Annotated in this window: 40 protein-coding genes (1 of these 40 cut by a window edge); 20 read left to right on the top strand and 20 right to left on the bottom strand. The window is 68.0% G+C overall.

The features are described from left to right. Positions 1-51 precede the first annotated feature (51 nt). From AB0I34_RS33270 to AB0I34_RS33260, 3 genes are all read right to left on the bottom strand, one after another. Entirely contained in the window at positions 52-750 is a 699-nt protein-coding gene (locus AB0I34_RS33270; RefSeq protein ID WP_360452790.1) for a cytidylate kinase family protein, read from the bottom strand. A gap of 360 nt (positions 751-1,110) precedes the next feature. Further along, positions 1,111-1,476: a hypothetical protein gene (locus AB0I34_RS33265; RefSeq protein ID WP_360452788.1), complete on the bottom strand. Its 366-nt coding sequence runs from the start codon at positions 1,474-1,476 to the stop codon at positions 1,111-1,113. A gap of 117 nt (positions 1,477-1,593) precedes the next feature. Next, positions 1,594-3,333 carry a hypothetical protein gene (locus AB0I34_RS33260; RefSeq protein ID WP_360452786.1) on the bottom strand — a complete coding sequence of 580 codons (1,740 nt, stop codon included), beginning with the start codon at positions 3,331-3,333 and terminating at the stop codon, positions 1,594-1,596. Between the two features lie 152 nt (positions 3,334-3,485). On the opposite strand from AB0I34_RS33260, the gene AB0I34_RS33255 reads away from it, so the two are divergent. From AB0I34_RS33255 to AB0I34_RS33235, 5 genes are all read left to right on the top strand, one after another. Beyond that, positions 3,486-4,916 carry an alpha-amylase family protein gene (locus tag AB0I34_RS33255; protein ID WP_360452784.1) on the top strand — a complete coding sequence of 477 codons (1,431 nt, stop codon included), beginning with the start codon at positions 3,486-3,488 and terminating at the stop codon, positions 4,914-4,916. A 45-nt stretch (positions 4,917-4,961) separates the two neighbouring features. Continuing rightward, a complete protein-coding gene (locus tag AB0I34_RS33250; protein ID WP_360452782.1) occupies positions 4,962-5,249 on the top strand; it encodes a hypothetical protein in 288 nt (95 codons plus the stop codon). Further along, positions 5,209-6,093 (top strand): DUF1028 domain-containing protein, encoded by an 885-nt coding sequence (locus tag AB0I34_RS33245; protein ID WP_360452780.1) that lies wholly within the window; start codon positions 5,209-5,211, stop codon positions 6,091-6,093. Before AB0I34_RS33250 ends, AB0I34_RS33245 begins: the two co-directional genes overlap by 41 nt. Positions 6,094-6,312: 219 nt before the next feature. Further along, positions 6,313-7,623 (top strand): protein kinase, encoded by a 1,311-nt coding sequence (locus AB0I34_RS33240; RefSeq protein ID WP_360452778.1) that lies wholly within the window; start codon positions 6,313-6,315, stop codon positions 7,621-7,623. Positions 7,624-7,684: 61 nt separating this feature from the next. Next, positions 7,685-7,981 (top strand): hypothetical protein, encoded by a 297-nt coding sequence (locus tag AB0I34_RS33235; RefSeq protein ID WP_360452776.1) that lies wholly within the window; start codon positions 7,685-7,687, stop codon positions 7,979-7,981. Between the two features lie 26 nt (positions 7,982-8,007). On the opposite strand, the gene AB0I34_RS33230 is transcribed toward AB0I34_RS33235, so the two are convergent. From AB0I34_RS33230 to AB0I34_RS33215, 4 genes are all read right to left on the bottom strand, one after another. Continuing rightward, entirely contained in the window at positions 8,008-8,838 is an 831-nt protein-coding gene (locus AB0I34_RS33230; protein WP_360452774.1) for a sigma-70 family RNA polymerase sigma factor, read from the bottom strand. Positions 8,839-9,044: 206 nt separating this feature from the next. After that, positions 9,045-9,260: a DUF6458 family protein gene (locus AB0I34_RS33225; protein ID WP_360452772.1), complete on the bottom strand. Its 216-nt coding sequence runs from the start codon at positions 9,258-9,260 to the stop codon at positions 9,045-9,047. An 87-nt stretch (positions 9,261-9,347) separates the two neighbouring features. Next, the gene (locus AB0I34_RS33220; RefSeq protein WP_360452770.1) at positions 9,348-10,526 is read right to left on the bottom strand and encodes a serine/threonine-protein kinase; all 1,179 of its coding nucleotides are present in this window, start codon (positions 10,524-10,526) and stop codon (positions 9,348-9,350) included. Between the two features lie 186 nt (positions 10,527-10,712). After that, positions 10,713-11,729 (bottom strand): DNA topoisomerase IB, encoded by a 1,017-nt coding sequence (locus AB0I34_RS33215; protein WP_360452768.1) that lies wholly within the window; start codon positions 11,727-11,729, stop codon positions 10,713-10,715. 88 nt (positions 11,730-11,817) lie between these two features. On the opposite strand from AB0I34_RS33215, the gene AB0I34_RS33210 reads away from it, so the two are divergent. The 5 genes from AB0I34_RS33210 (at position 11,818) to AB0I34_RS33190 (ending at position 19,239) form a co-directional block, all read left to right on the top strand. Continuing rightward, entirely contained in the window at positions 11,818-12,375 is a 558-nt protein-coding gene (locus AB0I34_RS33210) for a hemerythrin domain-containing protein (protein ID WP_360452766.1), read from the top strand. 339 nt (positions 12,376-12,714) lie between these two features. Continuing rightward, positions 12,715-15,675, top strand: coding sequence for a ricin-type beta-trefoil lectin domain protein (locus tag AB0I34_RS33205; RefSeq protein WP_360452764.1), 2,961 nt, complete (start codon positions 12,715-12,717; stop codon positions 15,673-15,675). 40 nt (positions 15,676-15,715) lie between these two features. After that, positions 15,716-16,846: a serine hydrolase domain-containing protein gene (locus AB0I34_RS33200; protein ID WP_360452762.1), complete on the top strand. Its 1,131-nt coding sequence runs from the start codon at positions 15,716-15,718 to the stop codon at positions 16,844-16,846. 112 nt (positions 16,847-16,958) lie between these two features. Then, positions 16,959-18,269 (top strand): esterase-like activity of phytase family protein, encoded by a 1,311-nt coding sequence (locus tag AB0I34_RS33195; protein WP_360452760.1) that lies wholly within the window; start codon positions 16,959-16,961, stop codon positions 18,267-18,269. Positions 18,270-18,309: 40 nt separating this feature from the next. Next, positions 18,310-19,239, top strand: coding sequence for an alpha/beta hydrolase (locus AB0I34_RS33190; RefSeq protein ID WP_360452758.1), 930 nt, complete (start codon positions 18,310-18,312; stop codon positions 19,237-19,239). A gap of 26 nt (positions 19,240-19,265) precedes the next feature. Here the strand turns inward: AB0I34_RS33190 and AB0I34_RS33185 are convergent, their stop codons facing one another. From AB0I34_RS33185 to AB0I34_RS33175, 3 genes are all read right to left on the bottom strand, one after another. Next, positions 19,266-19,928, bottom strand: coding sequence for a DUF998 domain-containing protein (locus tag AB0I34_RS33185; RefSeq protein WP_360452756.1), 663 nt, complete (start codon positions 19,926-19,928; stop codon positions 19,266-19,268). 477 nt (positions 19,929-20,405) lie between these two features. Continuing rightward, complete coding sequence (locus tag AB0I34_RS33180; protein WP_360452754.1) at positions 20,406-20,879, bottom strand: GNAT family N-acetyltransferase; 474 nt, start codon at positions 20,877-20,879, stop codon at positions 20,406-20,408. After that, positions 20,866-22,257, bottom strand: coding sequence for an MFS transporter (locus AB0I34_RS33175; RefSeq protein ID WP_360452752.1), 1,392 nt, complete (start codon positions 22,255-22,257; stop codon positions 20,866-20,868). The genes AB0I34_RS33180 and AB0I34_RS33175 overlap by 14 nt, the downstream gene beginning before the upstream one ends. 92 nt (positions 22,258-22,349) lie before the next feature. On the opposite strand from AB0I34_RS33175, the gene AB0I34_RS33170 reads away from it, so the two are divergent. After that, positions 22,350-22,952, top strand: a complete 603-nt coding sequence (locus tag AB0I34_RS33170) for a TetR/AcrR family transcriptional regulator (protein WP_360452750.1) — start codon at positions 22,350-22,352, stop codon at positions 22,950-22,952. Positions 22,953-22,973: 21 nt separating this feature from the next. Then, the gene (locus AB0I34_RS33165) at positions 22,974-24,092 is read left to right on the top strand and encodes an aminotransferase class I/II-fold pyridoxal phosphate-dependent enzyme (RefSeq protein WP_360452748.1); all 1,119 of its coding nucleotides are present in this window, start codon (positions 22,974-22,976) and stop codon (positions 24,090-24,092) included. Here the strand turns inward: AB0I34_RS33165 and AB0I34_RS33160 are convergent, their stop codons facing one another. From AB0I34_RS33160 to AB0I34_RS33145, 4 genes are all read right to left on the bottom strand, one after another. Then, on the bottom strand, positions 24,093-24,455 hold the full coding sequence (locus AB0I34_RS33160; RefSeq protein ID WP_360452746.1) for a cupin domain-containing protein: 363 nt from the start codon (positions 24,453-24,455) through the stop codon (positions 24,093-24,095). A 99-nt stretch (positions 24,456-24,554) separates the two neighbouring features. Beyond that, a complete protein-coding gene (locus AB0I34_RS33155) occupies positions 24,555-25,040 on the bottom strand; it encodes a gamma carbonic anhydrase family protein (RefSeq protein WP_360452744.1) in 486 nt (161 codons plus the stop codon). Between the two features lie 46 nt (positions 25,041-25,086). After that, positions 25,087-25,752, bottom strand: a complete 666-nt coding sequence (locus tag AB0I34_RS33150; RefSeq protein WP_360452742.1) for a response regulator — start codon at positions 25,750-25,752, stop codon at positions 25,087-25,089. Next, positions 25,749-27,410 carry an ATP-binding protein gene (locus AB0I34_RS33145; protein ID WP_360452740.1) on the bottom strand — a complete coding sequence of 554 codons (1,662 nt, stop codon included), beginning with the start codon at positions 27,408-27,410 and terminating at the stop codon, positions 25,749-25,751. Before AB0I34_RS33145 ends, AB0I34_RS33150 begins: the two co-directional genes overlap by 4 nt. Positions 27,411-27,573: 163 nt before the next feature. On the opposite strand from AB0I34_RS33145, the gene AB0I34_RS33140 reads away from it, so the two are divergent. The 5 genes from AB0I34_RS33140 (at position 27,574) to AB0I34_RS33120 (ending at position 32,462) form a co-directional block, all read left to right on the top strand. Continuing rightward, positions 27,574-28,584, top strand: coding sequence for a tripartite tricarboxylate transporter substrate binding protein (locus AB0I34_RS33140; protein ID WP_360452738.1), 1,011 nt, complete (start codon positions 27,574-27,576; stop codon positions 28,582-28,584). Beyond that, complete coding sequence (locus tag AB0I34_RS33135) at positions 28,581-29,093, top strand: tripartite tricarboxylate transporter TctB family protein (RefSeq protein ID WP_360452736.1); 513 nt, start codon at positions 28,581-28,583, stop codon at positions 29,091-29,093. Before AB0I34_RS33140 ends, AB0I34_RS33135 begins: the two co-directional genes overlap by 4 nt. Continuing rightward, the gene (locus tag AB0I34_RS33130; RefSeq protein WP_360452734.1) at positions 29,093-30,601 is read left to right on the top strand and encodes a tripartite tricarboxylate transporter permease; all 1,509 of its coding nucleotides are present in this window, start codon (positions 29,093-29,095) and stop codon (positions 30,599-30,601) included. Before AB0I34_RS33135 ends, AB0I34_RS33130 begins: the two co-directional genes overlap by 1 nt. Before the next feature lie 13 nt (positions 30,602-30,614). Further along, positions 30,615-31,058, top strand: coding sequence for an EVE domain-containing protein (locus AB0I34_RS33125; RefSeq protein ID WP_360452732.1), 444 nt, complete (start codon positions 30,615-30,617; stop codon positions 31,056-31,058). 78 nt (positions 31,059-31,136) lie between these two features. Then, complete coding sequence (locus AB0I34_RS33120; protein ID WP_360452730.1) at positions 31,137-32,462, top strand: MFS transporter; 1,326 nt, start codon at positions 31,137-31,139, stop codon at positions 32,460-32,462. Here the strand turns inward: AB0I34_RS33120 and AB0I34_RS33115 are convergent, their stop codons facing one another. Further along, positions 32,463-33,056, bottom strand: coding sequence for a TetR/AcrR family transcriptional regulator (locus tag AB0I34_RS33115; protein WP_360452728.1), 594 nt, complete (start codon positions 33,054-33,056; stop codon positions 32,463-32,465). A gap of 97 nt (positions 33,057-33,153) precedes the next feature. Between AB0I34_RS33115 and AB0I34_RS33110 the strand changes: the two genes are divergently transcribed. Beyond that, positions 33,154-33,789 carry a VC0807 family protein gene (locus tag AB0I34_RS33110; RefSeq protein WP_360452726.1) on the top strand — a complete coding sequence of 212 codons (636 nt, stop codon included), beginning with the start codon at positions 33,154-33,156 and terminating at the stop codon, positions 33,787-33,789. A 586-nt stretch (positions 33,790-34,375) separates the two neighbouring features. Next, complete coding sequence (locus AB0I34_RS33105; RefSeq protein ID WP_360452724.1) at positions 34,376-35,560, top strand: crosslink repair DNA glycosylase YcaQ family protein; 1,185 nt, start codon at positions 34,376-34,378, stop codon at positions 35,558-35,560. A 68-nt stretch (positions 35,561-35,628) separates the two neighbouring features. Here the strand turns inward: AB0I34_RS33105 and AB0I34_RS33100 are convergent, their stop codons facing one another. Genes AB0I34_RS33100 through AB0I34_RS33085 form a run of 4 tightly spaced genes read right to left on the bottom strand, consistent with a single transcriptional unit; the run spans position 35,629 to position 41,991 of the window. Next, positions 35,629-36,873, bottom strand: coding sequence for an MFS transporter (locus AB0I34_RS33100; RefSeq protein ID WP_360452722.1), 1,245 nt, complete (start codon positions 36,871-36,873; stop codon positions 35,629-35,631). Further along, positions 36,870-38,228, bottom strand: coding sequence for a GH1 family beta-glucosidase (locus AB0I34_RS33095; protein WP_360452720.1), 1,359 nt, complete (start codon positions 38,226-38,228; stop codon positions 36,870-36,872). Before AB0I34_RS33095 ends, AB0I34_RS33100 begins: the two co-directional genes overlap by 4 nt. After that, the gene (locus AB0I34_RS33090) at positions 38,218-38,811 is read right to left on the bottom strand and encodes a YbjQ family protein (protein WP_360452718.1); all 594 of its coding nucleotides are present in this window, start codon (positions 38,809-38,811) and stop codon (positions 38,218-38,220) included. The genes AB0I34_RS33095 and AB0I34_RS33090 overlap by 11 nt, the downstream gene beginning before the upstream one ends. Positions 38,812-38,838: 27 nt before the next feature. After that, positions 38,839-41,991 carry a penicillin acylase family protein gene (locus AB0I34_RS33085; protein WP_360452716.1) on the bottom strand — a complete coding sequence of 1,051 codons (3,153 nt, stop codon included), beginning with the start codon at positions 41,989-41,991 and terminating at the stop codon, positions 38,839-38,841. A gap of 116 nt (positions 41,992-42,107) precedes the next feature. Here AB0I34_RS33085 and AB0I34_RS33080 point away from each other — a divergent pair, with 116 nt between their 5' ends. Continuing rightward, the gene (locus AB0I34_RS33080; protein WP_360452714.1) at positions 42,108-43,196 is read left to right on the top strand and encodes an aminotransferase class V-fold PLP-dependent enzyme; all 1,089 of its coding nucleotides are present in this window, start codon (positions 42,108-42,110) and stop codon (positions 43,194-43,196) included. A 49-nt stretch (positions 43,197-43,245) separates the two neighbouring features. On the opposite strand, the gene AB0I34_RS33075 is transcribed toward AB0I34_RS33080, so the two are convergent. Continuing rightward, positions 43,246-44,970, bottom strand: the 3' portion of a protein-coding gene (locus tag AB0I34_RS33075; protein ID WP_360452712.1) for a DEAD/DEAH box helicase. 204 nt of this gene lie beyond the right edge of the window; 1,725 of the gene's 1,929 nt are visible here — the last part of the coding sequence; its start codon lies beyond the right edge, outside the window; its stop codon occupies positions 43,246-43,248.

Raw genomic sequence — 44,970 nt, 5'->3', positions numbered from 1 at the left:
AGGCTCCGGTGCTCTACCGGAGCCTGGCCGCACCTGTACTGAAGGCACCCTTCATCGTCCCGCTTCCCAGGCTGGGCGGTGGGGGTCGTCGTTGTGGACGACGATGTCGGCGTGGTCGGTCGGGCGGACCGTGTCGAAGTAGAACTGCTGGGACGGCATGTACCGGCTGCGATAGCGGCGCTCGACCTCGGTGGCGGATCTCGACGAGGTCTGGTCTCGGATCCGGGCGCGATCCAGCGTGTTCTCGAACGGGGCGGACACGAAGATGCGCAGGTCCCACCGGTCGATCAGCTCCGGGCGCATGAGGAAGACGCCGTCGAAGAGCAGTACGGCGTCGGCAGGCGCAGTCATGATCGGCTCGGACACTGGGGTGTCGGTGACCTTGTTGTAGACCGCTTGGTGGAACCGTCGGTCTCCGCCCGGGCCCAGCGGATCGAGCAGTACGCCGTGCAGCGCGTCGAAGTCGAAGCTGTCGTGATAGCAGCCTTCGGCGGAGTCCTCGCCGCGCCGATAGCGTTGTGATCGCGGGGTCAGGAAGTCTTCGATCGTCGCGCGGATGACCTCGCGGCCCTGCGCGCGCAGTACGACGGCCAGCTCGTCGGCCAGCGTGGTCTTGCCGGCGGCCGGCGGTCCGTCGACGGCGACGCGCGTCGGGTGCGCGTTCGCGACGGATCCGACCGCGTCGGCCAGGTGGCTGAGGAGCTCACTTCGGGTGCCATTGTCCACGTTCTGCCGCCGATCCTCCGTCATGAACTGCCGCGTCGAGCTGACCCTATGCCGGTCCGGTTGTCACCCATGAGGGATGAGGCGCGGACCGGTCAAGCCGCCGAGAATCGGCTGGGAGCGGGAGGGATCAGCATGTGGTACGTATTCATGTTCGCCGGGCTGGCGATCCTTTGCGTGGTCGTGGTTCTGATCCGGAATGCGCAGGTCAAGGCTCGCGGGAGTACCGCGGCTACGAAGAGCAACGCTCCTAGTCACGCTGAGGAAGACCGCGCTCGCAACGAGCGGAAGCGCCGTCGTGCGCAGTCGAAGGCGGACCGCCGGAAGCGCCACTGACCATCCGACGGCCCCTCCCCCGGCTCGGCACTAGCCGCGCCTCCCGACGTGTCAGACGCGGATCCAGTCGGTGCAGGTGTCTGGGCCGGTGCCGTGGTTCGTGTTCTCGCAGAGCTTCATGTAGATGGCGCCGACCGGGAACTGCGCTCTGTCGCACCCACGGTCGCCGCCGTCCCACTCGACGACGGGCTTGCGGTTGGGACCCTGCGTCCACATCGCGTAGACAGCGTTGCCGTCGACCTCTCGGTCGCAGACGCTGCCACTGGTGTGCGTATCGCTCACGGAGATGAAGTCCTTGCCCTGGTACGCGTAGTTGTAATGTGCCGAGGCCACCGGAGCCGTTGCCGTGAGCAACGCCGGTACGGCGAGCAGCGCGGTGGCACCGATGGTCAGCCGGCGGAGGTTTCCCGTGTTCATGACTCTCCCGAGACGGTTGTCGGAACTGATGTCAGCAGTCTCGTCAACCGGCCCGGTCGAGTCTTTGGCGTTGCGTGCCCAGCTCTTGTACGACGGTGCACTCCGGAGCGTGGTCGGTCAGTGTGCGGACCTGGCCGGCGTGCGTGGGGATCCCGGGGCCTTGCACACGTTCTGCGATGTGCACCGGTCCCGTTTCTTGTCGTCCCGGTCGTTGTCGCCCCGGGCCTTGTCGCTTCGGTTGTTGTCGCCACGGTTCTTGTCGTCACGGTTCTTGTCGTCAGGAGCCGCGGATGCGTCGGGGCAGGTCTTGGAGGGTTGTGCCTGTTCGGGTGTGGCGGTTTTGGGTGTGGTGGTTTGGGGGCAGGTGGGTCGGGTCAGGGTTCGGCCGACTACCTGGCGCATTGCTGGGGCCCAGCCGACTGCGGCCGTGGTCGGCTGACGCGCCGGCGTGGGTTCGGCGGATGGTGTTGGCGAGTCGGACTCCGACGGCTTCGGCTCGGACGGCTTCGGAGCGGACGGCTTCGGCTCGGACGGCTTCGGTTCCGAGGGAACGGGCTCGGATGACTGATTCGGCTTGGGCTCGGAGGGTTGGGGGTCGGTCGGCTTCGGTGCGGACGGTCGCGTCGTGTCCGGCGCGGACGGGCTGGTTGACGGCTTGGGCTCGGAGGGGCGCGTCTGCGTCGGCCGAGGGTCGGCCGGGGTCGGGCGCGTTGCCGGTCGTGGTGGTTGCGCGACAGGAGGCTCCGAGGTGGTGGGCGGTTTGGGTACGACGGGTTTCACCGGCGCGGGCGCGGCCAGCTTCGGCGGCGGAGCCGTCGTCCGTGGTGGAGCCGTCGTGCGTGGTGGAGCGGGCGCCGTGACGTCCGGCGACGGGCCGGCGGGCCAAGGCCGGAGTACTGGCGACGGACCAGCTGGCCAAGGGCGCAGAGGCGGCGGGTCGACGGGCTCGTTCGGGAGCAGTTCGCCGGTCGAGGGCAGACCGACGACTCGGCCGGACTGGTACATCCGGGCAAGCTCGAGTACGACCCGGACGTACGAGTCCGCGTTGTTGTAGCGGCGTACGGCCTGAGCGGCCCCGGCTGGGTTGCGGAGGTTCGACGAACCTGTGCAGAGGTACTGCGCAGCGCCCAGTGCGGCGTCGAACATGTTGTTCGGGTCGCCGACACCGTCGCCGTTGCCGTCCGCGTTCACGGAACGCCACGTCGACGGGATGAACTGCATCGGTCCGACCGCGCGGTCGTACACGGTGTCGCCGTCGAGCGCACCGTTGTCGCTGTCGCGGATCACCGCCACGTTGGGCCGGCCGTCCAGCGGGATCCCGCGGATTCGCCGGGTCGCCGAGCCGTCGTCGCGCAGCTGGGCGCCGCCGAACCGACCGTGGTTGGACTCCACCCGTCCGATCGCGGCGAGCAGCGTCCACGGCACTCCGCAGCCTGGATCACTGGCTGCCAACCGCGCTTCCGCCTGCTTGTACGCCCGTACGGCGACCTCGGGGATCCCGCTCTCGCCGAGCGTCTTGATCACCGGTGCACCCGACAGCACCATCTGCACAGGTTTCGCCACTCGACCGGGACCTACGGGTACCGCGGCCAACTGCTCCGGAGCGACGAACTCGGCCAGCGTCTCGTCCTCGATGAACGGATCGGCCGCTGGTGAGTCCACAAGCCCGGCGGCGGTGTCGTCGTACGAACCGGTCATTGGACTACTTGGCAGCGACGCCGCCGCCAATGCAGCGAGAGTGATCACCGCGGCGCCCGCACCCGCCAACTGCCAGCGGCCCTGAGCCGCCGGCCGACCGCGGCGATGCCGTCCGTGGCGTCGTCGTTGGCGTGCCTTGATGAGCTTGGGCACTCGCATGATCCCGATCCCTCCGCGGTCGCAGTCCAGTCCCCCAGGCCTCCCGAGGTGTTCGGGGTGGATCGCGTCGCGGATCGGTCCGACACGCTGCCCGTCCGGACTTTGTCGGAAGGGGATGGTTCGATGGGCCTCAGCCGGTGAAGGGACTCGGGATGATCCGGAAAACGCTGATCCTCGCCATCTGCCTCTGCCTGCTGCCCTTCGGTGCGCAGACCGCCGAGGGAGGTCCGCCCGGGCAACGCGACGTCATCGTCCAGCTCTTCGAGTGGAACTGGAAGTCAGTTGGGCAAGAATGCGGCCAAGTGCTCGGGCCGAAGGAGTACGGCGCGGTCCAGGTCTCCCCGCCGCAAGAGCACGTCGTACTCCCGGGCGCCGGATATCCGTGGTGGCAGGACTATCAACCAGTGAGCTACAAGCTCGACAACACACGACGTGGCACGCGCAGTGAGTTCATCGCGATGGTGAACAGTTGCCACGCGGCCGGTCTGAAGGTGTACGTCGATGCCGTGATCAACCATTTGACCGGCGGCTCGTCAGGTGGGGTGGGCAGCGCGGGATCGTCGTACAGCCACTACGACTACCCGGGCACGTACCAGACCCAGGACTTCCATCATTGCGGGCGGAACGGGAACGACGACATCGTCAACTACGGCGACCGCTACGAGGTGCAGAACTGCGAGCTCGTCGACCTGGCCGACCTGGCGACCGAGACCGACTACGTGCGCGGGCGGATCGCGGCGTACCTGAACGATCTGCTCGCGATCGGCGTCGACGGTTTCCGGCTGGATGCCTCCAAGCACATGCCGGCCGGTGACATCGCCGCGATCAAGGCCCGGCTGTCGCGTTCGGCGTACCTGTATCAAGAGGTCATCTACGGGGCGGGTGAACCGATCACGCCGGACGAGTACGTCGGCAACGGGGACGTGCTCGAGTTCCGCTACGGCAAGGATCTCGCGAAGATCTTCAACACCGAGAGGCTCGCGTACCTGCGAACGTTCGCCTCGCCGCTGCCGTCGGATCAGGCGGTGGTGTTCACCGACAACCACGACACGCAGCGCGGCGGCGGAGTTCTGACGTTCCGGGACAACGGGCGCTATGCGATGGCGAACGCGTTCATGCTGGCCTGGACGTACGGGACGCCGAAGGTGATGTCGAGCTACGAGTACAGCTCCAACGACCAGGGCCCGCCGTCGGCCGGCGATGGGCGCACGACCGACACCACCTGTTTCAGCAACGGGTGGCGGTGCGAACACGAATGGCGGGTGATCGCCAATATGGTTGCCTTCCACAACAATGTTCGGGGTACCTCGGTGACCGATTGGTGGGACAACGGCAACGACGCGATCGCGTTCGGGCGTGGCGACAAGGGCTATCTGATCCTAAACGACGAAGGCTCAGCGCTCACCGGCCGCAGCTTCCACACCAGTCTGCCGGCCGGCGTGTACTGCGACGTCTTCCACGGCGACTATTCCGCAGGCCAGTGCGCAGGACCGACGTACACAGTCGACTCAGCAGGCTGGTTCAAAGCCGACATCGCCCCCCAAGACTGCCTAGCCCTCCACTCCACCGCCAAACTCGCATGACAGGCGGCGTAAGCTGCGCTGACTTCCTGGGGATGGGTGATTCGTATGGGTTTGAAGAAGCGGTTGGCCGTTGTTGTGAGTCTTGGAGCGGCCTTGTGTGCGACGACGCAACTGGTGGCTGCGGAGGGTACACCGATCCAGCCTGTTCCGGGGTTGCCGGATGGGCCGGGGCACACCGTCGTCATGGACGTGCGGACTGGCGAGGTGCTGTCGATTGCGTCGGCCGGAGGGCTGTCCAATGCAGTTGTGAAGCAGTTTGGTGATCTGCCGGGACCCAAGACCTACACGATGGATGTTCGCACCGGGCGGTTCTTGTCGATCAGCCGGGGCTGAGTGGAGGAGTGGGATGACGTTTTCGGTTGTGGGGTTTGATTCGGGGTCGGGGTCTTGGGGGATTGCGGTTGCGTCGAAGTTTCTGGCGGTGGGGGCGGTGGTGCCTTGGGGGCGGGCCGGGGCCGGGGCGGTTGCTACGCAGGCGATGGCTGAGCTTTCGTTCGGGCCGGACGGCCTCGAGCTACTTGCTGAGGGCAACACTGCTGAGCAGGTGATCGCGCAGTTGACCGGTCGCGACGACGAGCGTGAGCACCGTCAGGTCGGAGTGGTCGACAGCCAGGGGCGGGGAGCAACGTTCACCGGCGACTCGTGCCTGGACTGGGCGGGTGGCATGGCCGGCGACGGCTTCGCGGTCCAGGGCAACATCCTCGTGGGTCCACAGGTCGTGGCGGCCATGGCCGAGACGTGGCAGAGCACCGCCGGAGACCCCTTCGAGCGGCGGTTGCTCGCCGCGCTGACAGCCGGCGACCGGGCCGGCGGTGACCGCCGCGGCCGCCAAAGCGCAGCACTGCGCGTGTGGCGCGAGGGAGCGGCGTACGGCGGTGCGCTCGACATCGCCATCGACCTCCGAGTCGACGACCACCCAACCCCAGTCGACGAACTGGCCCGCCTCCTGGACCTCCACGAGCTCTACTTCGGCAAACCCGACCCAGCAAGCCTCCTGCCCCTCGAAGGCGCCCTGGCCACCGAAGTAGCCACCCTCCTCGAAACGCTCGGCTACACCACGACTGACGCCCTCGAAACCTGGGCCAGCGTGGAGAACTACGAAGAGCGGCTAGTCCCCGGCAAGCTCGACCCAGTCGTCCTCCACCAACTCCGCCAAGCCGCGAACACCGGCCACTGACCGGCGACGAGCCGCCATCTCACATTCCAGCAAAGCCTTCCGGACATCCTCACCTCCGTACGCGGAGAGTTACCACGGATTGGCTGCCAGCAATACGTGCCCATGACGCTTCGGCAGCCGGAGCAGCCCGTTCCCAGCCGAAGAGCGTTGCCGCGGCACTAGCTAGGCTGGGCGGTGCGTAGTGGTTCGGTGACGGTAGGGGTGGGTACGGGTGTCAGGATGTTGGTAGCGGAGCGGTACAGGTTGGGCCCCTCCATCGGCCGGGGTGGGATGGGCGAGGTGTTCCGTGGCACGGATGAGCAGTTGGGGCGTCCGGTCGCGGTCAAGTTGCTGCTGCCGTCCGACAAGGACCCGCGCGCTGCCGAGCGCTTCCACCGTGAGGCGCGAGCCGCTGCGAGGCTGAACGATCCGCACGTGGTCGCGGTGTACGACTTCGGCAACCACGGCGACGGTTTCTTCCTGGCGATGGAGCTGGTCGAGGGCGGGTCCGTGGCGGACGAGCTCGCCGCGCAGGGGCCGCTGCCGAAGGACCGGGCGATCGACCTCATCGAGCAGAGCGCCGCGGGGCTGGCGGCGGCACATCAGCAGGACGTCGTACATCGTGATGTGAAGCCGAGCAACCTGTTGCTGACGACTGAGGGGACCGTCAAGGTCGCCGACTTCGGTATAGCTCACGTCCCCGAAGAAGGGGCGACCACGCTGACGGGGACAGGCCAGATCATCGGCAGCGTCCATTACCTCGCGCCGGAACGGGCGCGTGGCGAGCGGTCCGGTAAGCCGGCGGACGTCTACGCGCTGGGTTGCGTGCTCTACCAGTTGGTCACTGGTCGGCCGCCGTTCACGGCGGACCATCCGACGGCGATCCTCTACCAGCACGTCGACGCTTCACCTGGTCAGCCGAGTCTGATTCGCCCCGAACTCGGCGGCTCGTTCGAGATCGGCCTGCTCGGGATGCTCTCCAAGGATCCCGCTGACCGTCCGTCCGCCGAGGAGGTCGCGGCCGGTTATCTCCGTACGGCGTCCCTTGGTGCGGCCGCGGCCTCGCCCGCAGGGCCAGACACGACCAGCCCACTTGAGCCCCTGCAACCGCCGCCCGACAACCAGAGACGGCGGAACGCCCTGCTGATCGGACTGATCGCGGTCCTCGCGACGGCAGCCGCGGTCATGGCCGGCTTCATCCTCAACGGCAATGACACGCCGCCCCCGACGACCGATGTCGGGCCGCAACCGACCCCCAGTACGGCGAGGTCGAACCCAACCACGACCGACCCATCGCGGTCCGCAACGGAGAATCAGCAGAACCAGACCACGAAGACTCAGCCCACGCAAAGCCCTTCACCGTCACCCACCCCGTCCGAGACTCCCTCGACCACTCCGTCGGACACGCCGTCACCAACCGAGCCCACCCAGACCAAGACCACCAGCGAACCCACTGAGTCGACGCCGACATCCCCCTCGACCACACCGCCACCCGAGACCAACTCACCGAGCGCGCAGCCGACAGACACGCCACCACCTGGCGCAGAGTAGGAGGCGTAGAAATCCTTGCGGGGGGCACCGAAGATCTGTCCGCGTTTTCGGGAAGAGGACCGTGAACGAATCCGTCGTTGAGATCAACGGCCATCGGGTCGTGGCTGTGTCGCGGGTGACGACCTTGGCACGTCTCAGCGCGGGGTCGGTCTGCATCCGCTGCGGCGCCCACTTCGTGGACCGGCTGGAGATCGAGAACACCTCCTGCCCGGTCGCGGGCGACACACACGGTCACGAGCTGTTCACCAATCCCGACGACGGACTCCTGTACTGCCGGCGCTGCCCGCTGGTGGCGTACGACCTCGACGATGTCGCCACCGAACCGCAGTGCCCGATGCCCCTGCACTTCTGGCACTGACCGGGACTAACCGGGACTGGCCGCCCTCACGCGGCGGTCGGCAGTGGCTCGAGCTTCCTGCGGAGATCCCTGAGGATCCTGTTCAGCAGCCGGGAGATCTGCATCTGGCTCACACCGATGTCGTCGCCGATGTCCGACTGCGTCCACCCCTCCACGAACCGCAACTCCAGGATCCGCCGATCGCGCGGGTCCAGGTCGTCGACGACCGGACCGAGCATGTCGACGGCTTCGAGCTGATCGAAGTACCGACGGTCTCTGTCGTCGGCCACGGTCTCGCCCAACGGGGACTCCGACTCCGTGGCGGGGCGATCGAGCGACAGCACGTTGAAGCATCCTCGCGCGGCCTCGGCCCCGTTCACCTCGGTGACCTCGACGCCGATCCGGTCCGCGATCTCCGCGAGCGTGGGTTCCCGGTTGAGTTCCTGCTCGAGCAGCGGCACCGCGGCCGCGATCATGCCCTGGAGTTCCTGCATCCGGCGTGGGATGCGGACGGTCCAGGAACAGTCGCGGAAATACCGCTTGACCTCGCCGCGGATCGTCGGGATGGCGAACCCGATGAACGGCGTAGCGTGGTCGAGCCGGAAGTTGTGCACGGCCTTCAGCAGACCGAGGTACGCGACCTGTTCGAGGTCCTCGTCCTCCGCGCCGCGGCCGCGGAACCGCCGCCCGATCCCGCGGGCGATCTCGATGTTCAACTCGACGATCTCTTCGAGCAGCCGCTGCCGCTCGTTCTCGTCTGTACTGCGCTCTCTGGCTTCGAACAACGCCCAGGTTGCCGCCTCGCGGCGGGCTCTGTCCTCGGGAGTCGAACAGTCCTTGCGGACCGGGCCGACCGTGGCGGATTGGGTGGGAACCATGAACCTGACCTCGCGACGTGAGTCACGGCGTAGCCCACCTCCGGACCACGGTCATTACCTACGCAGATCCAGTACCCCATCGCATGCATGGATGAACAGGACGCGGGTACCCCATGCGCCCATGGCACGGTCGGTGGAGTGCGGCCAGAACTGCGGGCTGGGTCTCCACGACCGTGCCATCGGAGTACGACGTACGCCCAGGCGCATCAGTAGTCGCGCAGGTCGCGGCGCTCCTGGACGGTCGTGTGGGTTGTTCTGCTGCGCTGGTTCGCCAGCACGAGAGCGACCGCCAGGCCGATCGCTCCGGCGCCCATCAGCACATACCCGACCACGGTCAGGTCAACTCCACTGACCCGATCGGACACTGCGAACGCAAGCACTCCGCCGACTGCGAGCAGGAACACCGATACGCCGATCCCCATGGGATCCTCCTTACGAGCTCCCCGTTCGGACAGTTACGACAGAGAACGCGGTACCCATGCCGATCAGCACAAAACGGCGAGGTCTGCTCAGGGCTTCGGCTTCTTCGGCTTGTCCTGACCCGGCTTGTCGTCCTTCGGGCGATCAGCCGGTCCGGGGTCCGGCGGCTTCGGCTTGCTCGGATCCGACTGCGGCAACGGCACGAGCGTCGTCTGGGTGACAGTCTGGATCGCGGCCGGGCTCGGTGGTGAAGACGTCGTGGGTACGACGGGTGGTGGGGTGATACGGCTGTCGCTCGGGGACAGCTGATTCGTCGTCGGGAGCTTCACATCCCTTGTGGCGAAGACGATGCCGAGAGTTGCCGACAGCACCAACGCCAATCCTGCGACAACCCCGGCGCGCACCGGCCTCGCGGCCGTCCGGCGTACCGGCAGAACTCCGGCGTCCGCTTCGACCGGTGGCTGGACGCCGTCCGCGAGCTCGGCCGCGGTCGGTCGTTGCACCGGGTCCTTGGTGAGCATCCAGAGAAGCAGCGCTTCGACATCGCCGGCCAGTTCAGGCCGGAGTTCGCTCGGCGGCACCGGTTCGCGCTGCACGTGCTGGAACATGATCGACGCCGGCTCGTCGGCGAGGAACGGCGGATGGCCGGTGACCAACTGATACAGCACACAGCCGAGCGCGTAGACATCGGACGGCGGCTCCGCCGGACGACCCAATGCGCGTTCCGGGGCGAGGAAGTGACTCGTGCCGACGATCTGCCCGGTCGAGGTCAGAGTCGTGGTGCAGTCCTCGAGAAATCGGACGATGCCGAAGTCGGCGACCTTCACGGTCTCGTCATCGGCCAGCAACAGATTGCCTGGCTTGATATCGCGGTGGACGATGCCCAGCCGGTGAGCCTCTGCCAGCCCAGCCGCAGCCTGCCTGACCACGTGTACGGCGCGATCCGGTGCGAACAGGCCCTCGCGCCTGAGCTCGTCGCCGACCGTACGACCGCTGACCAGCTCCATCGCCAGGTAGCAGCAGCCGTCATGGTCACCGAAGTCGTACGCCGTGACGACATGTGGATGACGGATCCGCGCGGTAGCACGCGCCTCCCGCAGGAACCTCTCCGACGCCGCGAGCGTCCCCGGAACCGGCAGCATCAGCTTGACCGCCACGTCCCGCCCCAGCGCCTGATCCGTCGCCCGGTAGACCTCCCCCATCCCACCGCGACCGATCGCCCCCACGATCCGGTACCGGCCCGCAATCACTTCCCCTGCTCGCTTCACCGCCCATCGGTACCCCCGCCGAACCGACGCATGTACGCCGGACATTCCGCGTTTCGCCGCGGGTACAGGGCAGTCATACCGCTTCGCGTCGAGCAGCACCGGCCAGGCCGAGTGCAGCCAAGCTCGAGAGCCGGGTCTCGTCCTGGCACTGGGGTTCGGTGCTCGGCGCGGAGCACCACGGCCGTCTTACGATCGGGTGTCCTGGTCCAGGAGGCGGTTGACGGAGCGTTCAAGGGTGGCGCGGGTCTTGTCGTCGTCGAGGTCGGTGCCGGCGCGGTCGACGGCGTCGGTGATGGTGTGGCCGTGCTCGTACTGCTCGACGACGCGCGGATCGACGTACGACGTACGGGCGACAGTCGGGGTGTTGCCGAGGTGATCGGACACCTCCTCGAGCATCTCCTTGACCGCCGCGTTCAGGGCCTTCTTCGTCGTCGGCGGGTCCGCCTCGGCGAGGTCCACCGCGGCGTGCACGGTGGCGGTCCACGTCCGGAGATCCTTGACCGTGTAGTCCTCACCGACCAGTTCCTGAAAACGCTCGTTGATCATGCCCGCGTCGATCTCGTGGTAGCCGTCGTCGTCGCGATACATCAGTAGACGTGGATTCTTGTGCCGGCCACGTTTCAGCGACCGTACTGCGGTCACCAGCCGATCGTCGTCCAAGTCGATGGTCCGCCGCTGCCCACCCTTCGCGACGAAGTCGAACACGACCTTGCCCTCGCTGACCCGGACATCGTTGCGCAGCAACGTCGCCGCACCACGACTGCCGTGCTCCTCGGCGTACTGCGTGTTGCCGGTCCGGAAGACACCGTAGTCGAGCATTCGCAGCGCCACGGCCAGCACTCGACGCCGGTCGAGACCGCGCTTGCACAGGTCCGCGTCGACCGCCTCACGGAAGGCCGGCAGCTTGCGCGCCAACCGGCGTACGCGATCGTGCTTGTCCTCGTCCTGGGCCGAGCGCCAGTCGTCGTGGTACAGGTACTGCCGCCTGCCGGCGTCGTCCGTGCCCATCGCCTGGATGTGGCCGTTCGGGTACGGGCAGATCCACACGTCTTTCCAGGCAGGCGGGATCGCGAGCGTCCGGATGCGTTCGACCACATCGGTGTCCTTGAGAACCTTGCCCTCGGCATCCAGATAGCTGAACCCACGCCCACGCCGCCGGCGCGCGAGGCCCGGCTCGTCAGGATGGCTCCGCCGAAGTCGCATACCCCCTCAGTACCCGACTCCATGCCTTGCATATGCCGGCTTGGCCTGGGTACCGGCCTCGCCACCAACGAGGCGAGAGGACACACAGATGGCTGTGGACGTTGTCGATCTGATCATGCAGGACCACCGCGAGGTCGAGCGGCTGTTCGACGAACTGAAGGACGAGCCGGAGAAGCGACCGAACCTTCTGCCGGTACTGACGACCTTGCTGACCGCGCACAGCCGGGCCGAGGAGGCGGAGGTCTATCCGGTCGCAGCGTCGGAGGCCGGCGAGAAGGAGGAGGTGTCGCACAGTCAGCAGGAGCACATCGAGGCAGACCAACTGCTCGCCAAGCTCGCCGCGACCGATCCGGCCTCGGCCGACTTCGACAAGGTGCTGCAGAACCTGATCGACGCGGTGTCGCACCACGTCGAGGAGGAAGAGAGCAAGGTCCTTCCCGGGATGCGAGCCAATCTGTCGGACAAGCGCCGCCGCGAGCTCGGCGAGGCGTTCGTTGCCAGCCGCAAGCAACACCTCGGCGAACAGCCCGGCGATATCACCCGCGACCAACTCGCTCAACAGGCCAGCAACGCAGGCATCCCCGGCACCTCAGACCTCCCCAAGAAGAAGCTCCAGAAGAAGGTCCAGCGCGAGGCAGAGCGCTGATCCAGGCACCCGTACCTCAGGAGATGCAAGGGAGGAGCGTAAAGCGGGCGTCGCACGGATGGGGGTGGTTGGGTTCCGCCAGAGGAACAAGGTGCTCGCGCCGGATGACGTGGTGCTGACGCCGGACAAGTTCACCGGCCGGGAGTGATCGGTTACTGACGCCAAGTAGGCGTTTGAAACGGGGTATTGCGCGGCTGGGCTCTTGGCTTCATGCTGGCGGTCACTTCGGTGCTCACGGGGGGCTGTGAGGGATGGTGAGGACACGTGGGCCTGGGGGGCTTGATGGGGCGTTACGCCGGGCTACGCCGATGCGTGGCTGCGGCCTGTGTGCTGTTGTTGGTGCCATTGGCAACGACCGAGTCAGCGGCCGCCGCGCCGGTGCCGGGTGGATTCAGTGAGCAGGTGGTGTTCACCGGGCTGAGCAACCCGACGAACGTCGCGTTCTCGCCGGACGGGCGGGTGTTCGTCGCGGAGAAGAGCGGCCTGATCAAGGTGTTCGACTCGCTCGACGACCCGACGCCGTCGATCTTCGCCGACCTGCGGACCCAGGTCTACAACTACTGGGACCGCGGCCTCCTCGGGATGGCCTTGCACCCCGACTTCCCCGCCGATCCACGCATCTACGTGCTGTACACGCACGACGGCCTGATCGGCGGACCGACACCGAAATGGGGCACCGCCGGCGCCACAGACGATCCGTGCCCGTCACCACCAGGTCCGACGAGCGACGGATGTCAGGCGAGCGCCCGGTTGTCGGCCGTCACCCCGAACGGCGCCGAGCAGGTGCTCGTCGAGGACTGGTGCCAGGTGTTCCCCAGCCACTCGATCGGCTCGATCGAGTTCGGCCCCGACGGCATGATCTACGCCGGTGGCGGTGACGGCGGCAGCTTCGGGTACGCCGACTACGGCCAGGACGGCTTCCCGGCATCGGACGAAACACCCGACAACCCCTGTGGCGACGGCCAGGCACCCGTCGGTGCGAAGCTCACCTCGCCAACCGCTGAAGGCGGTGCGCTGCGCGCCCAGGACGTACGCACCAGCGGCGACCCCGCAAGCCTCGACGGCTCCATCATCCGGATCGATCCGGACACCGGCCTCGCCGCACCGGGCAACCCGGCCGCGGGCAGCTCCGATCCGAACACTCGCCGCATCGTCGCGCACGGCCTGCGCAACCCGATGCGATTCGACTTCCGCCCAGGAACCAACGAGCTCTGGATCGGCGACGTCGGCTGGACCAAGTGGGAAGAGATCGACCGCATCGTCAGCCCCACCGCGAAGGTCACGAACTTCGGCTGGCCCTGCTACGAGGGCCCGGGCCGCACGGCCGCCTACGACGCCCTCAACCTCAACATCTGCGAGAACCTGTACGCCGCCGGCACGACCGCGGTCGCCACGCCGTACTACACCTACGACCACGCCTCGCACATCGTCACAGGCGAGACCTGCAGCACCGGCAGTTCGTCGCTCTCCGGCATGTCCTTCTACGAGAACGGCAACTACCCACCGGAGTACGACGGCGCCCTGTTCTTCTCCGACTACAGCCGGCAGTGCATCTGGGCGATGCTCCGCGGCGCCAACGGCCTCCCGGACCCCGGCCGCATCGTCAACTTCGCATCGGGCTACGGGACGACCAGACTGCAGAACGGTCCAGGTGGCGACCTGTTCGCCGTCGACTACGACAACGGCCGGGTCCTGCGCTACGTATACAGCGCGACCAACAACCCGCCGACCGCGGTGATCGACGCAGATCCGTCCAGCGGACCGACACCGCTGACCGTCACCTTCGACGGGACGGCATCGAACGACGCCGACGGCGACGCCCTCACGTACGCCTGGGATCTGGACAACGACGGCCAGTACGACGACTCGACCGCGCCAACTGTGCAGCGCACCTACACCACCAGCGGCGCCGCCATCGCCCGGCTGAAGGTGACCGACAGCCACGGCGGAACCGGTACGGCGACGACCCAGATCAACGTCGCCAACACCGCACCGACGGCGTTGATCACGTCACCTGGTCCGGCGACGACCTGGAAGGTTGGCGACACCATCAGTTTCGCCGGCACTGCCACAGATCCTGAGCAGGGCACGCTTCCCGGCTCGGCGCTGACGTGGGCGCTGATCATGCATCACTGCCCGAGTGATTGCCATGCGCACCAAATCACGGCGATGACCGGAGCCAGTGGCACGTTCACCGCGCCCGATCACGAGTATCCGTCGTACCTGGAACTGCGGCTGACCGCGAAGGACTCCGGCGGGCTGACCGACGTCAAGAGCGTGCAACTGGAGCCGAAGACGGTGAAGCTCACATTCGGCACGCAGCCGTCGGGTCTGCAACTGACCTACCTGAACAAGACCGCGGCCTCCCCGTCGACCGGTACGGCGATCGTCGGCTCGAGCGGATCGTTGTCCGCGGGCCTCCTGCAGTCGTCGGCGAACAACCTCTACCGGTTCGCCTCCTGGTCGGACAACGGCGCCCGCAACCACAACTTCGTCGCCCCGGCGACGCCCGCGACGTACACGGCGACGTACGTGCCGAAGCGCAATCTCGCCCGCGGCCGGGCGGTCGCGGTGTCCAGCGTCTACGCGGCCGGCCGGGAAGGATCGAAGGCGGTCGACGGGTCCATGACGACGGCCTGGACGAGCAAGCGCAGCGACCCGCAGTGGCTGCGGGTCGACCTCGGCTCGGTCCAGGTGGTCAACCAGGTACTGCTCAACTGGTCGTCGGCGTACGCGAAGGCGTACCAGATCCAGGTGTCCGGCAACGCGCAGACCTGGAAGACCGTCTACTCGACCACCGTCGGGAACGGCGGTACCGACAACGTGGTGTTCGGGGCGATCTACGCGCGGTACGTGCGGATCAACGCCACCGCTCGCCCCGCGGTGGGCAACTATTACGCGCTGTCGGAGTTCGGCGCGTACGGCGACCGCGGGCCGATCACCGGGATCGCCGGCAAGTGCATCGACATCTACCAAGCGCGGACGGACAACGGCACGCCGACCATCCTCTACACCTGCCACAGTGCCACGAACCAGCAGTGGATGCAGTACGAGGACCGGACCGTGCGCTCGCTCGGCAAGTGCCTGGACGCGCGCGGTACGACGATCCGGTCCGCGGCGGTGCTGTGGACCTGCGACGGCAGTGCCGGTCAGAAGTGGTTGCCTCGCCCGGACGGCTCGCTGCTGAACGTTCGCTCCGGCCAGTGCCTCGACGCCACCGGTGCGTCCAGTGCCAACGGCACCAAGCTGATCATCTACACCTGCCATGTCGCCCCCAACCAGAAATGGGTGCTGCCGTAAATCAGTCGAGTCGCCGCCTGGCCGCACCTACGCTGGAGGCATGAACAGCGGCTGGGCAGACGAGGGTTTCGGCGCGGTCGCCGATGTGTTCGCAGACAACTTCACCGCCTTCCCGGAGCTCGGAGCCGCCGTCACCGTGTACGTCGGCGGCCGGCCCGTCGTCGAGCTGTGGGACGGCGAGGCGGCTCCTGGACGCCCGTGGGATCGCGATACCGTTGTCCCCGTTTTCTCTTGTGCCAAAGGGATCGTGAGCCTCTGCGTCCACCTGCTCGCGCAGGACGGACGACTCGACCTGGACGCACCGATCGGTCAGCACTGGCCGGGGTTCGTTGCGGAAGGCAAGGAGAAGATCACCTCGCGGATGGTGCTGGGGCACCGGGCCGGGATCCCGGTCCTGGACAAGACGCTGTCCTTCGACGAGATCGCCGCCTGGACTCCGGTGATCGAGGCGATCGAGGAGCAGAAGCCGCTCTGGGAACCGGGGACGTCGTACGAGTATCACGGCCATGTGTTCGGCTTCGTCCTCGGCGAGGTGGTACGGCGGATCACCGGGCAGCGACCAGGTGCGTACTTCCGCCAGGTCGCGGGAGATCCGCTCGGGCTGCGGGCGTGGATCGGGCTGCCCACCTCGGAACTGCCGGCACTGGCCCGGCTCGCGGAGGCTGAGGGCCGCCCGCCGATGCCGGGGCCGGAGCATCTCCTCACCCGGATCGTGACGATGAACGGCGCGCTCGTCTTCCCCGGTCTGGACGTCCCACACGGCTGGAACGATCCGGCGCTGCTCGGGATGGAGCTTCCCGGTGCCGGTGCGGTGGCGTCGGCGACCGGTCTCGCCGGGCTGTACGCCGCGGCCGTGACGGGCATCGACGGCCACGACCGCCTGCTCTCGGCGGAGACTGTGACGGATGCGGTGCGCGAGGTGTCGTCGGGCCAGGGATTCCTCGGTTTCGACGCCGGCGCGCGCTGGGGCTCGGGCTATCTGCTCGACTCCGCGAGCTTCCGGCCCATGCTGGGTGCACGCAGCTTCGGGAACGACGGCGCCGGCGGCCAGTTCGCCTTCGGCGACGACGAGTACGGCGTCGGATTCGCGTACGTCGCCAACCGCATGGTCGGTCACGGCGACGCGCGAGCCAACCGCCTCATCGCCGCCGTACGCGACTGCTTGGGTTAGGGAACTGAGAGACGTGCCCTAAGGCGCCTGCGAGGGTTCATGACGGTGTCAGCCGGTGTTCACCTGGTCCGACGAACGTCACGCTGACGTCTTGGTGGAGGGGAGCACGTACATGTCTCGTGTCATCGGCCGACTGGCTCTGGTGGGCACGTCGGTGCTGGTCACCGCGGCGCTGCTGGCGAGCGGAGCGCAAGCGACTCGCGGGCACGAGCCCAGGGTCACGGGTACGGCGACGCTCCCCGACATGTCGCTGTCGAAGTTCTCCAACGGCCTGCTGCCGCACACGGTCTCCAACGACCGCGGCGTCGACCTCGGCGGCATCGGAAGCGACATCTACCCGGCCGACCGTCCCGGCGAGTTCTGGACCGTCACCGACCGCGGTCCGAACGGTCAGATCAAGATCGACGACGTGAACCGGCGTACCTTCCCGGTCCCCGGCTTCGACCCGGCGATCGTCAAGGTGAAGGTGGACGGCCGCAAGCTCCGCGTCCTGTCGGCGATCCCGATCACCACCCGCCACGGCCAGGCGGTGACCGGTCTGTCCAACCAGGCGAGCCGGGACGAACTTCCGTACAACTTCAACGCCTCCACCGAACTGTCCTTCAACCCGAACGGGCTGGACACCGAGGGGATCGTCCGCGCGCACGACGGCACGTTCTGGCTGGTGGACGAGTACAGCCCGTCCCTGGTCCACGTCTCGAGCCGCGGCCAGGTGCTGGCGCGGTACGTGCCGACGGGCCTGAACCTGACCGGTGCCGACTACCCGGTGATCGAGGCGCTGCCGTCGATCTTCCTGACCCGCAAGATCAACCGCGGCTTCGAAGGGCTGGCTCAACTGCCGGGTGGTGATCTGGTGCTGGCGCTGCAGAGTCCGCTGCTCAACCCGAGCAAGAAGGTCGGCGAGGCTTCCCTGAACACGCGGTTGCTGCGGTTCTCCCCGCACCGGGGCAAGGTCACCGCGGAGTACGCCTACCGCTTCGACCCGGTCGGCGTCGTCGACCCGGGCGAGGACGACACGAGCCAACTGAAGATCTCCTCGGTGGTTGCCGCCGGCCCCGAAACGTTGCTGGTCCAGGAACGCACCGACAACGCGGCTCGACTGCAGCGCGTCGTACTGCGACCGTCCGCCAACATCCTGGGTACGGCGTGGGACTCGACGACCACCACGCCGTCGTACGAGGCCCTCGCTGATCCCGCGGCAGCCGGCGTACCTGTCCTGTCGAAGCAGCTCTTCCTCGACCTGAACACCGTCGCCGGTGCCCCGAAGAAGATCGAGGGCGTCGCGCTCCTGCCGCACGACACGCTCGTAGTCATCAACGACAACGACTTCGGCATGACCGACGGTGCCGAAGCTTTCGATGCCCACGGCAACCTCAATGACAGCGACATCGAAACCACCCTGGTCACTGTCAAGCTCCGTTAATCCGGCGACGGCGGTTGGGCTGATCGTGTAAACCAGGTGGATGGTTCTTCCTGCTGAAGTTGTTCCGCCGGTGCGGATCGAGGTTGGTCAGGGGCATCACCTGGCGGTGCGGCGGCGTGGAGACGGGGGTGTGCCGCTGCTGCTCATCCACGGGTTCCCATGCACGAGCCGCATCTGGTCGCACAACCTCGGTCCGCTGGCCGAGGCGGGGTTCGATGTGGTCGCGCCGGATCTGCGCGGGTACGGCGACTCCGACTTCGCGCCGGACGACTTCTACGACTTCAACGCGTTCAACACCGACCTGACCGGCCTGTTCGACCGGCTCGGCTGGGACCGCGCCGTCGTCGCCGGGCACGATCTGGGTGCGATGATCGCGATCGACCTGGCCACCCGCCACCCGGACCGGGTGGACCGCCTGGTGATCCTGGACGACTCCATGCCCGACCTCGGTGAGGGGTTCACGGCGGCGGGTCTCCCGCCGATCGACCCCAAGCCCGCCGTCTACGACTACCAGCGCCGCCAGGGCCACGAGGCCGACGCCTTGGTCGCCGAGCTGGCTACGCCCGAGCAGCGTCGGCGCTACATCGGTGAGTTCTATGGGCACCGCCTGTGGTGCCCGCCCGACGCCTTCGACGAGGACGACCTGGCCTTCCTGACCGAGCCGTACGGCGATGCGGCCCGGCTGCGGGCGTCCTTCGCCGACTACGAGGTCGCCATGGGCACTCGGCCGCTGTCGGCCCCGGAAATGATCGACCGGCCGGTCCGGCACCGCGCCCTGCTGCTGATCGGCACCGACCAGGCAACCATGCGCAACCACATCGAGGAACGGTGCGCGCTCGCCTTCCCCGAAGCAGTCGGTCCGTTCTGGGTCAAGGGCGCCGGCCACTTCATGCCCTGGGAGCGGCCAGAACTCGTCAACCGCGCCATCCGCTCCTTCTGCGGCGACCTGCTGGCAGCACTCACCCCATGAACCTGCTGGGGTGAGTGCTGCTGTGGTCAGTGGTTGTGACGGCGCTGGTCGGTGCAGACCACGGTGAGCCAGATCCAGGCGAGAGTGACTGCAAGGTCGAAGGCGATGATCGTCGGCCGGCTGCCGGCGCCTGCGCTGAGACCGGCGAACGCTCCGAAGAACAGGATGCCGGTGGCGGCGGAGAAGCGGCTGAGTGCGTGGCGTCCGACGCTGCGGAAATGCACCGCGAGCACCAGACAGGCGGCGATCAAGCCGGAGAACCCGATGCCCCCAGCAACGAAATGTCCCATGCCGCGCGAGCTGATCTCGGCGTAGTCGGCCGGCGTACCCACCGGGAAGCCGGCGGCCGGGTCCGCCTTGAAGATCGCGGCCAGCAACAGCCCCACGCCGTACGCAACGAGCAACCGCGGGCCCCAGGTGCTGCCGCGACCGGTGAGTGTACGGCGAAGTCCAACGGCGGCGCCGATCGACAGCACGCCGCTGACGACGAAGTTCAGCGTCTGGATCCAGCCCGGCCCACCGTTGGCCAGCAGACTGGCCGGGTGCCGCGTGATGTCGAACCCCTCCCGTGTGAACGCCTGCCCCAGCCACACGGCGACGTACAGCGGGCCGGCGACAATCCCGCCGGTGAGCAAGGCCCGGGTCGAGATCCGGGTGGAGGTCGAGATGGTGACGTCGTTGGTGGTCATGGTCCAGGTTCCTTCCAGCTGACTGAGGGGCTTCCTTCACCCCTGCGTCGACCGGCCTCTCCCGTTTTCGACACCCCGCCCGAAGATCTGACTGCGGCTGATCGGCCGGCGGTGTACGGATCGACAGGTAGTGCACCTGCGAGACGCCGTACACAGAACGCACCCAACGCTCAACTGCACTACCTGTCCCACCGACACCTCCTGTTCATCTGCACACCGCCACCCAACCGAGGCCGACGTGGCGCTGATGCGCAACAATGCGGAGGGACCGGGCAGTTCATGAACGACCACTGGGTCAGCGGCTCGCGCGGGTCGGGGACGCCGTCGTGTACACGGCGCGGAAGCCAGTTCGGGCTCACGTCCTTGGCCTGACCCTGTGGACACCAGTCGGTTGCCGAGGGCACCGGTAGCGCGATCGTTGCCCGCTGGCGGGTTACATTGCGCTATCGGCGACATAACCTGCCAGTGGGAGCTGATTCAGGTCCCGTCGATCAGCTTCTCGTAGGTGTCTGGGGACCAGCTGGCGGTGGTTTTGGTGTTGAGGGTGGCGCCGAGGCGTTGGTAGAAGCGGTATCCGGCTTCGTTTTCGAGGCGCAGGCCCCAGCCGATCGTGAGGCGGTCGGGGAGCGCGTGCCGGGCCAGCTCGAGCATCAGGGCCCGGCCGACGCCGGCGTCGCGGAACTGTTCGCGGACGTACAGGTCGTCGAGCGCCAACTGGTCGCCACCGACCCACAGGTAGGGCCGGCGCAGCGACGACACATAGCCGGCCACCGCCCCATCAACCTCCGCGATCAGCACGATCACCTCTGAGCGACCGAGGAAGCCGCGCCAGTCCTCAGCGCTCACGGTGACGTACGCCAACTGGTCCTGACACCCGGCCAGTTCCCGCAGCATGGTCAAGACGGTCTCGGCATCCGCGGGGATCGCGCGGCGGATCTCAGTGGACGGCATGGGCTTCTGCTCCTGCTGAAGGCTTGGCGGCCGGTACGACGGCCAACGCGAGGACTGAGGCGACGGCCGCAACGATCGCGGCGAAGGTGAAACCACGGGTGAATCCGGTCGTCACGGTGCCGGCCAGGCTGGCCGCGGCGATGCTGGACACCACCGCAACCCCGAGCGAACCCCCGAACTCATGGAAGGTGCTCAGAATCCCGGACGCGACCCCAGCCTCCCGGTAGTCGATCTGGCTGAATGTCGTGGTCGACGCGGCGACGAACGCGGCCCCGATCCCGGCGCCCCCGATCGTCGTCCCGATCACCACCATGAGTGCACCATCCCAGATCGCGGGGACAGCGATGCCGACCGCGGCGACGGCCAGCCCGATCATCGCGACCGGACGAGCACCCACCTTGCCGACCAACTGTCCGGACAGGTGCGCCCCGATGGTCGTGGCGACGGCGATCGGGAGGAACGACAGTCCGGTGCGGAGGGCGCCGTACCCCTGGTAGTGCTGAAGGTAGAACGATCCGAGGAAGAAGATCGAGATCATCAGCGCGGTCGCGACCAGGATCAGGAAGGAGCCGGCGGCAACCGGTCGGCGGGTCAGGATCCCCAGGTCCATCAGCGGCGACCGGACGACCCGCTGCAGCCAGGCGAACGCGGCGTACAGAACGACGGCACCGGCCAGGGTCAGAAGAGTGGCGGCGGACAACCAGCCCCGGTCGCCGGCGTTGATCAGCGCATAGATCGCGGTCCCCGTTCCGGCCGTGACCAGGATCGCGCCCGGCAGGTCCAACCGCCCCTGACGCTCGGCCGGCCGGTCGGCGGGCAGCATCCGGAGCAGGATCGCGAACACGACCAGACCGACCGGGACGTTGACGTAGAACACCCACTGCCAGCCCGGTCCGGCGGTCAGCAGTCCGCCGATCAGTACGCCGATCGCCGCGCCGCCGCCGCCGATCGCGGACCAGATGCCGAGCGCCCTGTTCCGCTCCTCGCCGTCGAATGTCTTGGTCACCACGGACAGCGCACTCGGTGACAGCAACGCCGCGCCGACGCCCTGCGCGATCCGGCCGCCGATCAGTAGTTCAGCACTGTTGGCCAGTCCGCTGGTCAGCGAGGCCGCGGTGAACACCAGCAGTCCGGTGAGCACCACGACGCGGGATCCGAACAGATCGGAGGCCCGGCCACCGAGCAGCATCAGGCCGCCGAACATCAGTGTGTAGGCGCTGACCACCCAGGTCAGCGTGCTGCGATCCAGACCGAGGTCGGTGCCGATGTGCGGCAGCGCGATCGCCACCACGGTCACATCCAGGATCAGCATGAACTGCGCGACGGCGAGCAGTCCAAGCATGCGCCACCGACGCGGGTCCGCTCCGGTTTCTTCCATGGTTCTCATCCTCACCAGTCAAGTCGAACACCACTGTTCGAGTTATTGCAGGTACCATAACTCGTACAGCAGTGTTCGACAAGGGAGTTCCGATGCCGGTGAAGCAGGCGGGTACGACGGGCAAGCGGGCGGACGCGCAGCGCAACATCGCGGCGATCCTGGACGCAGCCACGGAGTGTCTGGGCCGCGATCCGGCGGCCAGTACGAGTGAGATCGCCAAGGCGGCCGGTGTCGGGCGGGTCACCCTCTACGGCCATTTCCCGTCCCGAGCCGAGCTGCTCGACGCGGTGTTCGTGCACGCGATCGAGGGCGGCGAGGAGGCACTCGGCCAGGTCGACCTGAGCGGAGACCCGCGCGAGGCGCTGTCCCGGTTGATCGAGTCCAGCTGGCACCTGGTCGACCGGTACCGCTCACTCCTGATCGCTGCACAGAACACACTCCCGCCGGGCCGGGTGCGCGAGCTGCACGCCGACCCGATGGCGCGGGTCGAGAAGCTGATCGAGCGCGGCCGGAAGCAGGGCGCCTTCCGGAAGGACCTGCCGACGTCCTGGCTCGTCGGCGTCATGCACAACGTGATGCACGGCGCGGCCGACGAGATCAACGCCGGCCGTGTCACCCCCGACAAGGCCGCCGCCTACATCACCACGACCATCCTGGCCGCCTTCACCCCACCCGGCGACCGCGTCCCGAACTGACCAATTGGGTACATCCTGGGCATGCTGAAGATTGCCGAGCTGGCGGAGTTGCAGCAGCGGCGCAGTGAGAAATGGTCGGGCCACGCGCCGGGAGTGATCTCGGCGACGGTGGCGGAGATGGACTTCGACCTCGCCGAGCCGATCGCGCGGGTGCTGCACGAGGCAGTGGACCGCAGCGACCTCGGGTACGCCTTCGAGGTGCCGAAGTCGTTGCGGGAGGCCTTCACCGGCTTCGCCGACCGCCGGCTCGGATGGACCGTGGATCCGGACCGGATCACGCTGGTGCCGGATGTGATGGCCGGACTGATCGAGCTCTGTCTGGCCCTCGCACCGGGTGGGTCGGTCGGCTTCGCGACCGCCGCGTACCCGCCGTTCCTCAGCCAGATCCCACGGACCGGCCTTCGCACCGTGCTGATCCCACTGCGAGAGGACGGCTGGTTCGACCTCGATCACCTCCGCGAGGCGCTGGCCGACGGGCTCGAAGTACTGGTCCTCGCCAATCCGCACAATCCGACCGGCCGGGTGGTCCCGCACGAGGAGCTCGCGGCCATCGCAGAGCTCTGCGCGGCGTACGGCGCCTGGGTTCTGGCGGATGAAATCCATGCGCCGTTGGTGTTGCCCGGCGCGACACATGTGCCGTGGCTCGAGGTGTCCGACGCGGCCCGCGAGTACGGGATCGTGCTGACGTCCGCCTCGAAGGCGTTCAACCTGGCAGCGCTGAAGGCGGCGATGGCCGTGACCGCGTCCGACCGCGCGCAGAGCGTGGTCGATCGCCTGCCCTATACCGCTGAGCAGGCCGGACTGCTCGGAGTCGTTGCCGCCGAGGTCGCGTTCTCCGAGTGCGACGACTGGCTCGACGCCGTACTGCGGCAGCTCGACGACAACCGCGCGTACCTGCGCGAGCACCTGCCCGACGGCATGACCTGGACCCCGCCAGAGGCGACGTACCTGGCCTGGCTCGACTGCCGTGCACTCGGGCTGGACGAGGAGCCGAGCGAGTTCTTCCTCCGCCATGCGAAGGTTGCCCTCGGCCCGGGACGCGACTACGACCCGGGCGCCACCGGCTTCGTCCGCCTCAACTTCGGCACCGGCCCCGAGCTGCTGGAGACGCTCGTCGACCGGATGCGGTCCGCCTGCTGACTACTCCAGCCAGGTGGTCTCGAACGTCGGGTTGGCGTGGATGTGAACGGCCTCGTAGCCGCCCGGCCCGGTGCGGAACTTGTGCGGCGTGTTCGCCGGTACGACGAGGATCTGGCCGGCCTTGCCGACGATCTGCTCCTCGCCCACGGTGAAGGTCGCCGTACCCCGCCGGATGATGAACGTCTCGGCGTACGGATGCAGGTGCAGCCGCGGGCCGGCACCCTCCTGAGTGGTGGCTTCCAGGATCAGAGAGACACCGGCGCCACCAGGCAACTCGGTGTAGTTCTCGGTCCACTCCTCGCCGTCGTCCCGCCCGTCCGCGCGGTCGATCACCACGGCGCCGGTGTTCGCGATATCGGTCATGAGCACCCTCCCTCGGTCTGCTGCCAACCTAACCTCGCACCGGGTCCTTTCAATCCCCTTTCCGGCGTCCGAGGGGTCAGCTTTCCGGCGTCCGAGGGGTCAGCCGACCTGCTCGACCGAGGCGGCGTGGCGCTCGGCGAGGTTGTGGTAGACGGCGGCGTTGTGGTCGACGAACAGCTTGGCGGTGCCGTCCAGCGGGATGATCTTCTTCGCCGGGCTGCCGAGCGCCACCGATTCCGGTGGGATGACCGCACCCGGCGTCACGGTCGAGCCGGCCGCGACCAGCGTGCGCTCGCCGACGACCGCGCCGTCGAGCACGATCGCGCCGTTCCCGACCAGCGCCTGCTCGCCGATCGTGCAGTCGTGCACCAGACACAGATGACCGACGGTCGCGTTCGGCCCGATCTCGCAGCCGTTGCTGCCGGAGTGGATCACGGTGTTGTCCTGGATGTTCGCCCCGGCCCGGATGGTGATCGTGCCCAGGTCGGCCCGGATCACCGCGCCGTACCAGATCGACACGCCCGCCTCGACCACGACGTCGCCCACCAGGGTGGCGGTCGGCGCGATCCACGCCTCCGGATGCACGCTCGGGCTCTTTCCCTCAAATGAGAACAACGGCATACGCCGCACCCTACTTGCGCCAGTGGTAGCGACGTTCGGGACGGCCGGTCGTGCCGTAGCGGAGGGCGACCTCGACCTGGCCGCGGGTGCAGAAGAACTCGAGATAGCGGCGGGCGCTGACGCGGGAGATGCCGACCTTCTCGGCACACTCGGCGGCCGACAGGTTCTGCGCGGCGGCGCGGAGGGCCGTCGCCACCAGGGCCGCGGTCTCCTGGCTCAGACCCTTGGGCAACCGATTGACCGTCGGCCGCACCGGTCCGAGGACCCGGTCGACGTCGGCCTGGCTCGTCACCTGATCGGGCACACTCGCCCGCCGTCGCGCGTACTCCTCCAGCCGCGACCGCAGATCCTCGAAACCGAAGGGTTTCAGCAGGTAGTTGACCACTCCTTGACGCACCGCACCTCGGACGGCGTCGGCCTCGCGGGCCGCGGTGATGACCAGAATGTCGCAGTCCGGCTGCGCGGCTCGCATCCGCGCGATGAGGTCGAGGCCGAAGATGTCGGGCAGGTAGAGGTCGAGCAGCACGAGGTCAGGCTGGAGTTGTCCGATCGCGTCCAGCGCCTGCTCCCCGGAGTTCGCCGTACCGACGACCTCGAACCCGGACACCCGGTCCACGAAGCCGCGGTGGATGCGGGCGACCATGAAGTCGTCGTCGACGACCAGGACGGAGATCATCGGGCTCCTTCGGGCAGGCGCTGGACGGACATCCGCGCGATGAACGCGGCGCCGCCGTCCTCGGTGTTCGTGACCGCGACCTCGCCACCACGTCGCCGGCAGACCAGCCGTGTCATCGCCAGACCGATCCCGCGCTCACCGCCGGCCGCTGCCTTGGTGGTGAAGCCGTGCGCGAACACCTCCTGCGCCAGCTCGGGCGCCACCCCGGGACCGGAGTCGCGAACCACGATCTCGACGCTGGCGGCGTCCTGCCGCAGCTCGACCTCGACCCACGCGGGCGACAGCGGCGTACCCGACTGGGCGGCGGCGTCGATCGCGTTGTCGACCAGGTTGCCGATCACGGTAGCCACATCGGCCGACAGTTCCGGGTCGAGCCGGAGCAGCGTGGTGCGTTCGGACACGCGGAGCTCGACACGACGTTCGGCCGCGACGGAGGACTTCGCCATCAGCAGGGCGGCGACCGCGGTGTCCTGGACCCGCCGGGTCACGGTCAGGTCGAGCGACTCACGATAACGGTTGAGCGCGCCGACGTACGTGACGACCTCGTCGTACTCCCCGATCTGGATCAGCCCCGAGATCGTGTGCAACTGGTTCGCGAACTCGTGGGTCTGGGCCCGCAGCAACTCGGCGGAGCTGCGGAACGAGCCGAGCTCACGCTCCAGCTGAGCCAACTCGGTCCGGTCGCGCAGCGTGGTGACCGAACCGAGCGAGTGCCCGTCCTTGGTGACGCTCATCCGGTTCATCACCAGCACCCGCCCACGTCGTACGACGACCGCGTCGCGGGCCTCGTCACCGGAGTGCTCCCCAGCGAGCACCTCCCGGAGCCGGCCCTCGATCCCCAGCTCACGCAGGCTCCTGCCGACCGCGTTGTCCGGCAGGTCGAGCAGCCGCCGGCCGACGTCGTTCACCAGGGTCACCCGCAGGTGCGGATCCAGCGCGACGACGCCCTCGGCGAGTCCGTAGAGCATTGCCTCGCGGTGCTCGGCCAGCCCGGCGATCTCCCGCGGTTCGAGTCCGAGCGTCTGCCGCTTGATCCGGCGAGCGAGCAGCCAGGAGCCGAGCAGCCCGAGCACACACGCGATGCCCAGATAGGTGGCCAGGTACGACGATGCGCCACGGAGCCGCTGCCAGATCGACGGAGCCCGCTCACCGACCATCACCGTGCCGATCTGATCACCGAGCGTCCCGTCCGGCTCGTTGTCCGCGTTCGTTCCCTGGCTCAGCACCGGGACCTGCGAGACCAGCTCGGTCCCGTCGTCGACACCCAGTTCGCCGGACCAGCCGCGGCCTCTCGCGACGCCGGGATCACCGAGCGTCAGCGTGCTGCCGAGCGCGGACGGGTTGGTCGCGGCGATGACACGGCCCTTCGCGTCGGCGATGGTGATCGAGGTGACGCCGGACTGGGTCAGCGTGGTTTGGAGCAGAGGTGCCAGGACCTCGGCCGGCGCCGGGTGCCGGATGCCGAACCGCAGCGTCTGGTTGCCGGAGAGCTGCTCGGCCAGGGCGGTCACTCTGCGTCCCTCGACCCGGTTGAAGGTGGCCGCGGACTGGGCGAGCGAAACCGCGGCGACGGCGACCAGCACCACCACCACGATCGCCAGCTGCAGTACCAGCAGCTGACCGGCCAGGGTCGGCCGCTTGCCCAGTCTCAATGCCATGCCGCATGATCACCGCTCGAGCGCCGGCTTTGCCACCTCTCGGCCGGATTCGGCGTGTGACCACAATGAACTCAACCTCCGCTGCTGACACAAGGCAGACGGCACTCCGCGGGGAAGGTCACGATCATCGCCTGAACCCCTTGGACGTGAAAGGACTCCGCCGATGAGGTCTCCCCGGTTACTGGTACCGACCGCGGCAGCGATGCTCGCCCTGTTCACCGCGACCGCCTGCGGTGCTACCGCGGACAAGGAGGACAGCGCCGACGCCGGCAACGGCAAACCGGCCACCGGTCTGCGCCTGATGGTGCCGAACACGGCCGGGGGCGGGTACGACACCACCGCCCGGGTGGCGGCGAAGGTGATGGACGACGCGAAGATCGCCACCGGCGTCCAGGTCTTCAACCTGCCCGGCGCCGGCGGCACGGTCGGCCTGCAGCGGACCGTGAACGAGAAGGGCAACGGCAAGCTCGCGATGCAGATGGGCCTCGGCGTGGTCGGGGCGACGTACACCTCGAAGTCGAAGGCGACGCTGACCCAGACCACCCCGTTGGCCAAGCTGATCGAGGAGGCCGGCGCGATCGTCGTACCGAAGGACTCGCCGTACAAGTCGATCGGGGACCTGGTCACCGCGTGGAAAGCGAACCCGAAGGGTCTCGCGGTCGGCGGCGGCTCGTCCCCCGGTGGTCCCGACCACCTGCTGCCGATGCAGCTCGCGCAGACCGTCGGGATCGACCCGAAGGACGTCAACTTCGTCTCGTACGACGGCGGCGGCGAACTGCTGCCGGCTCTGCTGGGCAACAAGATCGCCTTCGGCGCCAGCGGATTCGGCGAGTTCCTCGATCAGGTGAAGAGCGGCCAGGTCCGTGTCCTCGCGGTGACGAGTGAGCAGCCGATCGAGGCGCTGAAGGACGTGCCGACGCTGAAGTCGTCCGGCATCGACCTGGTCTTCACCAACTGGCGTGGGATCGTGGCACCGCCGGAGATCAGTGCCGAGGACAAGCAGGTCTGGGTCGACGCGCTGACCAAGATGCACGACTCCCCCGAGTGGAAGGCCGAACTGACCAAGCGCGGCTGGACCGACGCCTTCGTCACCGGTGACGCGTTCGCCACCTTCCTGACCGACCAGGACAAGGCGGTCGCGGACATCCTCACCAAACTGGGGCTGGCGGCATGACCACCGCCGAGCCTCCTGTAGAGACTCGGCGGGATCGGGCGCAGTACGCCGTGTGTGGGTTCCTGGCTGTCGTCGGTGTTCTGGTGATCATCGACGCGGCCCGGCTCCGGCACATTGCCAACAGCAACGACCCGATCGGGCCCAAGCCGGTCCCGATCGTGCTCGGCGTACTTCTCCTGGTGGTCGCCGCTCTGTACGCCGTCGACGTTGCGCGCGGTGGCACCGGTGCGGCCGAGGAGGGCGAGGACGTCGACCCGACGTCGCCGATCGACTGGCGGACGGTCCTGCTGCTGGTCGGCGCCTTCGTGGTCAACCTCGTGCTGATCGAGCCGCTGGGCTGGGTGATCAGTGGCGGGCTGCTGTTCTGGGGTTCGGCGTTCGCGCTGGGCAGCCGGCACCACCTCCGCAACCTGGTCATCGCCGGGGGTTTGTCGCTGGCAACGTTCTACGCGTTCGCGATCGGCCTCGGTGTGAACCTGCCGGCCGGCGTACTGCAAGGGATCCTGTGATGGACAACCTGAACAATCTGCTGACCGGGTTCGGCGATGTGCTGACGCCGATGAACCTGCTGCTCGCGCTGCTGGGAGTGACGGTCGGCACCGCTGTCGGCGTACTGCCCGGCATCGGTCCGGCAATGACGGTCGCACTGCTGCTGCCGATCACCTACGGCCTCGAGCCGGTCCAGGCGTTCATCATGTTCGCCGGCATCTTCTACGGCGGCATGTACGGCGGTTCGACCACGAGCATCCTGCTGAACACCCCCGGCGAGTCGTCCTCGGTGGTGACGGCGATCGAAGGCAACAAGATGGCCCGGGCCGGACGCGCGGCCCAGGCGCTCGCGACCGCGGCGATCGGGTCGTTCGTGGCCGGGACGATCGGTACGGCGCTGCTGGTCCTGGTCGCACCGCAGGTGGTCAAGTTCGCGATCAGCCTCGGGGCTCCGGACTATCTGGCGATCATGCTGCTCGCGTTCGCCGGTGCCACCGTGGTGCTCGGCGCGTCCCGGATCCGCGGGATCGCCGCGTTGCTGCTCGGCCTGGTGATCGGGCTGGTCGGCATCGACAAGGTGACCGGGCAGGAGCGGCTGACCTTCGGCCTGCCGCAGCTTGCCGACGGCATCGATGTCGTTGTCGTTGCCGTCGGCATCTTCGCGGTCGGCGAGGCGCTCTGGGTGGCCGCTCACCTGCGCCGGAACCCGGGCACGGTGATTCCGGTCGGACGGCCGTGGATGGGTCGATCGGACTGGCGTCGTTCGTGGAAACCTTGGCTGCGCGGCACGGCGTACGGGTTCCCGATCGGTGCGTTGCCGGCCGGTGGGGCGGAGATCCCGACGTTCCTGTCGTACGCGACGGAGAAGAAGTTGTCCAAGCACCCGGAGGAGTTCGGGCACGGTGCGATCGAGGGCGTGGCGGGACCCGAGGCTGCCAACAATGCATCTGCCGCAGGGACGCTCGTCCCGATGCTGGCTCTTGGGCTCCCGACCAACGCGACGGCCGCGGTGATGCTGGCGGCGTTCACGTCGTACGGGATCCAGCCCGGTCCGTTGCTGTTCCAGCGGGAGTCATCGCTGGTGTGGGCGTTGATCGCGAGCCTGTTCATCGGCAACCTGATGCTGCTCCTGCTCAACCTCCCGCTGGCGCCGGCCTGGGCGAAACTCCTGCAGATCCCGCGGCCCTACCTGTACGCCGGGATCATCTTCTTCGCCTCGATGGGTGCGTACGCCGTGAACGCGCAACCGCTCGACCTGCTGCTCCTGCTGTTGCTGGGCCTGCTCGGCTTCACCATGCGCCGCTTCGGCCTCCCGGTCCTGCCGCTGATCATCGGCGTCATCCTCGGCCCGATCGCCGAACGCCAGGCCCGGATGTCCCTCCAACTCTCCAACGGCGACCCCTCCGGCCTGATCGGCGGCCCGGTCTCCTACGTCATCTACGCCGTCATCCTCACCCTCCTCGGCTGGCCCCTGCTGGCAAAGCTCCGCTCCCGCAAAATACGACAAGACGTGTCAGCTATTCAGTAGCACGGTGGAGGACATGATCACCGTGACCCCCGACCACGCCTGGCTGGGCGTCGTCTCCGCCGAGCACACCCGCCGCGCCACCGACCACGGCTTCATCCAGCTCAACCACGGCAAGCGGTACAACCTGAACCGGCTGCGGCCCGGAGACGGCTTCGTCATCTACTCGCCGACCGAGCGGTACGGCGAGAAGCGGCCGCTCCGGGCCTTCACCGCCCTCGGCATCGTCGCCGACTCCGAGCCCTACCAGGCCGAGCCGATGTCGATGGGTGCTCACGGTGTCGTTCGGCCGTGGCGGCAGGCGGTCGACTTCGAGGTGGTCGAGCGTACCGCCCTCGCCGATGTCACCGGTGAGTTGACGCTCACCCGGCAGCCCAACTGGGGCTACCAGCTTCGCCGGGGGCTGGTCCCGCTCGCGGTCGAGGACTTCGAGGTGTTGCGGTCGGTCATGGTTTGTTGATCGAGGCGTGTCAATTTCTCGTCGGGGACTTCGACGTACAGGTGAGAACACGAACTCACCGAGGCGAAGGGCGATCCGATGAGCGCGACAGGGACTGCGGCGAAGTCCAGGACATTCCGGCGGCTGCTGGCGAACACGCTGGTGGCGAACGTGACGACCACCTTCCTGTCGTTCGCGCTGGCGTTCTGGGTCTACCTGGAGACCAAGTCCGTGCTGGCCGCGTCCATCGTGTCCGGCGTGTCCATGCTGATCGGCGCCATCTCCGGCACGATCTTCGGCGCAGTCGTCGACACCCACCGCAAGAAGACGGCGATGGCGCTGTCGAGTGCTATCACCGGAGTCGCGTTCGCGGCAGCCGGCGTGGTGTACGTCGTCGCCGGCGAGCGGACCAGCAACTGGCACGGACCGTGGTTCTGGGCGTTCACCGGACTGATCCTCGTCGGCAGTATCGCCGGCCAACTCCGCAGCATCGCCCTTTCGACGACCGTGACACTCCTGGTTCCCGCGGACCGCCGGGACAAGGCGAACGGCCTGGTCGGGACGGTCAACGGCGTGGCCCACCTGCTGACCAGCATTCTCAGCGGACTCTCCGTCGGCCTGCTCGGCATGGGCGGAACGGTCGCCATCGCCGTCGTCTTCACCGCCGTCGTCCTGGTCGACCTGCTGGTCTCGATCCACATCGACGAGCCGCGGCCCGAGGGGCACCACCAGGCGCGCTTCGATCTCCGCGCCACCTGGCAGACGCTGCGCGGCGTACCCGGCCTGCTCCCGCTGGTGCTGTTCAGCAGCTTCAACAACCTCGTCATGGGCGTGTTCATGGCGCTGATGGACCCGTACGGCCTGAACCTGTTCTCGGTGGAGTCCTGGGGCGTCATACTCGGCATCACCAGCATCGGCTTCATCGCCGGCGGCGCGCTGGTCGCCCGCTTCGGCCTGGGCCGTCAGCCGCTGCGAATCCTGCTGGTGGCGAACGTCGCCATCGCGATCATCGGCATGGGTACGGCGGTCCGCGAGTGGCAGTCGCTGCTGGTCCTGGGGATGTTCGGGTTCATGCTGGTGGTCCCGATCGCCGAAGCGGCCGAGCAGACGATCCTCCAGCGGCTGGTCCCGTTCCAGCAGCAGGGCCGGGTGTTCGGCGTCGCGCAGAGCATCGAGACCGCGTCCACCCCGATCGCCGCCTTCATCATCGGCCCGGCCGCGCAGTTCCTGCTGATCCCCTACATGGAGTCGGCGCCGGGCCGGTCCACCTTCGGCTGGCTGCTGGGCGACGGTCAGGCCCGCGGCATGGCCTTGGCCTTCGTGGTCGCGAGCCTGCTGATGCTGATCGTCGTACTGCTGGCCTTCCTCAGCACCGCCTACCAGCGCCTCAACATCCGGTACGCCGCCGAGCCCGTGCCGGCCTAGTCAGCCGTGCGAGCGCAGGAGCGGCAGGTACACCTGGTCGACGATCTCGACCAGGACCGCGTTCGGCACGGACGTCGCGCCGTTCAACGAGTACTCGTTCCGCAGCAGGTCGACCGCGACCGTGGCGACTCGGGGGGTGAGCGCGGAGGGGTCGACCTCGTCGCGGCTCACCGCCCGGGCCAGGACCTTCAGCCAGACGGCAACACCCGCGCGCGAAGCCTGCTCGCGGAGGTCGCGTATCCGCTCGGGCTCGCCCTGGATGCCCGCGACCAACTCCCGCAGGATCTGCCCCACCGGCGTTGACATCCGGTCGTTGGCCCGCTGGAGGAGGGCCAACGCGTCCGAGCGGACCGAGCCGGTGTCCGGCGCATCCTCGGGGTCGGTCGGCAACATCCGCAGATAGGCGGCGACGCAGAGCGCCCCACGGCTCGGCCAGCGCCGGTAGATGACGTTCTTCGCGGTCCCAGCGCGGGCGGCGACGGCATCCATGGTCAGGCTGCGGAACCCGACCGCGTGCAACTCCTCGATCGTCGCCTGCAGGATCGCCTCGTCCAGCGCCGCGCCCCGGCGGCGGGTCGGCCTTGCGCTTGTCACCCAACCTCCCCTGAGAGATACCCAGAGTATCCCATGACATTCGGCACGTTCCCGCTCATTTCTGTTCGTTTAAGCTACTGACAGTATCTTACTCGGGATGGAGATGACGATGCAGAAGAAGGCAGTCCTGATCGGGTTGCTGTGGGACCTCGGCCTGCCGGCCGCGGTCTTCTACGGCGCCCGCGCGCTGGGGTACGACGTACTCCCGGCCTTGGTGGCCGGTGGAGTGGCGGCTGTGATCCGCGTCGGCTTCGTGGCCGTCGTACGGCGACGGCTCGACGGGCTCGCGGCCCTGGTGGGTGGCACGTTCGCGGTGCTGGTGATCGTGTCGCTGCTGACCGGGGATCCGCGGATCCTGCTGGCGAAGGAGTCGGTCCTGTCCGGCGCGGCCGGTCTGCTCCTGGTCGGTTCGTGCCTGCTCGGCAAGCCGTTGGTCTACACGCTGGGGCGGAAGTTCAACACCGGCAAGCCGGAAGTGCTGGCGCAGTGGGACGAGCGGTGGCGGACCGAGCCGGCGTTCCGCGGGCACTCCATGAAGCTCACCGCGGTGTTCGGCGGTGTGCTGCTGGCCGACGCGATCGTCCGGCTGGTGCTCATCTACTCGCTGCCGGTCGACCTGATGGCGAACCTGTCGCCGGTGCTGCATGTCGCGGCCCTGGCGGTCCTGGTCGGCTTGGCGCTGTGGTACCGGAGCCGTCGGCAACGAGCGATGGAGCAGGCGAATGCGCGGTAAGGGGATCAACTACGACACCGGCGCCCAGTTGGCCGGTGGGTGCACCCGGCAGACGCCGTGGCGCCTCGATGGCGACTAAATCCGCGACGAGGACGAGCAGTCGACGTACTTCCGCGAACTCGTCACGGTCTTCGAAGAGGAGGGCGTCGACACGGCGTTCTGGTTCACGTTCGCCGGTTACAACTTTCCGCACCACCCGGAACCGCGCCAAGACCTGGACATGGCGTCGTACGGCGTCATCCGTCTGAATCCCGACCACACCTGGTCGCGCAAAGCCGTCTTCCACACCCTCAGCACCACCTACTTCACGATGGGAGGAAGATCCCGCGAGTAGGCGACAGACGGGGAATGTGCGGATGGACAGGTAGTGCACCTGCGAGACGCCGTACACACGTCGCAGGCACCGCTCAGGTGCACTACCAACCGCCCGGTACCTCCTGTCCATCTGCACGCCGCCGGATAGGTTCGGGGTATGGGTCGGCGGGTTGTTGGGGATGCGGTGGGGGTTGATGCTGCGCGGCGGATTGCGTTGGGGGCGCAGGGGTTTGCGGGGCGGCGGTCTGCTGGGCGGGGCGACGTACGACAGGTGCGGAAGGCTGTTGGGCTGGCCGGGGTGCTGCAGGTCGACTCGGTGAATGTGTTGTGCCGGTCGCACTATCTGCCGGTGTTCGCACGCGCCGGGGACTACGCACGTACGACGCTCGATCGGATGAGCTGGGGTGAGCCGCGGGAGCTGTTCGAGTACTTCTGGGGACACAAGGCGGCGCTACTCCCGTTGAGCGACTATCCGTTGCTGAAGTACCGGATGCGGGCGGCGGAGCGGCAGGTCTGGGACGCCAAGCTCGACCCGGACGTGACCGCGCCGTGGTCCGTGGTCGTCGGGATGCAGCGGTTGACCGCCGATCGACCCGGGTTCGTCGACGAAGTACTCGCACGGGTGACCGACCAAGGCCCGATCTCCGCCGGCGAGGCGAGCCCGGACGGCGTACGCCGGAAGCGGTCCGAGCCGGACCCCGATCCGAGCACCGGCCGGATGTGGAACTGGCAGGACGCGAAGATCGCCATCGAGTACCTGTTCTGCACCGGCCGCGTGGCGATCGCCGGACGGCGGAACTTCGAGCGCCTCTACGACCTGACCGAACGCGTCCTGCCCGCCGACGTCCTCGCCAGCCCTGCGCTGGACCCCGCCGACGCCCGCCGGGAACTGGTCCGGGTCGCCGCCCGCGGCCTAGGTATCGCCACCACCCGCGACCTCTGCGGCGCCGGTACCGGCCACTACCCGTTGCCCACAGCAACCGCTCGCGAAGTCATCGGCGATCTCGTCGACTCCGGCGAACTGATCCCCGTCCAGGTCGAAGGAATCACCCAACAGAGCTACCGCTGGCACGAGTCCACCGACCGTCCCGTCGACGCCCGCGCCCTCCTCTCACCCTTCGACCCCCTGATCTGGAACCGCGACCGCACCCACCACCTGTTCGACTTCTTCTACCGCATCAGCATCTACACCCCCGCCTCCCAACGCACCCACGGCTACTACGTCCTCCCCTTCCTCCTGGGCGACCGCCTGGTGGCCCGAGTAGACCTGAAATCCGACCGCCCCACCTCCACCCTCGTGGTCCCCACCCTCACCCCCGAACCCAACGCCCCAGACTTCACCGAGGCCCTGGCAGACGAGGTCCGCCTCCTGGCCCACTGGCTCGACCTGCAGCACATCCAGGTGACCGCCAACTCCCCCGCCGCCGTACCGCTCACCCAAGCCCTCAGCAGTTGAGGGTGGATGGCGGCTTTTGTCACCGCTGGCGGTTGATGGGCGCCATCCGCGAAACAACCCGCCAGCGGTCAGCTGACGGACTTCACCTTGGTGACCAGTACGCCGGCCAGGACGGTGACGAAGGAGGCCAGGAGGTAGAGCACCGGGTAACCGCCCAGGTGTTTGACGATGGGGGCGGCGATGGCGGGGGCGAGGACCTGAGGGAGGGAGTTGGCGATGTTGATGACGCCTAGGTCCTTGGCGCGGTCGCGGGCGTTGGGGAGTACTTCGGTGAGCAGCGCGAAGTCGACCGAGAGGTAGACGCCGAAGCCGGCACCCAGGACCACAGCACCGAGGATCGCGCCGGGCCAGGTCGGCCAAACGGCGAGGATGACGCCCGCCACCGCCATCACCACACCGGACCACGTCACGAAGATCTTGCGGCGGGCGGTCCGGTCGGACCAGCGTCCGAAGCTGATCGCCGTCGTGAGGACGCAGACGCTGTAGATCGCGGTCAGGATCAGTACGCCGGTGTCCGCGTCCGAGATCCCCACCTCGTCCTGCAGGTAGTAGAAGAGATACAACGTGCCCAGCGCGTTCCCGACGTTGAACAGGAACCGCGTCAACCACGCCCACCCGAAGTCCGGATACCGACGAGGGCTGATCCAGAACCCCCGCAGGAACGCCCCCACCACCAGCGGCGAACGCTGCAGCAACCGCACATCACCACTGCGCAACAGATAAGGCACAACCGACAGAAACAGAAAGACGGCACAAGCCACATACCCCAGCGCGAACCCACCGAACGCAGCCGCCAGCGCAGTACCGACCAGCGCCCCGAGCACCTGTGAGATCGCGACCCACCCACCAACAACCCCACGCTGCGCGACCGGGACCCGATCCGGAACGGTCGCAGTGATTGCCGCAAGCAACGCATTCCCGAACAGCTGCACCAGGCACCACCCGAGCAGCATCAATCCAACAGCCCGCGAGTCCGCCAAGATCAGCAACCCGGCAGCCCCACCGACAGCCCCGGCCAGCACCCACGGCACTCGCCGCCCATGCCGCGACATCGTCCGGTCGGAGATCGCCCCGAACGCCGGATTGGCGACCACCGACACCGCGGCCCCGACGCCGGTCACCAACCCGAACACGAACTCCTTGTTGCCCGGAGCAACCGCCTCGGACTGCTGCGCCAGCAGCACCTGGATCGGCCCGAGCCACGCGGCGAACACTCCCACGTTCGCCAGTACGACGGCCGACGTCCACCCGGCCCGGACCCGCACGGTCGGCTCCGCCAGCGCGGCGGGCACGACCCCGGGCTCGGGAATCATCCGCGGCCGATCACGTCACGGAACCAGTGGTACGACGCCTTGGGCGTCCGCTCCAGCGTCTCGAAGTCGACGTGCACCAACCCGAACCGCTGCGAGTACCCGGCAGCCCACTCGAAGTTGTCCAGCAACGACCATTGGAAGTACCCGCGGACGTCGATCCCGTCGTCGATCGCCTCCTTCAACGCCCTCAGATACCCGTCGAGGTAGTCGATCCGCCGCTGATCGCTCACCACCCCGTCGACCGGTTCGTCGTTGATCGCGCACCCGTTCTCGGTGATGTAGAGGGGCGGCAGCCGATCGCCGTACCGGTCCTTGAAGGTCCGCAGGATCTCGCCGAACGCCGCCGGAACCACCGGCCACCCGAAGTCCGTGGTCGGGTACCCAGTCAGCTGCCGCGGCTCGAACGGCAACCCGGGCGGCAGCAGGATCCCATCGGTCGCCGCCGTATCAGCCTGCCCCGTCGCGGCGCCAACAGACACCGGCGAATAGTGATTGATCCCGAACCAGTCCAACGGCGTCGAGATCACGGCCAGATCCTCCGCAACCGGCCCCGGCATCGCCGCCTCGAACCCCGCCGGATAGGCACCGAGCAGCACAGGATCGGCGAACAGCCAGTTGATCAGATTGTCGTAGAGACCGGCCGCCTCCTTGTCCTCGACACTTTCGCTGGCCGGCCAGGTCGGAGCGTGGTTGCTGGCGATCCCGATGTACGACGCGCCGCCCGCCCGCAATGCCTGTACGGCGCGACCATGCGCGAGCAACTGGTGATGCGCGACCGGGAGTGCGTCGAAGAGCAGTTGCTTCCCGGGCGCGTGCGCACCGAGGGAGTAGCCCATCAACGTGAGCACCATCGGCTCGTTGATGGTGATCCACATCGGCACCCGGTCCGCGAACCGCTCGGCCAGCAGCAACGCGTATTCCGCGAAGCGATCACAGATGTCGCGGGACAGCCACCCACCCGCATCCTCGAGCGGCTGCGGCGTGTCCCAGTGGAAGAGCGTCGGCGCCGGCTGGATCCCCGCCCCCAGGAGTGTGTCGATCAGCCGGTCGTAGAAGTCCATCCCGCTGGCCACGGCCGGCCCGGTCCCCGACGGCTGGATCCGCGACCAGGAAAACGAGAACCGATAGGTGTCCACCCCGAGCTCCCGCATCAGCGCGACGTCCTCGGCGTACCGGTGGTAGTGGTCGCAAGCGACCGCGCCGGTGTCGCCGTTCAGGATCCGGCCCGGCTCCGCGCAGAAGGTGTCCCAGGTGGAGGGGCCGCGGCCGCCCTCGGCCACGGCTCCCTCGATCTGGTACGCCGATGTCGAGACCCCCCAGCGGAAGCCGGGTCCGAAAGACAGGTCAGCTGTCACTCGCATCATCCTCATCGGGTGTGGCGTCCTGCGGGCGCGGCGGCTCGTCCTGCCGCACGATGACCGCCGTACCGTAGGCGGCGACCTCGCTCATCGTGTTCGCGATCTCGTTGCAGTCGAACCGCATCGCGAGGATCGCGTTGGCGCCCATCTGCTGCGCCATCTGGCACATCCGCATCACCGCGACATGCCGCGACTCGGCCAGCATCTGGGTGTACTCCGGCACCTCGCCACCACCGAGCGACCGGAAGCCGGCGGCGAAGTTCGACCCGAAGTCGCGACTGCGCACGGTCAGCCCGAAGACCTCGCCGAACACCTTGTCCGCGGTGTATCCGGGCAGGTCGTTCATGGTCGAGACGAGCACCGGGTACGGCGATCCCTGCGGCGCGACGTGCGGCGCGTTCTGCTGAGCCGGCTGGTAGTTGCCAGGAGCTTGTCCGTACCCGGGCTGCTGCCCGTAGCCCTGCGGCGGCGGGCCCTGCTGATATCCCTGCTGCTGCGGCGGGGCGTACCCGGGCGGCGGACCCTGCGGGTAGCCCTGCTGCGGCGGGTATGGCTGGTTCGGAGGAAAGTTCTGGTTCATGCCCTCATCCTGACAGGCCTGGAGTTGTCATTGTCTGAAGACCTGCAGCTCGTAGAGCGAGTACCCGTACGACGTCCCGCGCTGCGTCCCGGTCACCCGCACATATCGCCCAGGAACCGCCCCGAACCGAACCACGTCCTCCCCGCCGTCACCGCTTGCCGTCGCATAAACCTGCTGCCAGGTCGTCCCGTCCCGTGACACCTCGATCCGGTACGCCTTCCCGTACGCCGCCTCCCACCGCAGCACCACCCGGCCGACCGGCTGCTCGTTGCCGAGGTCAACCTTCAGCCACTGCGGATCGGACCAGTTGCTCGCCCAGCGCGTGGTCAGCTTCCCGTCGACCGCCTGCGCCGGCGGCGAGTTGAACAACCCGGACTCGTGACTGCTGGCGGTTGCCACCTTCCCCAGCGCCAGGTTGCTGACGTCGTCACCCCGCCGCGCCGGGAACTCGACCACCTGCTGGTAGGTCGGCCTGTTCACCCAGGCAATGCGGTCCTGGGTGATGCCGCCCATCGGGTTGTGCGCGATCTGATCGGCACAGAACTGGTCACCCGCCGAGCAGTCCGCAGTGGCCGGATAGGTCGTGGCGGCCGGGACCTTCGTTGCTGCCAGCAAAGAGTCCGCCAGCACCTGGCGGCAGGCAGCGAGCAATCCACCACCGCAGAACGTCACCGGTTGCGGCGTCTGCACCGGATCGCCGAGTACCTTGCGCAGGTCGCGCTGCACGAAGCCCCACCATCCGCTCTGGAACGCGGATCCCTGCGCACTCGGGCGCTCGTCGATCTTCAGGTTCGCGACCAGAGCGCCGTACAGGTCGGGGCCGAGGTGCTTGAACTCCGCCGGGACCAGCAGCGGCCACCACGCGTCCAGGATCCGGATCGCGTCGGCGTGGTCGTAGGTCTTCGACGAGGCGTTGGGCGTCTTGCGGTGACTGCCGGCCGCCTCCCACGCCGCGAGCTTGGCGACCGCGTCGGCGACCGCCGGATCCGTGATCGGCGCGCTCTTCAGGACCCGGATCAGGTACGGCAGCACCTGGTCACCGCGGAGGTCGACGGTGGCCGCGTCCTCCATCGCCTCGACCAGCTTGCCACGGGTGAACTTCTGCCCGTTGTCGATGACGGCCTTGATCCGGTCGTCGAGCGGCTGGCTCCGATAGACGGAGTTGTACCCGAACTGCCCGTCCGACGCGGAGAACCCGGGCGCCTGCTTGTTGTTCCAGCTGGTCAGGTAGTCCTGGTTGACCACCTGCGGGTGCTGCGCGGCCGGGGTGTAGGTCGCCCGGTTGGTGGCCGGATTCCAGCCCTGCCACTCGTACGAGCTCCACGTCGGCAGGTTCGGATCGCCACCGGCCGCGCGGACCGGGTTGTCACCGGAGTTGAAGTACGCGATCGACGACTTGTCGGTGTAGAACCAGTTGAACGTGTAGCCGATGTTGCTCGCGGCACTCTGGAAGTCGGCCGCCGAATGGATCCGGTCCGGGTCATTCAGCTGCATGAACCCGAGCGCGGAGCCCGCCTCGTTGCCGTACGTCGACCGGTTCTTGGTGAACACGACCGGCCGTCCGCCGACCGTGCCGCGGTGCGTGACGATCCCGAACTTGGTGCGCAGGGCAACCAGCGTGTACGACCCGGCCGGTTCGGACGAGCCGAGGCTGGAGTACCACTCGTTGTGCCGCTCGAGCCGTTCGATCGGTTGGCACTGACCGCGGAACTCGTAGTACTGCGAGTCCTTCGTCGGCGTCCCGCCACCCGGCTCACACAGCGGTACGGCGAACGTGTCGGTGATGTCCTGTCCCGCGGAAGTAGCGCTCCAGGAGTAGTCGGGTCCGCGACCGATCAGCGTGTAGAAGTTCAAGCCGGCGAACGCGATGCCGCGTGAGCTGACCCCCGGTCCCTGCAGCTCCTGACGCATGAGCAGCTGCGGAGCGAAGTACCCGGTCTGTGGACCGTAGACGGCGACCGGATTGCCGCTCGCGGTGTGTGCTCCGGAGACGAGCAGAGCGTTCGACATGCCCTTCTTGCCAAAGCCTTCGGGGAACAGGCCACCGTCGAAGATTCCGCGCAGTGCCTCCGAACCCGCGGGGGCCGGTTTCGCCGCCTTCCCCGAAGCGACGGTCTGGTTGATCACCTCGGGCTCGGGCGTGACCGAGCCGCGGTCCGGCAGGGCGCGACCGGCGGGGTTCGGACCCGTCTCGCCGTACGGGAAGGTCGTCCCGTTGTGCACCGTCGTACTGGCTTCCGGGTCGTTCTGCGAGCGGAACGACTCCCAGACCTTGGTGCCTTCGGCAACGCCGTACTTCGCCTGCGCCTCGAGCAAAGCCAACGCGGAGTTGACCTCCTGGCCGCCGCCGGTGCCGAAGATGCCCGCCACGACGGCCGCGGTGGCGACCACGTCGGTCACCTTCCACGGCTGGGTCGGCCAGTCGAGGCCGAGCGCGACATACTCACCGGGGTAGGCGATTCCGACGGTGTTGATGTAGTTGTTCACCCCGTCGACCCAGGCCTGGATGTCCTGCTGCATCTTCACGCCGTCGGCGCCGTACAGTTCGTCGGCGTCGTCGTACTGCCGCTGCAGATCCACCTCCGTGTACGGCGCGGTCCGCCAGAACTCCTGCTCGAAGGCGCGATTCGCCGCCGCGCCACCCGCGAACGGGGTGAGCTGACCGCGGCCGAGATGCCGGAACACGTCCATCACGAACAGCCGGTCCTGCGCGCCGGCGTACCCGGAGCCGAACATCACGCCCTGGCGAGTGGTCCCGGTGATGTGCGGGACGCCGCGCGACTTGTCCCGCACGATCGTGACGTCCGACCGCGGGTGGATCGTGCTCGCCACGTCGTTCGGCTGCACCCCGAACGAGGCGTCGTCGTAGTACGGCGCGAGGCCGTCGTCGGTCATGCCTTGCGAGTTCCAGACCAGGTCCTGGTACGGCTTCAGCGAATCACTGAAGTGGGGCGGACGGACGCCCAATCCCTTGAAAAGAAGGAGATCCGTGAAGGTGGCGTTGCCGTTCTGACCGGGCGGAAGGATGTCGCGACATTGCCCGACGCAATAGTCGGTGGGTGTGGCGGCCACTGCTTCGGGCTTGGCCTGACTCGGCGACGGTAGGGCAGCCAGCACGGCGGTGACGGCGACTGCGGCGGTGATCGTACGAAGGTGGGTTCGGCGTGCGGGGCGGGGCACAAGAAGCCTCCTCTGCTCAGTAAAACTGAGAATGACTCACCAGTAGGTTTCGGGTCAAGATCTTGCGCTCGGGGTCTCGCCAATTGCTGTGCGTGACCACTAGGCTCAGCCGCACCATGAGCATCCATGACCGGTATCGGTTGAGTGTGGTGATCAACGCCAAGGGGACGTACACCCCGCTGGGGGTGTCGCGCAGTTCCGATGGGGTGGCGGCGGCCGTCGCACAGGCACTTCCTGAATTCTTCGTGATGGACGAGCTCGGCGATCGGGCCAGCGAGGCCATCGCGCAGTTCACCGGTGCGCAGGCCGGTGCCGTCGTGCACTGCACCGCGGCCGGCATCACGCTCGCGGTCGCGGCCACGATGACCGGCGGCGACCCGCGCCGGATCGCAGCGTTGCCTGACACAACGGATCTGCACCACCGCGTCGTGCTGCCCGCCTGTCACGTCGTCAACTACGGTCACACCAACCTGCAGGGCATCCGGCTGGCCGGTGCGCACGTGGACCTCGCCGGGGACGAAACCCGTTGTGCCATTGGGGATCTGGAGGAGGAGCTAGACGGACCGGATGTTGCCTGCCTGTTCCTCGTCTCGTCCCGGCTGACCGAAGGCGAGCCGATCGACCTGGTCGCCGCAGTACGTGCCGCGCATCGTCGCGGCGTACCCGCGATCATCGACGGCGCCGCGCAGTTCCCGCGGATCGCGGACCTGTTGTCCACCGGTGCGGACCTGGTCCTGGTGAGCGGGCAGAAGTACCTCGGCTCCCCCACGGCCGGGCTCGTCGCCGGGACCTGGTCGCTCGTCCAGGCCGTACGCGCCCAGGAGCGAGGCATCGGCCGGGGGATGAAGCCGACCAAGGAGGCCGTCATCGGTGTCTTGGCCGCACTCGAGGAGTGGCAGGCGTTCGACCGGATGAAGTGGGAGGCGGACGAGCTGGCGAAGGTGGTCGCGTTCGCCGATGCCGCCGGCAAGATTCCCGGTGTCGTGGCCGAGGTCGTGCCGGATCCGACCGGCCTGCAGGTGTCGCGAGCCCTGCTCAAGGTCCCGGACGCCAAGCGTCTGGCGACCGAACTCGAGGCCGGGTCACCGTCGATCTACGTGATGACCGATCGCGTCGACACCAATGAGTTGATGCTCGAGCTCGTCCCGCTGGACGACACCGAGATCGCCGCCGTACTGGCCCGGCTCTGGGCGATCCTGACATAGCAGAGGCCCTGATTCCCTGGTGTCACAGGGAATCAGGGCCTCGTGTCGATCAGTGCTGGTACGACTTGCCGTCGGTACGACGGGGTCCGTTGCTGCGACGCGGTCCGCTGCCGCCGCGGCTGTCGTGGCCACGACCCGGCCGGCTGCTGCCGAACCGCTTGCCACCCTTGCCGCCGCCCTTGCCGAACCGCTGCGGCTTCGGGGCGGGCAGCTTCACCGGGTACCCGGACGGCTTGTTGCCGCCGGTCAGCTCGGTGACCAACTGGTCGCCCGGACGCGCGCGCACCGGCTCGGCGTCGACACCGGCGGACTCGGCCAACCGGACCATGCCGCGCCGCTGGTGCGGCAGCACCAGCGTGACGACCGCGCCCTTGCCACCGGCGCGTGCCGTCCGGCCGGCCCGGTGCAGGTAGTCCTTGTGGTCCGCCGCCGGATCCGCCTGGACGATCAGGCCGACGTCGTCGACGTGGATGCCGCGGGCCGCGACATCCGTTGCCACAAGCACCGGTACCGAACCGTCCTTGAACTGGTCCAGCGTCCGGTTCCGGGCACCCTGGGTCAGACCGCCGTGCAGCGCCGCGGCCATCACGCCGCGGTCACGCAGTTGCGTCGCGACGCGATCGGCACCCAGCTTGGTCCGGACGAACACGATGGTCCGGCCGTCACGGCTGGCCAGCTCGGCCGTCAGCGACTGCTTGTGCCCCGGCTCGATCACCAGCAGGTGGTGCTCCATCGTGGTGACCGTGGCCTGGCCGGACTCGGTCGAGTGCTGCACCGGGTCCTTCAGGTAGGTCTTCACGATCTTGTCGACGTCGTTGTCCAGCGTCGCCGAGAACAGCAGCCGCTGCCCGTCGGCCGGAGTCATGTCCAGCAGCGTGGTCACCGCCGGCATGAAGCCCATGTCGCACATGTGGTCGGCCTCGTCGAGTACGGCGATCTCCACCGCACCGAGGTCCGCCGCACCCTGCTCGCACAGATCGATCAGCCGGCCCGGCGTCGCGATCAGCAGGTCGACACCACGGCGCAGCGCGTCGATCTGCTTCGGGTACGGCAGGCCGCCGGCGATCAGCTTCAGCGACACGTTCATCACGTGCGCGAGCGGCTCGAGCGCGTCGTGCACCTGCATCGCGAGCTCACGCGTCGGGACCAGGATCATCCCGCGCGGCCGCCGCGACTCGGTCCGGCCACCGGCCAGCCGCGTCAGCGTCGGCAGACCGAAGCCGAGGGTCTTGCCAGAACCGGTCTGGCCGCGGCCGAGCACGTCCTTGCCGGCCAGCGCGTCCGGGATGGTCGCGGCCTGGATCGGGAACGGCGTGGTGATGCCGTCCCGCGCCAGCCGCTGGATCAGCCGCGGCGCGAGCCCGAGCTCGGCAAACTGGTTGTCCGGAGCAACGGTCCCGAGGTCCACCGGCGCCTCGTCCCGCTTGGTGTACTGCTTGTCGTCCCGCCGGTACGTCGGCCGCTCAGTGCGATCGTTCCGCTCGAAACGCGGCCGCTCATCCCGCTGGAACGACGGACGCTCGTTGCGCGCTCGCTCGTCCCGCTGCTGATACGAGGGGCGCTCGTCACGCTTGTACGACGGACGCTCGTCTCGCTGCTGGTACGACGGACGCTCGTCCCGCTGCTGGTACGACGGACGCTCGTCCCGCTTGTACGTCGGGCGGTCGTCGCGGCGGTACTGCGGGCGGTCGTCCTCGCGGCGCGGCTGGTTGGCGCGCTCGGCGCGGTAGCCCTTCACCGGGGCGCGGTCATAGCTGCGCACACCGCGGTCGGA

The organism is Kribbella sp. NPDC050281, from assembly GCF_040655855.1.
GTDB lineage: Bacteria > Actinomycetota > Actinomycetes > Propionibacteriales > Kribbellaceae > Kribbella.
The sequence above is the reverse complement of the archived record's forward strand: the minus strand, read 5'-3'. Positions and strand labels throughout refer to the sequence as shown.

What these genes read in the sequence shown, in the direction of transcription:
- AB0I34_RS33270 (WP_360452790.1), bottom strand. Translation starts at nt 750, where the DNA reads ATGACGGAGGATCGGCGGCAGAACGTGGACAATGGCACCCGAAGTGAG.
- AB0I34_RS33265 (WP_360452788.1), bottom strand. Translation starts at nt 1,476, where the DNA reads ATGAACACGGGAAACCTCCGCCGGCTGACCATCGGTGCCACCGCGCTG.
- AB0I34_RS33260 (WP_360452786.1), bottom strand. Translation starts at nt 3,333, where the DNA reads ATGCGAGTGCCCAAGCTCATCAAGGCACGCCAACGACGACGCCACGGA.
- AB0I34_RS33255 (WP_360452784.1), top strand. Translation starts at nt 3,486, where the DNA reads ATGATCCGGAAAACGCTGATCCTCGCCATCTGCCTCTGCCTGCTGCCC.
- AB0I34_RS33250 (WP_360452782.1), top strand. Translation starts at nt 4,962, where the DNA reads ATGGGTTTGAAGAAGCGGTTGGCCGTTGTTGTGAGTCTTGGAGCGGCC.
- AB0I34_RS33245 (WP_360452780.1), top strand. Translation starts at nt 5,209, where the DNA reads ATGTTCGCACCGGGCGGTTCTTGTCGATCAGCCGGGGCTGAGTGGAGG.
- AB0I34_RS33240 (WP_360452778.1), top strand. Translation starts at nt 6,313, where the DNA reads ATGTTGGTAGCGGAGCGGTACAGGTTGGGCCCCTCCATCGGCCGGGGT.
- AB0I34_RS33230 (WP_360452774.1), bottom strand. Translation starts at nt 8,838, where the DNA reads ATGGTTCCCACCCAATCCGCCACGGTCGGCCCGGTCCGCAAGGACTGT.
- AB0I34_RS33225 (WP_360452772.1), bottom strand. Translation starts at nt 9,260, where the DNA reads ATGGGGATCGGCGTATCGGTGTTCCTGCTCGCAGTCGGCGGAGTGCTT.
- AB0I34_RS33215 (WP_360452768.1), bottom strand. Translation starts at nt 11,729, where the DNA reads ATGCGACTTCGGCGGAGCCATCCTGACGAGCCGGGCCTCGCGCGCCGG.
- AB0I34_RS33210 (WP_360452766.1), top strand. Translation starts at nt 11,818, where the DNA reads ATGGCTGTGGACGTTGTCGATCTGATCATGCAGGACCACCGCGAGGTC.
- AB0I34_RS33200 (WP_360452762.1), top strand. Translation starts at nt 15,716, where the DNA reads ATGAACAGCGGCTGGGCAGACGAGGGTTTCGGCGCGGTCGCCGATGTG.
- AB0I34_RS33195 (WP_360452760.1), top strand. Translation starts at nt 16,959, where the DNA reads ATGTCTCGTGTCATCGGCCGACTGGCTCTGGTGGGCACGTCGGTGCTG.
- AB0I34_RS33190 (WP_360452758.1), top strand. Translation starts at nt 18,310, where the DNA reads ATGGTTCTTCCTGCTGAAGTTGTTCCGCCGGTGCGGATCGAGGTTGGT.
- AB0I34_RS33185 (WP_360452756.1), bottom strand. Translation starts at nt 19,928, where the DNA reads ATGACCACCAACGACGTCACCATCTCGACCTCCACCCGGATCTCGACC.
- AB0I34_RS33180 (WP_360452754.1), bottom strand. Translation starts at nt 20,879, where the DNA reads ATGCCGTCCACTGAGATCCGCCGCGCGATCCCCGCGGATGCCGAGACC.
- AB0I34_RS33175 (WP_360452752.1), bottom strand. Translation starts at nt 22,257, where the DNA reads ATGGAAGAAACCGGAGCGGACCCGCGTCGGTGGCGCATGCTTGGACTG.
- AB0I34_RS33170 (WP_360452750.1), top strand. Translation starts at nt 22,350, where the DNA reads ATGCCGGTGAAGCAGGCGGGTACGACGGGCAAGCGGGCGGACGCGCAG.
- AB0I34_RS33165 (WP_360452748.1), top strand. Translation starts at nt 22,974, where the DNA reads ATGCTGAAGATTGCCGAGCTGGCGGAGTTGCAGCAGCGGCGCAGTGAG.
- AB0I34_RS33160 (WP_360452746.1), bottom strand. Translation starts at nt 24,455, where the DNA reads ATGACCGATATCGCGAACACCGGCGCCGTGGTGATCGACCGCGCGGAC.
- AB0I34_RS33150 (WP_360452742.1), bottom strand. Translation starts at nt 25,752, where the DNA reads ATGATCTCCGTCCTGGTCGTCGACGACGACTTCATGGTCGCCCGCATC.
- AB0I34_RS33145 (WP_360452740.1), bottom strand. Translation starts at nt 27,410, where the DNA reads ATGGCATTGAGACTGGGCAAGCGGCCGACCCTGGCCGGTCAGCTGCTG.
- AB0I34_RS33140 (WP_360452738.1), top strand. Translation starts at nt 27,574, where the DNA reads ATGAGGTCTCCCCGGTTACTGGTACCGACCGCGGCAGCGATGCTCGCC.
- AB0I34_RS33135 (WP_360452736.1), top strand. Translation starts at nt 28,581, where the DNA reads ATGACCACCGCCGAGCCTCCTGTAGAGACTCGGCGGGATCGGGCGCAG.
- AB0I34_RS33130 (WP_360452734.1), top strand. Translation starts at nt 29,093, where the DNA reads ATGGACAACCTGAACAATCTGCTGACCGGGTTCGGCGATGTGCTGACG.
- AB0I34_RS33125 (WP_360452732.1), top strand. Translation starts at nt 30,615, where the DNA reads ATGATCACCGTGACCCCCGACCACGCCTGGCTGGGCGTCGTCTCCGCC.
- AB0I34_RS33120 (WP_360452730.1), top strand. Translation starts at nt 31,137, where the DNA reads ATGAGCGCGACAGGGACTGCGGCGAAGTCCAGGACATTCCGGCGGCTG.
- AB0I34_RS33110 (WP_360452726.1), top strand. Translation starts at nt 33,154, where the DNA reads ATGGAGATGACGATGCAGAAGAAGGCAGTCCTGATCGGGTTGCTGTGG.
- AB0I34_RS33100 (WP_360452722.1), bottom strand. Translation starts at nt 36,873, where the DNA reads ATGATTCCCGAGCCCGGGGTCGTGCCCGCCGCGCTGGCGGAGCCGACC.
- AB0I34_RS33090 (WP_360452718.1), bottom strand. Translation starts at nt 38,811, where the DNA reads ATGAACCAGAACTTTCCTCCGAACCAGCCATACCCGCCGCAGCAGGGC.
- AB0I34_RS33080 (WP_360452714.1), top strand. Translation starts at nt 42,108, where the DNA reads ATGAGCATCCATGACCGGTATCGGTTGAGTGTGGTGATCAACGCCAAG.